Origin of the sequence: Enterobacter cloacae complex sp. 2022EL-00788, assembly GCF_026627565.1 — a bacterium.
GTDB lineage: Bacteria > Pseudomonadota > Gammaproteobacteria > Enterobacterales > Enterobacteriaceae > Enterobacter > Enterobacter pasteurii.
The window spans coordinates 1-57,671 of sequence record NZ_JAPNMC010000006.1; the positions used below are offsets into that span (position 1 = coordinate 1).

Below are 57,671 nucleotides of genomic sequence, written 5' to 3' on the forward strand. Positions count from 1 at the left end.
AACTTCGTAATGAATTACGTATGTTCACTCAGAGACTTGGTATTCATTTTTCGTCTTGCGACGTTAAGAATCCATGTCACTTTGAGTGCCCACACAGATTGTCTGATAAATTGTTAAAGAGCAGTGCAACGCGGCTTTCGCTCACCGTTGCGAGGTGGCGTATATTACGCTTTCCTCTTTCAGAGTCAACCCGTTATTTCAGGATTTTTTCTCTTCAACCGACCGGGTAGTTTGTGAAGTGATTCACATCCGCCGTGTCGATGGAGGCGCATTATAGGGAGTTCTCCGCAGGCCGCAACCGCTAAATGACAGAAAAATGACTGACTGCTGAATTCCCCAGCAAAACCCCGCCTTATACCCTTTTACGCACAGAGTTATCCACAGCGCTTCGAAAAAGTGAAAATATGCGAGCGTTGCGCAAACGTTTTCGTTAAAATGCTCGCGCCTAACAAGGATGCCCCGTCAGGTGTGTTAGATGAGTTTTTCGCGGGAAAATTCATCTAACGCTCTCTGTAATCGTGAAATCCAGGGGATTTACCATGCAACAACGTCGTCCAGTCCGCCGCGCTCTGCTCAGTGTTTCTGATAAAGCCGGTATCGTCGAATTCGCTCAGGCACTTTCCGCACGTGGTGTGGAGCTGCTTTCTACAGGTGGCACCGCGCGCCTGTTAGCAGATAAAGGTCTGCCGGTAACCGAAGTGTCCGACTACACCGGTTTCCCGGAAATGATGGATGGACGCGTCAAAACCCTGCACCCGAAAGTGCACGGCGGTATTCTTGGCCGTCGCGGTCAGGACGACGGCATTATGGAACAGCATGACATCGCGCCAATCGACATGGTTGTCGTTAACCTCTATCCGTTTGCCCAGACCGTAGCCCGCGAAGGCTGCTCCCTGGAAGATGCGGTTGAGAATATCGACATCGGCGGTCCGACCATGGTGCGCTCTGCCGCCAAGAACCATAAAGATGTGGCCATTGTGGTGAAGAGCAGCGACTACAACACCATTATTAATGAGATGGACGCCAACGAAGGGTCGCTGACCCTGGAAACGCGTTTCGACCTCGCCATCAAAGCCTTCGAACATACCGCCGCGTACGACAGCATGATTGCCAACTACTTCGGTAGCCTGGTGCCGGCTTACCATGGTGAAAGCAAAGATCCTTCCGGCCGCTTCCCGCGCACGCTGAACCTGAACTTCATTAAGAAACAGGATATGCGTTACGGCGAGAACAGCCACCAGCAGGCTGCCTTCTATATAGAAGAAGAGGTAAAAGAAGCTTCTGTCGCAACCGCTCAGCAGGTTCAGGGCAAAGCGCTCTCCTATAACAACATTGCCGACACCGACGCCGCGCTGGAATGCGTGAAGGAATTCAGCGAGCCGGCCTGCGTTATCGTCAAGCACGCCAACCCGTGCGGCGTTGCCGTGAGCACCTCTATCCTTGACGCTTACGATCGCGCCTACAAAACCGACCCGACCTCCGCGTTTGGCGGCATTATCGCCTTCAACCGCGAGCTGGATGCCGAAACCGCACAGGCCATTATCTCCCGCCAATTTGTTGAAGTGATCATCGCGCCGTCCGCATCAAAAGAAGCGCTGAAAATCACCGCTGCGAAACAGAACGTGCGCGTGCTGGTTTGCGGCCAGTGGGCAGCACGCGTGCCGGGCCTGGACTTCAAGCGCGTGAACGGTGGCCTGCTGGTTCAGGATCGCGATCTGGGTATGGTGACAGAAGCCGACCTGCGCGTGGTGACCAAACGCCAGCCGACCGAACAGGAGCTGCGTGACGCGCTGTTCTGCTGGAAGGTGGCGAAGTTCGTGAAATCCAACGCCATTGTCTACGCCAAAGAGAACATGACCATCGGGATAGGTGCAGGCCAGATGAGCCGCGTTTATTCTGCGAAAATTGCCGGTATCAAAGCAGGTGACGAAGGTCTGGAAGTGAAAGGCTCCGCCATGGCCTCTGACGCCTTCTTCCCGTTCCGCGACGGCATCGATGCGGCCGCTGCGGTGGGCATCACCTGCGTGATCCAGCCTGGCGGCTCAATCCGCGACGACGAAGTGATTGCCGCCGCCGACGAACACGGCATCGCGATGATCTTCACCGACATGCGTCACTTCCGCCATTAATTCCCGGAGCAGAAAATGAAAGTATTAGTGATTGGCAACGGCGGGCGCGAGCACGCGCTGGCGTGGAAAGCGGCGCAGTCCCCGCAGGTTGAAACCGTCTTTGTGGCGCCGGGTAACGCCGGTACCGCACTGGAACCCGCGCTGCAGAACGTCGCCATCGGCGTCACCGATATCCCCGCGCTGCTGAGTTTTGCTCAGCGCGAAAACATCGATCTGACTATTGTTGGTCCGGAAGCGCCGCTGGTGATCGGCGTGGTAGATGCCTTCCGCGCCGCTGGCCTGAAAATCTTTGGCCCAACGGAGGGTGCTGCCCAACTGGAGGGTTCGAAAGCCTTTACCAAAGATTTCCTGGCTCGCCATAACATCCCGACGGCGGAATACCAGAACTTCACAGAGGTGGAGCCCGCTCTGGCTTACCTGCGCGAAAAAGGCGCACCGATTGTCATTAAGGCCGACGGCCTGGCCGCCGGGAAAGGCGTGATCGTGGCGATGACGCTCGAAGAAGCCGAAGCCGCCGTTCACGATATGCTGGCCGGCAACGCCTTTGGCGATGCGGGTCACCGCATCGTGATTGAAGAGTTCCTCGACGGCGAAGAGGCGAGCTTTATCGTGATGGTCGACGGCGAGCACGTTCTGCCGATGGCCACCAGCCAGGATCACAAGCGCGTGGGTAATGGCGATACCGGCCCGAATACCGGCGGAATGGGTGCCTACTCCCCTGCTCCGGTGGTCACTGATGAAGTGCATCAGCGCACCATGGATCGCATCATCTGGCCAACCGTGAAAGGGATGGCGGCAGAAGGCAATACCTATACCGGTTTCCTCTATGCGGGCCTGATGATCGACAAGCAGGGCAATCCGAAGGTTATCGAATTCAACTGCCGCTTTGGCGATCCGGAAACGCAGCCGATCATGCTGCGCATGAAATCTGACCTGGTGGATCTGTGCCTGGCGGCCTGCGACGGCAAGCTGGACGAGAAAACCTCAGAGTGGGACGAGCGTGCATCGCTGGGCGTGGTGATTGCTGCGGGTGGATATCCTGGCAACTACAACACCGGGGATGAGATCCACGGCCTGCCGCTGGAAGAAATTGACGGTGCGAAGGTGTTCCACGCCGGTACGACGCTGGCTGACGACGATCGCGTCCTGACCAACGGTGGCCGCGTGCTGTGCGCCACCGCGCTGGGTCACACCGTAGCAGAAGCACAAAAACGCGCCTATGCGCTGATGGCGGATATTCGCTGGAACGGCAGCTTCAGCCGTCAGGATATCGGCTATCGGGCGATTGCGCGGGAGCAGGGCGAGTAATTTCCCCCTCACCCTAACCCTCTCCCCTCAGGGGAGAGGGAAATCAAATCAGAAACTCTTTTCTGTCGGCTGCCAGGTGCAAAAATCTTCGTTCGCCACCAGCAGCAGCTGTGAACCTTCCGGCGCCTCAAGCCACGCCACGCTCACTTCCATCGATGAATGCCGCTGACGGCGCTGAATATGTTCTGTTGCCCAGGATTCAAGGTCAGGCTTTACCGTCTGCCCTTCGCAGGTGGTCACCGTACCATCGGTATGCCAGCGCCCCTGGCGCAGCACCACGCGGCCCTGACGCAGCGCATCGCTGGTCTGGCGGATTTGTTCAGCGCGGTAACGGTAGAGGGCGATCTGATCGCTGGAAAGCTGCTGTTTCTGACCGCTGGCTTCATGCTGCATAAAGCTCAGCTCGCCGTGGTCATCGAAACGCACTTTCACGTGTTCGGGGGTCTTGCTGTAGATGTTCAGCTCAATCAGCGTTAGCGCCTCGCCCTGCCAGCGATATTCTGCGGTCGAGGTATTGCCGCTATGCCACGGGCTGAATGCGGAAAGCAGATGAACTTCATTGCTGGAGTCTTTACGCCAGATCCTTACCGCCCCCTGGTTGTCAGCGTAGCCGCTGGCAGTAAACGGAGGGAGTGAGGCATCGTGGCTACAGGCGGAAAGCAACAGCGCGCCTGCCAGCGCGAGCGCGCCACGCCAGAATGACAAAAGGGGCGTTGCCGCCCCTTCGTTAAAACTGTTCACTGCCACGCGTCTTACTTAACTGCGTCTTTCAGTGCTTTACCAGAAACAAATGCCGGCACGTTAGCTGCGGCGATTTTGATTTCTTTACCGGTCTGCGGGTTGCGGCCAGTACGCTCAGCGCGGTGGTTCACTTTGAAGGTACCGAAACCAACCAGTTGTACAGCATCACCTTCTTTCAGAGACTCAGTAATAGCAGCCAGGGTAGATTCCAGAGCAGCTTTAGCCTGCACTTTAGACAGATCAGCCTTGTCCGCAATTACATCAATCAGTTGAGTCTTGTTCATAAGTTATCCTTTCAATGTGTTTATCGCTTGCTAAGCATCGAGTGCGACGAAAATGCCAAAAAAGCACTCTCCTGCATACACGCACCGATAGCCACTTTTTTTCGCCCCCCAAATGTAGACCAGACGGGGGGCGAAAGGGAAGAGTCGAGGAGTGACAAAACAGGCGTTAAATCACGTTTTGTTGTCTCATTGGTTAAAAATTATACCAATATTGCTCTCGCCGGCCTCGCGCAGGTCCGCGCGCAGCCCTTTGATCAGCTCAATATCACGCTCTTCACACTCTGCCAGCAGGCGGAAAATCTCCCACTGAATGTCCCATTCTTGTTCCACCGCCGGGTTAGCACGCAGCTCTTCGTCGGTCATTTCGCGGCCTTCCTGGGTCATTTCCAGCATCGCGACGGTAGTGATCGATGCCTTACTGACTTCAATGGCGTGTTCCAGGGTTTCACCGCTCAGACGGGAGTGGATTAGCTCGCTCAATGCCACACAGGCATCGATGGCCGGGTAAACACCATACAGGTCGTAATCATCCGCTGCCGGGATCGCCTCCTCCAGCTTTTCGAGCTGAGAGTCAAAATTCACCTTCGCGTCTTTGACCGTCAGCGTCTCCCAGATCAAATCCAGGATACGACGATAAATCTGGCCTTCGCCAAACTCCGTTTGCTTACAGAACGCGGCGTAGTTGGGATACATGCGCTCGCACAGGCAAGCCATAAAAGTCACGTGCTGCCAGCTTTCCAGCTTCTCAAGGCGCAGATGAATCGGGTTTTGTAACATGATGATGTCTCGAATCGAAAATTAGCCGCAGTTTACCTGAATCACGGCTGAATTGCCTGCCATCGAACAAAAGCCGGACGCGAGGAAGCGACGGCATCAGCCCAGCGCGTCGGCTCCGGTAAGCGGTAGCCCTTCATGCAGCGTTGTACCCACGCCAGCGCGCTGTCCATGCTCACACGGTGCCCGGTCGCGATAAACAGCGGATTGCAGCGCGCCTTACTGCGCCAGACCCACGCCAGCTGCTCGCCTTTATGGATAAGCGGCGCCAGCGCGCCCGGTTCAGCAGAGAGCGGCTCAAACGCGCCGCACAGGCGTTTTTTCGCCACGCCAATGGTAGGCACATCCACCAGCAGACCAAAGTGGCTGGCGACGCCCAGGCGGCGCGGGTGCGAAATACCGTGTCCGTCCACAAACAGCAGGTCAGGTTTTTGCGAGAGTTGCTCCCACGCGGCCAGCAGCGCCGGATATTCGCGGAAGGAGAGAAAGCCGGGGATGTAGGGCATTGTGGTGGCGATACGCGCCACCTTGTATTCCACCAGCTCCAGCGAAGGGTATTTCAGCACCACCATCGCCGCCCGCGTGACTTCACCGCCCTGCTCAAACCCGACGTCCGCCCCGCCAATGTACTGCGGGGGATCCTTATCCAGACGATCCTCGCGGATCACTGATGAAGCCAGTTCGATTTGCTGAGCGCGTAGCGACGCGAGATCCATACCTACTCCTTACCTGTGATACTGGGCTGAAAGCCGATGCACCGCCTCCACAAATACGCCCGCGTGTTCTGGCGGCACATCCTGATGAATGCCGTGGCCGAGGTTGAAGACGTGGCCTTCACCCTGGCCGAAACCAGACAGTATAGTCGACACTTCCTCTTCAATGCGGGCTGGCTGAGCATAGAGCATGGAGGGATCCATGTTGCCCTGAAGCGCGACTTTGTCGCCCACGCGACGGCGCGCATCCGCGATATCGGTGGTCCAGTCGAGGCCCAGCGCGTCGCAGCCGGTTGCCGCCATGGCTTCCAGCCACTGGCCGCCGCCTTTCGTGAACAGCGTCACCGGCACCCGGCGGCCTTCGTTTTCACGCAGCAGGCCATCGACGATTTTGTGCATGTAATACAGCGAGAACTGCTGATAATCACGCCCGGTCAGCACGCCGCCCCAGGTGTCGAAAATCATCACTGACTGCGCGCCCGCTTTGATCTGCGCGTTGAGATAGAGCGTGACGCTCTTCGCCAGCTTGTCGAGCAGCGTATGCAGCGCCTGCGGCTCGGCGTACATCATCTTTTTAATAACGGTAAAGGCTTTGCTGCTGCCGCCTTCCACCATGTAGGTTGCCAGCGTCCACGGGCTACCGGAGAAGCCAATCAGCGGCACTTCACCTTTCAGCTCGCGGCGAATGGTGCGCACGGCGTTCATCACGTAGCCCAGCTCGCCTTCCGGATCGGGGATCGGCAGCTTATCGACGTCGGCTTTGCTTTTAATCGGAGAGGTGAAGCGCGGACCTTCGCCGGTTTCAAAATAGAGCCCAAGGCCCATCGCGTCCGGAATGGTAAGGATGTCCGAAAAGAGAATGGCGGCATCGAGCGGGAAGCGGCGCAGCGGCTGGAGCGTCACTTCGCAGGCCAGCTCGGCGTTTTTGCACAGCGACATAAAATCGCCCGCCTGCGCGCGCGTGGCTTTATATTCTGGCAGATAGCGTCCCGCCTGGCGCATCATCCACACCGGGGTGACATCAACGGGCTGGCGCAGCAGCGCACGCAGATAACGATCGTTCTTCAGTTCGGTCATTTTGCAGTTCCTTATTGCGTCAGTCCGTCAGTGTAACACTACTCATACTCGGCCCGACACATTGCCACGGTATCTTCTATCAGGCGGCGCGCCACGGTTCCCGGCGGGGGCAGCAGGGGTAAATCGTCGTAGCGATACCAGTTCGCCTCAAGCAGCTCTTTCTGGTCGATAACAATCTCGCCGCTGTCGTAGTCCGCCATAAACGCCGTCATCAGCGACATCGGGAACGGCCACGGCTGGGAGGTCACGTAGCGCAGATTTTTCACCTTAATGCCGCTCTCTTCCATCACCTCCCGCGCCACCGCCTGCTCCAGCGTTTCACCCACCTCGACGAAGCCGGCGAGGACGGTATGAATGCCGTTACGATGACGAGTGTGCTGCGCCAGCAGAATGGAATCGTCACGCCGGATGGCGACGATGATGCACGGTGCGATTTGCGGGTAGTAGCGTTCCCGGCAGTGGCCGCAGAGCATCGCCCACTCGGTTTTGCTCGGGTGCATGGTGTGGCCGCAGTAGCCGCAGAATTTGTGCGAGCGGTAGAACTCCGCCAGCTGCACGCCGCGCCCCGCCAGCTGGAACAGGCCAACATCCAGATCCAGAACCTGGCGAACGGATCCCATATCCTGACGGCGCGCCTGTTGGATCAACCACACGGATTCGCCCTGCCACTCGCCGATCTTCAGCGCGGGTTGCCCCACAAGATCAAACGTTTCCGCCGTACCGTAGGGTAATTCTCCACCGGGCAGCCATAATTTCTGTTCGTGGCTGACGATCCACCAACCCAGATCTGATTTTTCAATAATACGATCCATATCTATTGCACTACCTTCGCTTCACTGACATGTTGTTAGCATTGTGGTTACATTTTGGATAAGTAGATCCCATTCTAAACCTTGTGGAGTCGACCATGTTAAACCAGCTGGAAAGCCTGACTGAGCGCGTTGGAGGAAGTAACAACCTGGTGGATCGCTGGCTACATGTGCGCAAGCATCTACTCGTGGCGTATTACAATCTGGTCGGTCTTAAGCCTGGCAAAGAATCCTTTATGCGGCTGAATGAAAAGGCGCTGGATGACTTTTGTCAGCGCCTGGTCGACTACCTCTCCAACGGCCATTTCAACATTTATGAACGCATTATCCGCGAAATGGAAGGCACAAGCCCGTTTTTAGCCGCAACAAAACTCTATCCACAGCTGGAGGCCAATACCCAGCAGATAATGGAGTACTACGATTCGACGCTCGAAAACGCTATCGATCACGACAATTATCTTGAGTTTCAGCAGGCGCTGTCCGACCTCGGCGAAGCGCTGGAAGAGCGGTTCACGCTGGAAGACAAGCTCATTGCCCTCGTGCTGGATAACAACCTGTTTGTCAGCAGCGACGATAACGTCGTGCGTCCTGCTTGAGTTATTAATCGTTAACGAGTAATTTACAACCAGTCGCCCCTCTGTGGAGGGGGATTTTTCTTGTCGGAGTGCCCAGTGTGAAAGCACGGGCTGAGACCGTTAATTCGGGATCCGCGGAACCTGATCAGGTTAATACCTGCGAAGGGAACAAGAGTCATGCTGCTGTTGTATCGCCCCAGAGGCGATCTTCTCTTGCTTCATCCGTCGTCTGACAAGCCATGTCCTTCACTTTTGGAATGAGCTATGTCTACAACAAAACTGACCCGCCGCGAACAGCGCGAACACGCCCAACGCTTCATCGACACCCTGGAAGGCACCGCTTTCCCGAACTCTAAACGCATCTACATTTCCGGCTCGCAGGCCGATATCCGCGTGCCGATGCGCGAAATCCAGCTTAGCCCGACGCTTATCGGCGGCAGCAAAGAGAACCCGCAGTTTGAAGACAACGAAGCCGTGCCGGTGTACGACACCTCCGGCCCGTACGGCGATCCTTCTGTTGCTATCAACGTGCAGCAGGGTCTGGCAAAGCTGCGACAGCCGTGGATTGACGCGCGTAACGACTGCGAGGAACTGAGCGTGCGCAGCTCAGCGTACACTAACGAGCGCCTGGCCGACGACGGCCTGGACGAGCTGCGCTTCACCGGCCTGCTGACGCCAAAACGCGCCAAAGCGGGCAAATGCGTGACCCAGCTGCACTACGCGCGCCAGGGGATCGTCACGCCGGAGATGGAGTTCATCGCCATTCGCGAAAATATGGGGCGCGAGCGCATCCGCAGCGAAGTCCTGCGCCACCAGCACCCGGGCGAAGGCTTTGGCGCACGCCTGCCGGAGAACATCACGCCGGAGTTTGTGCGTGACGAAGTGGCCGCCGGGCGCGCCATTATCCCCGCCAACATTAACCACCCGGAATCCGAGCCGATGATTATCGGCCGCAACTTCCTGGTGAAGGTCAACGCCAACATCGGCAACTCGGCGGTAACGTCCTCCATCGAAGAAGAGGTGGAAAAGCTGGTCTGGTCAACGCGCTGGGGAGCGGACACGGTGATGGATCTTTCCACCGGCCGCTATATTCACGAAACCCGCGAGTGGATCCTGCGCAACAGCCCGGTGCCGATTGGCACCGTCCCGATTTATCAGGCGCTGGAAAAAGTGAACGGCATTGCGGAAAACCTTACCTGGGAAGCGTTCCGCGATACGCTGCTGGAGCAGGCGGAACAGGGCGTGGACTACTTCACCATCCACGCCGGCGTGCTGCTGCGCTACGTGCCGATGACGGCCAAACGTCTGACCGGCATCGTCTCGCGCGGCGGTTCGATTATGGCGAAGTGGTGCCTGTCCCATCATCAGGAAAACTTCCTCTACGAACATTTCCGCGAGATCTGCGAAATCTGCGCCGCCTATGACGTTTCGCTATCGCTGGGCGACGGCCTGCGTCCGGGCTCCATCCGCGATGCCAACGACGAAGCGCAGTTTGCCGAGCTGCATACGCTGGGCGAGCTGACCAAGATCGCCTGGGAATATGACGTGCAGGTGATGATTGAAGGCCCGGGACACGTGCCGATGCAGATGATCCGCCGCAACATGACCGAAGAGCTGGAGCACTGCCACGAAGCGCCGTTCTACACCCTGGGGCCGCTGACCACCGATATTGCGCCGGGCTATGACCACTTCACTTCAGGGATTGGTGCGGCGATGATCGGCTGGTTCGGCTGCGCCATGCTCTGCTACGTTACGCCGAAAGAGCACCTCGGCCTGCCCAACAAAGAGGACGTAAAGCAGGGGCTGATTACCTACAAAATCGCCGCCCACGCCGCCGACCTGGCGAAAGGCCACCCGGGCGCGCAAATCCGCGACAACGCCATGTCCAAAGCGCGCTTTGAATTCCGCTGGGAAGACCAGTTTAATCTGGCGCTCGATCCCTTCACCGCCCGCGCCTATCACGACGAAACCCTGCCGCAGGAATCCGGCAAAGTGGCCCACTTCTGCTCCATGTGCGGACCAAAATTCTGCTCAATGAAAATCAGCCAGGAGGTGCGCGACTACGCCGCCGCGCAGACCATTGAAGTGGGTATGGCGGACATGTCAGAAACCTTCCGCGCGAAAGGCGGCGAAATCTACCTCAAAAAAGAGGAGGCATAATGTACAAGCCCGATTTCCCCCCCGTCCCCTTCCGCTTAGGGCTTTACCCGGTGGTGGACAGCGTGGCGTGGATTGCCCGTCTGCTTGAGGCAGGCGTGCGCACCATCCAGCTGCGCATCAAGGATAAGCGCGATGAAGAGGTAGAGGCTGACGTGGCCGCCGCCGTTGCGCTGGGGCGTCGCTACGATGCTCGCCTGTTTATTAACGACTACTGGCGGCTTGCCGTTAAGCACGGGGCCTACGGCGTGCATCTGGGTCAGGAAGATCTGGAGACGACCGACCTGCATGCCATCCGCGAAGCCGGCTTGCGTCTTGGCGTTTCCACTCATGACGATATGGAGATTGACGTGGCGCTCGCGGCCCGCCCCTCCTACATCGCCCTCGGCCACGTTTTCCCGACGCAAACCAAACAGATGCCGTCGGCCCCGCAGGGCTTGACGCAGCTGGCGGCACACGTTAAACGCCTCGCCGATTATCCCACCGTCGCCATCGGCGGGATCGGCCTTGAGCGCGCGCCTGCCGTGCTGGAAACCGGCGTCGGCAGCATCGCCGTGGTCAGCGCGATCACCCACGCGGCCGACTGGCAGGCCGCCACCGCGCAGCTTTTACAACTGGCAGGAGCTGGCGATGAGAGATCGTGATTTTATGCGCTACAGCCGCCAGATCCTGCTGGAGGATATCGCCATCGACGGGCAGCAAAAGCTGCTCGCCAGCCGGGTACTGATTGTTGGCCTGGGCGGATTAGGCGCCCCCGCCGCGCTCTATCTGGCCGGCGCGGGCGTGGGCACGCTGGTGCTGGCGGACGACGACGAGGTGCACCTCAGCAACCTGCAGCGGCAAATCCTCTTCACAACGGAAGACGTCAGCCAGCCTAAAGCGCACGTCACGCGCCAGCGGCTGAACCAGCTAAACCCGGACATTGAGCTGGTTGCGCTCCGGACGCGGCTTAGCGGCGAAGATCTGCAGCGCGAAGTTGCCCTTGCCGACGTGGTGCTGGACTGCACCGACAACATGGCGACGCGCCAGGCGATCAACGCCGCCTGCGTGGCCCGGAATACGCCGCTGATCACCGCCAGCGCGGTCGGTTTTGGCGGGCAGATAATGGTGCTTACGCCGCCGTGGGCTCAGGGCTGTTACCGCTGCCTGTGGCCGGACGAGGCTGAACCGGAGCGCAACTGCCGCACGGCAGGTATTCTTGGCCCGGTTGTGGGCGTGATGGGCACGCTGCAGGCGCTGGAGGCCATCAAGCTGCTTAGCGGCATGGAGACGGAACGGAACACGCTGCGGCTGTTCGATGCCCGCTCCGGCGGCTGGCGCCATCTGGCGTTACATCGCGCCAGCCGCTGCCCGGTATGCGGAGGCCGCGATGCGCATTCTGCTTAACGATGAGCCGGTGACGTGTGACGACGGGCTCACCGTTGCCGCACTGCTCGACACGCTGCGCCAGCTAAAGCCGGGAACGGCGCTGGCGCTCAATCAACAGATCCTGCCGCGCGAGCGGTGGGAACACCAGCAGGTCAATGAAGGCGACCAGATCCTGCTGTTTCAGGTTATCGCAGGGGGCTGAGATGCTACGTATTGCCGATAAGGTCTTTGATTCACATCTGTTTACCGGAACCGGGAAGTTTGCCTCTCCGCAGCTGATGGTTGATGCCATCCGTGAAAGCGGCAGCCAGCTGGTGACGCTGGCCATGAAGCGCGTGGACCTGCGCCAGCACAACGATGCCATTCTTGCGCCCTTGCTGGAGGCTGGCGTGACGCTTTTACCGAACACCTCCGGGGCGAAAACGGCCGAGGAGGCGATTTTCGCCGCCCGGCTGGCTCGCGAGGCGCTCGGCACCCGCTGGCTGAAGCTGGAAATTCACCCGGATGCCCGCTGGCTGCTGCCCGACCCGATTGAAACCCTGAAAGCCGCCGAGAAGCTGGTGCAGCAGGGGTTTATCGTGCTGCCCTACTGCGGCGCCGACCCCGTTCTCTGCAAGCGCCTGGAGGAGGTCGGCTGCGCCGCCGTGATGCCGCTGGGCGCGCCCATCGGCTCTAACCAGGGGCTCGAAACCCGCGCGATGCTGGAGATCGTCATTGAGCAGGCTACCGTACCCGTGGTGGTGGACGCGGGAATAGGTGTACCCAGCCACGCCGCGCAGGCGCTGGAGTTAGGGGCCGATGCGGTACTGGTGAATACCGCGATTGCGGTCGCCGACGATCCGGTCATGATGGCGCGCGCGTTCCGTCTGGCCGTGGAGGCTGGCGTGCTGGGGAGAGAGTCCGGCCCCGGCGCGCGCAGCTTTCAGGCGCAGGCCACCAGCCCGCTCACCGGTTTTCTGGAGGCGCTCTGATGGCTACCTTTACCGATCGCTGGCGTGAGCTTGGCTGGGACGATATTGCCCTGCGCATCAACAGCAAAACCGCGGCTGACGTTGAGCGCGCGCTGCATGCCCGCCACCTTACCCGTGATGATCTGATGGCCCTTCTCTCCCCCGCGGCCAGCGCGTATCTCGAGCCAATGGCGCAGCGCGCGCAGCGCCTCACCCGCCAGCGCTTCGGCAACACGGTGAGCTTTTACGTGCCGCTCTATCTCTCTAACCTGTGCGCCAACGACTGTACCTACTGTGGATTCTCCATGAGCAACCGCATTAAGCGTAAAACGCTGGACGAGCATGAGATCGCCCGCGAGTGTGCGGCTATTCGTGAAATGGGGTTTGAGCACCTTCTGCTGGTGACGGGTGAACATCAGAGCAAAGTGGGAATGGACTACTTCCGCCAGCACCTTCCGGCCATTCGTCGGGAATTTTCCTCGTTGCAGATGGAAGTGCAGCCTTTGTCGCAGGAGGAATACGCAGAGCTAAAAACCCTCGGGCTGGACGGCGTTATGGTTTACCAGGAAACCTACCACGAGGCGACGTATGCCCGGCACCACCTGAAGGGGAAGAAACAGGATTTCTTCTTCCGGCTGGAGACGCCGGACAGGCTGGGACGGGCCGGGATCGACAAAATCGGTCTGGGGGCGCTGATTGGGCTTTCCGATAGCTGGCGGGTGGATTGCTACATGGTGGCGGAACATTTGCTGTGGTTGCAGCAACGCTACTGGCAGAGCCGCTATTCCATCTCGTTCCCGCGGCTGCGTCCCTGCGCGGGCGGCATTGAGCCGGCCTCGCTGATGGATGAACGCCAGCTGGTGCAAACCATCTGCGCATTTCGCCTGTTCGCGCCGGAGGTGGAACTGTCGCTCTCCACCCGCGAGTCCCCGGCGTTCCGCGATCGCGCCATCCCGCTGGCCATCAACAACGTCAGCGCTTTTTCCAAAACGCAGCCTGGCGGCTATGCCGACGAGCGTCCGGAGCTGGAGCAGTTTGCGCCTCACGACGGGCGGCGGCCAGAGGCGGTCGCGGAAGCGCTGGCCGCGCAGGGGCTACAGCCCGTGTGGAAAGACTGGGACAGCTGGCTGGGAAGAGCCTCGCATTTGCGCTGAAACAGACTGTAAAAACGCGGAAAGGTTACGAGGCGTCTCGTAGGATTGAAACCGGGCGATTGTTATCCTCAGCCCGGTTTCCTTATGCTTGGCACGTCAGCAACGGATGCTGACCAGGGCGAAAATGCTTCTTCCTCGTTTCGCCCTGCCCCCCGCCTCTTAATCAGAATCTTAACCGATAAAATAAATAGGACGCTTCTTATCTGTTCTTAAGATAAATCATCTCGTCGGTAATCACCTTCTGTATAATTTACTACCAGCAACCGGACAGCGACTATGCTGAGGATAACGACAGACGCAACGCGTCCACCTTCTGGACTGATGTACAACTCATGGCACTCCACAGTAAAAAGCTCTCTTTTACGCGGCCGATTATGGTCAGCTTCGCCGGGATCCTGTTCAGCTTCGTGCTGATCGCCGTGCTGGTAACCCTTTCACAGCGAAAAGATTTTCTCGAGGATTATCATAAAATTAATGGTAATTTCACCCATAACCTGGCGGTGAACTACACCGAGTCTATCCTGCGAGAAAATGACTATATTCTCGGGCGCGCCGCGATGTACTTCGCGCGTAACGACAGAGTGAATCAGACCATTAATATCGATCCGACACACGGCCTGCAGATGTTAATGCATTTACAGAACCTGATGCCGACCGTGTCGTCTATCTCTCTCGCGGACACCGGGGGGCATCATCTGCGCGCGCCGGAAGTGCTGCCTACGGAAAAGAGCCGGTCTTTCGACGCAAAAACCCGTCCATGGTTTATCGGGCAGGCAGAGGCCAGCAACTTCCCCCACTATACCCGCCCCTATCTGGACTATTTCACCGGGCATCCCACCGTCACCCTTTTTAAGCCGGTCATTTCACCCGAAGGCCGCCTCAAGGGCACGCTCGCTTTCCATCTTGATTTGACCTCCATGGGATATACCCTGCGCCAGATGGTAGCGCCGGTGCAGGGTGAGTTTTTTGTCGTTGAGCGCGACGGCGCCGTTGTGCTTCATCCGGACACGGGCGCGCTCTTTAAGCAGTACGTAAGCGAAGCACTGATGGACAAAATGACCAGCGGCGAAGGCCATATTTTCGATCCCAAAAGTAAGGCCTGGTACTACTACTACTCCTTCACCAACCCGGACTGGTTTGTAATTTATCGGGTTTCCGATACCACCCTCACCGTCATTACCCGGCATGAGACCACTATCGTCGGCTGGGGATTTGCGCTGGCGGCCATCATCATCATCCTGTTCGGGCTGTACCTGCGTCACGCCTCACGTTCCGTGCTGATGAACATTATCAACGCCATCAAAACCGGGGACGTCAACCAGGCTCCGCGCCTTGAGGCGATGCTCAGCCATACCATACAGTCGAACAAGGAACGCGAGATGGCGTATGTACGTCAGGCCACGCATGATGCGCTGACGGGCTGTAAAAACCGCCGGGCGTTCGACAGCGATGTGGATGAGCTGCTGAACGCCCATCAGCCGTTCGCCCTGGCGCTGGTCGACATTGATAACTTCAAATCCATCAATGACACCTGGGGCCACCTGAGCGGGGATATCGTGCTGCGCAACGTGGCGCGCGAAGGCATTCAGATCATGCAGCCGCATCACCTCTCCGTTTACCGCTACGGTGGTGAAGAGTTCGCGGTGATTTTCCCTGCCGAGCTGATTCACTCCGCTCACGCACTTCTGGAGGCCTGGCGCACCGCCGTCCAGCAGCGTGCCTGGCGGGAAGAGAACCTGCAGGTGACCTTCAGCGCCGGGCTGGGAGAATGGCATTTCGAACCGCTGGAGCAATTTGTCGGTAGCGTTGATGAAGCGCTTTACCGCGCCAAACAGCAGGGCAAAAACCGTGTTTTAAGCACGTCCAGCCGTTAATTTCCCGCCTGACATTTCGCCCGTTCCGACGGGCCGAACGCACGCCTGTGAAAAATTGTAACCGGTTTCAGGAAAATGCCGATTTCTTTGTGATGCCTGACACACAATCGCGGTAAAGCGGTTGTTGAAGCGGTCTGCACGGGATAATTATCAATAAACACATGTAGATCGAGGCTGACTATGAAGAACATCGTTTTATGCTGTGCAGCGGGAATGTCAACCAGCATGCTGGTTCAACGTATGAAAGATGCCGCGCAGAAAAAAGGAGTCGAAGTAACCATTAAAGCCGTTCCGGTCGCGGAGTTTAAAGACAACATCGCGACGGCTGACATCGTATTACTGGGGCCACAGGTTAAATACGAGCAGGCAAAACTGCAGGCGCAGGCCGATCCGCTGGGCAAGAAGGTCGCGGTGATCGACATGATGGATTACGGCATGATGAAAGGCGATGCCGTACTGGAAAAAGCGCTCAAGCTGCTGGAGTCATAATGGAAGACTTAGAAACCACCATCATGGAATTGCTGGTCAACGCGGGCGCGGCGCGCAGTGCGGCGCTGACGGCGCTGCAGATGGCGCGTAAGGGTGAGTTTGACGAAGCTGAAAAAGCGATGGAAGAATCGCGCGAGTATGTGAAGCATGCGCACACGATCCAGACGCAGCTTATCGGCCTTGACGAAGGGACCGGGAAACTTCCGGTTAACCTGATCACCGTTCACTCGCAGGACCATCTGATGAACGCGATGGTTATTCAGGATCTGGCAGGCGATATGATTGAGCTTTATCGGCGGATCCCGCTGGTAAACTGATAAAAAGCCCGGAGGCTCTTCGCGTTATGGGCCTGAAAAAACACAATAAAAAAACCCGCCGAAGCGGGTTTTTTATTTACGGCATCAACGATTATTCGTTGTCGGAACCGCCCAGACCTGCGTTCAGCAGTTCTGCAAGGCTCGCGGATGCATCTTCGGCAGTAACCTGCGGAGCAGCCGGCAGTTCGCCCGCTGCGCGACGACGCATACGATCCTGGTGGTACGCATAACCGGTACCGGCCGGGATCAGACGACCCACGATAACGTTCTCTTTCAGACCGCGCAGTTCATCACGTTTACCAGCAACAGCCGCTTCGGTCAGGACACGAGTAGTTTCCTGGAACGACGCTGCGGAGATGAAGGACTCGGTTGCCAGAGACGCTTTGGTGATACCCAGCAGATCGCGTGCGAAGGTTGCACCGATTTTGCCATTCGCTTCCAGATCGCGGTTAGCGATCTTAACGCGTGAGTATTCAACCTGCTCGCCTTCCAGGAAGTCGGAGCTGCCCGCGTTTTCGATGGTTGCTTTACGCAGCATCTGACGAACGATAACTTCGATGTGTTTATCGTTAATCTTAACGCCCTGCAGACGGTATACGTCCTGTACTTCGTTAACAATGTAACGAGTAACAGCATGCACACCACGCAGACGCAGGATGTCGTGCGGCGCTTCTGGACCGTCGGAAACCACGTCACCACGTTCCACGCGTTCACCTTCGAACACGTTGAGCTGACGCCACTTAGGAATCATCTCTTCGTACGGCTCGCTGCCATCTACTGGAGTGATAACCAGACGGCGTTTACCTTTGGTCTCTTTACCGAAGGAGATGATACCGCTGATTTCAGCCAGGATTGCAGGCTCTTTCGGACGACGTGCTTCGAACAGGTCCGCAACGCGTGGCAGACCACCGGTGATGTCCTTGGTACCGCCGGATTCCTGAGGAATACGCGCCAGGGTGTCACCAGAGCTGATCTGTACGCCATCTTCCAGCTGTACAATCGCTTTACCCGGCAGGAAGTACTGCGCAGGCATATCGGTACCAGGGATCAGAACGTCGTTACCCTGAGCATCAACGATTTTCAGTGCAGGACGCAGATCTTTACCGCCGGTAGTACGTTCAGCAGAATCCAGAACCACCAGAGAAGACAGACCGGTCAGCTCGTCGGTCTGACGAGTAATGGTCTGGCCGTCAATCATGTCAGTAAAGCGGATGAAACCACTTACTTCGGTGATAACCGGCATGGTGTGTGGATCCCAGTTTGCAACGGTTTCACCGCCGGCAACCTGCTCGCCATCACCTTTCGCCATAACCGCACCGTAAGGCACTTTATAGCTCTCTTTGGTACGACCGAATTCGTCGATCAGCTTCAGCTCGGTGTTACGAGAGGTCACAACCAGCTTGCCTGCAGAGTTAACAACAGACTTCGCGTTGCTGAGCTTGATGCTACCTTTGTTTTTCACCTGGATGCTGGATTCAGCAGCCGCACGAGATGCCGCACCACCGATGTGGAACGTACGCATCGTCAGCTGTGTACCCGGCTCACCGATGGACTGTGCCGCGATAACGCCGATGGCTTCACCTTTGTTGATGATGTGGCCACGCGCCAGGTCACGACCATAGCAGTGTGCACACACGCCAAAGTCGGTGTCACAAGATACAACGGAACGCACCTTCACGGAGTCAACAGAGTTCGCTTCCAGCAGGTCACACCACTGTTCGTGCAGCAGCGTGTTACGTGGAACCAGAATGTCTGCGGTGCCCGGCTTCAGAATGTCTTCCGCGGTCACACGACCCAGTACGCGATCGCGCAGTGGCTCTTTAACATCACCACCCTCGATAACCGGGGTCATGGTGATACCTTCAAGGGTGCCACAGTCGTCTTCGGTTACGACCAGATCCTGCGCAACGTCAACCAGACGACGCGTCAGATAACCGGAGTTCGCCGTTTTCAGTGCGGTATCCGCCAGACCTTTACGCGCACCGTGCGTGGAGATGAAGTACTGGAGTACGTTCAGACCTTCACGGAAGTTCGCGGTGATTGGCGTTTCGATGATGGAGCCATCCGGCTTCGCCATCAGACCACGCATACCTGCCAGCTGACGAATCTGTGCCGCAGAACCACGCGCACCGGAGTCGGCCATCATGTAGATGCTGTTGAAGGAAACCTGCTGCTCTTCTACGCCGTCACGGTTAATCACGGTTTCGGTTTGCAGGTTATCCATCATCGCTTTGGATACACGATCGTTCGCCGCAGCCCAGATATCGATAACTTTGTTATAGCGTTCGCCTGCGGTTACCAGACCAGACTGGAACTGCTCCTGGATCTCAGCAACTTCAGCTTCCGCTTCAGAGATGATCTCGTGTTTCTTCTCAGGGATGACCATGTCATCGATACCAACAGATGCACCTGAACGCGCTGCATAAGCAAAGCCGGTGTACATTGTCTGGTCAGCGAAGATAACGGTCGGTTTCAGACCCAGAATGCGGTAACAGGTGTTCAGCATTTTGGAGATCGCTTTCTTGCCCAGCGCCTGGTTGACGATGGAGAAAGGCAGACCTTTCGGTACGATCATCCACAGAATCGCACGGCCAATGGTCGTGTCTTTCAGGCTGGTTTTCGCAACGAATTCGCCGTTTTCATCTTTTTCGTACTCGGTGATACGCACTTTAACGCGCGCATGCAGAGAGGCCAGGCCAGCGCGATAAATACGCTCAGCTTCTTTAGGGCCAGTCAGCACCATGCCTTCGCCTTTGGCGTTAACACAGTCACGGGTCATGTAGTACAGACCCAATACAACGTCCTGAGAAGGAACGATGATTGGTTCACCGTTCGCTGGAGACAGGATGTTGTTGGTAGACATCATCAGCGCACGCGCTTCGAGCTGGGCTTCCAGCGTCAGCGGTACGTGAACAGCCATCTGGTCACCATCGAAGTCGGCGTTATATGCCGCACAAACCAGCGGGTGCAGCTGGATAGCTTTACCTTCGATCAGTACTGGCTCAAATGCCTGGATACCCAGACGGTGCAGGGTTGGTGCACGGTTCAGCAGTACCGGGTGTTCGCGGATAACTTCGTCCAGGATATCCCAAACGACAGCTTCTTCACGCTCAACCATTTTCTTAGCGGCTTTGATGGTGGTGGCCAGGCCACGCAGTTCCAGCTTGCCGTAGATGAACGGTTTGAACAGCTCCAGTGCCATTTTCTTCGGCAGACCGCACTGATGCAGACGCAGGTATGGACCTACGGTGATTACAGAACGACCGGAGTAGTCAACACGCTTACCGAGCAGGTTCTGACGGAAACGACCCTGTTTACCTTTGATCATGTCGGCCAAAGATTTCAGAGGACGTTTGTTAGAACCGGTGATCGCACGACCGCGACGACCGTTATCCAGCAGGGCATCTACCGCTTCCTGCAGCATACGTTTTTCGTTGCGTACGATGATGTCCGGCGCAGCCAGGTCCAGCAGACGTTTCAGACGGTTGTTACGGTTGATAACGCGACGGTACAGATCGTTCAGATCGGACGTTGCGAAACGACCACCATCCAGCGGAACCAGCGGACGCAGATCTGGCGGCAGAACCGGCAGAACGGTCAGGATCATCCACTCTGGTTTGTTACCAGACTGAACGAACGCTTCCAGCAGTTTGATACGCTTGGTCAGCTTTTTACGCTTGGTTTCGGAGTTGGTTTCGTTCAGCTCTTCGCGCAGAGTTTCACACTCTTGCTCCAGATCCATGCTCTTCAGCAGGGCCTGAATAGCTTCCGCACCCATCTTCGCGTCGAATTCGTCACCGAACTCTTCCAGCGCGTCCAGATACTGTTCTTCGGTCAGAATCTGGTTACGTTCCAGATTCGTCATACCGCCTTCGATAACTACATAAGATTCGAAGTACAGAACACGTTCGATATCACGCAGCGGCATATCCAGCAGCAGGCCGATACGGGACGGCAGGGATTTCAGGAACCAGATGTGAGCAGTTGGAGACGCCAGCTCGATGTGGCCCATACGCTCACGGCGTACTTTGGTCTGGGTCACTTCAACGCCGCACTTCTCACAGATCACACCGCGGTGTTTCAGGCGCTTGTACTTACCGCACAGGCACTCGTAGTCTTTTACTGGCCCGAAAATACGCGCACAGAAAAGGCCGTCACGCTCAGGTTTGAACGTACGGTAGTTGATGGTTTCCGGCTTTTTAACTTCACCAAAAGACCATGAACGGATCATGTCTGGCGAAGCCAGAGCAATTTTGATCGCATCAAACTCTTCGGTTTTAGTCTGCGCTTTCAGAAACTTTAATAAATCTTTCACGGATTTGCTCCCGTCGGAGTTAGCACAATCTGGTGTCGGGGGTTAACCCGACACCAGTGACCTGTTTGAGCGAGAATTACTCGTCTTCCAGTTCGATGTTGATACCCAGCGAACGAATCTCTTTCAACAGTACGTTGAAGGATTCCGGCATGCCTGGTTCCATCTGATGGTTGCCGTCTACGATGTTTTTATACATCTTAGTACGACCGTTCACGTCATCAGACTTAACGGTAAGCATTTCCTGCAGGGTGTATGCTGCGCCGTATGCTTCCAGCGCCCACACTTCCATCTCCCCGAAGCGCTGACCACCGAACTGAGCCTTACCACCCAGCGGCTGCTGAGTAACCAGGCTGTAAGAACCGGTAGAACGAGCGTGCATCTTGTCGTCGACCAGGTGGTTCAGTTTCAGCATGTACATGTAACCTACGGTTACCGGACGCTCGAACTGTTCCCCGGTACGGCCGTCAAACAGCGTAATCTGACCAGACGTTGGCAGACCACCCAGCTGCAGCAGCTCTTTGATTTCAGCTTCTTTTGCACCGTCGAATACCGGCGTTGCAATTGGCATACCTTTGCGCAGGTTCTCTGCCAGACGCAGCACTTCTTCATCGCTGAAGGTGTTCAGGTCGACTTTCTGACGCACGTCGGTACCCAGATCGTAGGCACGCTGGATGAATTCGCGCAGTTTCGCGACTTCCTGCTGCTGTTTCAGCATGGCGTTGATCTTGTCGCCGATACCTTTCGCAGCCATACCCAGGTGGGTTTCCAGAATCTGACCGATGTTCATACGAGACGGTACGCCCAGCGGGTTCAGTACGATATCTACCGGCGTACCGTTAGCATCGTGCGGCATATCTTCGATCGGGTTGATCTTAGAGATAACACCCTTGTTACCGTGACGACCTGCCATCTTATCACCAGGCTGAATCTGACGCTTAACGGCCAGATACACCTTAACAATCTTCAGCACGCCTGGTGCCAGATCGTCGCCCTGAGTGATTTTACGGCGTTTCGCTTCGAGTTTTTTCTCGAACTCGTGTTTCAGTTCGTCATACTGCTCAGCCAGCTGTTCCAGCTGATTTTGTTTCTCTTCGTCGGTCAGGCCCAGTTCCAGCCAGCGATCGCGTGGCAGTTTGTCGAGCTTCTCAGCTTCAACGCCACCGGCAACCAGCACCGCATAGATACGGCTGAACAGACCCGCTTCGAGGATCTGCAGTTCTTCAGACAGGTCTTTCTTAGCCTGCTTGAGCTGCATCTCTTCGATTTCCAGCGCACGCTTATCTTTCTCAACGCCATCACGAGTGAAGACCTGAACGTCGATAACCGTACCGGAAACACCGTTTGGTACGCGCAGAGAAGAGTCTTTAACGTCAGACGCTTTCTCACCGAAGATTGCACGCAGCAGTTTCTCTTCTGGCGTCAGCTGGGTTTCACCTTTCGGCGTTACCTTACCAACCAGAATGTCGCCGCCGGTCACTTCCGCACCGATGTAAACAATACCGGATTCATCCAGTTTGGAGAGCGCAGCTTCACCCACGTTAGGGATGTCAGCGGTGATCTCTTCTGGCCCCAGCTTGGTGTCACGGGACACACATGCCAGTTCCTGAATGTGGATGGTGGTGAAACGATCTTCCTGAACCACACGCTCGGAGACGAGGATGGAGTCTTCGAAGTTGTAACCGTTCCACGGCATGAACGCTACGCGCATGTTCTGACCGAGCGCCAGTTCACCGAGGTCGGTGGACGGACCGTCTGCCAGCACGTCGCCGCGCTCAACTGGCTCACCCAGAGATACGCAAGGCATCTGGTTGATACAGGTGTTCTGGTTAGAACGGGTGTATTTGGTCAGGTTGTAGATGTCAATACCTGCTTCACCCGGATACATCTCGTCTTCGTTAACTTTGATAACGATACGGGATGCGTCAACGTACTGAACGGTACCGCCACGCTTAGCAACTGCAGTAACACCGGAGTCAACGGCAACAGCACGTTCCATACCGGTACCAACCAGCGGCTTATCAGCGCGCAGAGTTGGAACGGCCTGACGTTGCATGTTCGCACCCATCAATGCACGGTTGGCGTCATCGTGTTCCAGGAACGGGATCAGGGACGCACCGACGGAAACCACCTGCTGGGTGGAAACGTCCATGTAGTCAACCTGATCGCGGCTGAACAAGCTGGATTCGCCTTTGCTACGGCAGGTAACCAGATCTTCTACAAAGTGGCCTTCGTCATCCAGGTTGGAGTTCGCCTGAGCGATAACGTAGTTGCCTTCTTCGATAGCAGACAGGTAATGAATTTCGTCGGTAACAACACCGTCAGTCACTTTACGGTACGGCGTCTCAAGGAAACCGTATTCGTTTGTCTGTGCGTACACGGACAGGGAGTTGATCAGACCGATGTTTGGACCTTCAGGCGTTTCGATAGGACATACGCGACCGTAGTGCGTCGGGTGTACGTCTCGAACTTCAAAGCCTGCACGTTCACGGGTCAGACCGCCTGGGCCGAGTGCAGAGATACGACGTTTGTGCGTAATCTCAGACAGCGGGTTGTTCTGGTCCATAAACTGAGACAGCTGGCTGGAACCGAAGAACTCTTTCACTGCTGCAGAGATCGGCTTGGCGTTGATCATATCCTGAGGCATCAGGGTATCCAGATCGCCCAGAGACAGACGCTCTTTCACCGCACGCTCTACACGTACCAGGCCAACGCGGAACTGGTTTTCCGCCATTTCGCCTACGGAACGGATACGACGGTTGCCGAGGTGGTCGATATCATCCACTTCGCCTTTACCGTTACGGATATCGATGAGCTTCTTCATCACTTCAATGATGTCGTCTTTGCTCAGGATACCGGAACCTTCGATTTCGTCGCGCAGCAGAGAACGGTTGAACTTCATACGACCAACCGCGGACAGATCGTAGCGGTCTTCGGAGAAGAACAGGTTCTCAAACAGGCTTTCAGCCGCTTCGCGAGTTGGTGGCTCACCAGGACGCATCATGCGGTAGATTTCTACCAGCGCGCTCAGACGATCGTTGGTTGGATCGACGCGTACAGTCTCAGAGATGTACGGACCGTGGTCCAGATCGTTAGTGAACAGCGTTTCGATACGTTTGTGGCCAGACTGGCTCAGCTTAGCCAGCAGATCCAGGCTCAGCTCCATGTTAGCCGGGCAGATCAGCTCGCCAGTTGATTCATCAACGTAATCTTTCGCGGCTACTTTTCCTGCAATGTACTCAACCGGAACTTCGATGTGTTTGATATCATCTTTTTCCAGCTGGCGGATGTGGCGCGCGGTGATACGGCGACCTTTTTCCACATACACTTTGCCGTCGGCTTCGATGTCGAACGACGCGGTCTCACCACGCAGACGTTCCGGCACCAGCTCCATCTGCAGCTTGTTGTCGCGGATTTCAAAGATCACTTTCTCAAAGAACAGGTCCAGGATCTGCTCAGTGGTATAGTTCAGTGCACGCAGAATGATGGTTGCAGGCAGTTTACGACGACGGTCGATACGGACAAACAGGTTGTCTTTCGGATCGAACTCGAAGTCCAGCCATGAACCACGGTAAGGAATGATGCGTGCGTTATACAGTACTTTACCGGAAGAGTGTGTTTTACCTTTATCGCTGTCGAAGAAGACGCCCGGGCTACGATGCAGCTGGGAAACGATAACACGCTCAGTACCGTTGATAACGAAAGTACCGTTGTCCGTCATGAGTGGAATTTCACCCATGTAGACTTCTTGTTCTTTAATGTCTTTTACGGTGCCTTCCGGCGCTTCGCGCTCGTAGATCACCAGACGCAGTTTTACGCGCAGCGGTGCGGAATAGGTCACGCCACGGATCTGACATTCCTGAACGTCAAACACCGGTTCGCCAAGGCGGTAGCTGACGTACTGCAGCTCGGAATTACCGCTGTAGCTCTGAATCGGGAACACGGAACGGAAGGCTGCTTCCAGGCCGTACTGCCCTTCAGGATCTTGCTCGATAAACTTCTGGAACGAGTCAAGCTGGATAGAAAGGAGATATGGAATGTCCAGAACTTGTGGACGTTTACCAAAATCCTTACGAATACGTTTTTTCTCGGTATAGGAGTAAACCATAGGGTTCCTCAGCTCGCTGACAAGTCGACCCATCTGTCCGACGAAGGGACAGTTTGTGCAACACCATTTTGTGGACCGGAAAATTGAATACTTTCCGCAATACCTGTTGCTATCACGCTTAAACCATTTCATTGCGATTTACACAGAGCGAGCACCCTGTCGCAGTATATTAAGTCGTCGATAGAAACAAGCATTGTCAGGACAACCAGCAGTCAAACAGTGTGAAATGCTGCTGATGCCTTACAGCGCAAAAAGGCTGGTGACTAAAAAGTCACCAGCCATCAGCCTAATGACTTAGGCTGCAACCAGAAAAGTTGGCTTATTTAACTTCAACTTCAGCGCCAGCTTCTTCCAGAGATTTTTTCAGTGCTTCTGCGTCGTCTTTGCTCACGCCTTCTTTCAGCGCAGCTGGAGCAGATTCTACCAGGTCTTTAGCTTCTTTCAGACCCAGGCCAGTTGCGCCACGTACTGCTTTGATTACAGCAACTTTGTTCGCGCCAGCAGCTTTCAGAATTACGTCGAATTCAGTTTTTTCTTCAGCAGCTTCAGCCGGGCCAGCAGCTACAGCTACAGCAGCAGCAGCAGAAACACCGAATTTTTCTTCCATTGCAGAAACCAGCTCTACAACGTCCATTACGGACATAGCTGCTACTGCTTCAATGATTTGATCTTTAGTGATAGACATTTAAATTGTTCCTGAAAATCAGAATAAGTTTATACGTAAGCAAATGCTTTATAAAGATAACTGCGATTAAGCAGCTTCTTTCGCATCGCGTACAGCAGCCAGAGTGCGAACCAGTTTGCCAGCCGCAGCTTCTTTCATGGTTGCCATCAGGCGTGCAATTGCTTCTTCGTAGGTCGGCAGGGTTGCCAGGCGATCGATTTGCGATGCCGGGATCAACTCACCTTCAAAGGCTGCAGCTTTGACCTCAAATTTTGCATTCGCTTTCGCGAACTCTTTGAACAGACGAGCAGCAGCGCCCGGGTGTTCCATAGAGTATGCAATCAGGGTCGGACCAACAAACGTGTCTTTCAGGCACTCGAACTGAGTACCTTCAACTACGCGACGCAGCAGGGTGTTACGAACAACACGCATGTATACGCCAGCTTCACGACCTGCTTTACGCAGTTCAGTCATTTTGTCTACAGTAACGCCACGGGAATCCGCAACTACTGCAGACAGCGCGCCTTTGGCTACTTCGCTGACTTCAGCAACAATCGCTTGTTTGTCTTGAAGATTTAAAGCCATTAGCTTTGCTCCTGGATGTTTGCCGGAACTCATGTTCCGGAACTCACTTCACTCAACCCAACGGGAAGAGCGTCTTAATACGGTGAGCAGAAACAAGCCAGAGTATTTAAAATAATCTTAGCGTTCTGTCACCGTCTACGCAGGGGATTAAGTTTCTTGCGAAACACCTGCGGTCTTCGACGGAGGCCTGGATAGGCCAGGCTCCAACGAACAATTCTTTTAGCCGCTAACTTTTGTTAGCAAACGTGGGGGTAATATTGTAGACAAAATCACCGCCCACGTAAAGGCATTAGTTTGCAGCAGCGCTCAGGCCAGCCTGGTCAACTGCAACACCTGCACCCATGGTGGTGGAGATGCTAACTTTCTTGATGTACACGCCTTTAGCCTGAGTTGGTTTTGCTTTTTTCAGCGCAACCAGCAGAGCTTCCAGGTTTTCTTTCAGTTTGTCAGCGTCAAAGTCCACTTTACCGATGGTGGTGTGGATGATGCCGTTTTTGTCGTTACGATAACGAACCTGACCTGCTTTAGCGTTCTTAACCGCTTCAGCAACGTTAGGCGTTACAGTACCAACTTTCGGGTTTGGCATCAGGCCGCGTGGACCCAGAACCTGGCCCAGCTGGCCAACAACGCGCATTGCATCTGGAGATGCAATAACAACGTCAAAGTTCATTTCGCCTTTCTTGATCTGATCAGCCAGATCTTCCATACCTACCAGTTCAGCGCCAGCAGCTTTAGCAGCTTCAGCGTTTGCACCCTGAGCAAATACAGCTACGCGTACGGAACGGCCAGTACCGTGTGGCAGTACAGTTGCGCCACGAACGTTCTGATCGGATTTACGAGCGTCGATGCCCAGGTTAACGGCAACGTCAACGCTTTCAACGAACTTAGCGGTAGCCAGTTCTTTCAGCAGAGCGATAGCTTCGTTGATGTCGTACTGTTTGGTCGCATCAACTTTGTCACGGATCACGGACATGCGCTTGGTCAGTTTAGCCATTTCTTAGTCCTCCACTACCAGGCCCATGGAACGTGCAGTACCTTCGATGGAGCGAGTCATCGCTTCAATGTCGGAACCAGTCATGTCGGCAGCTTTGGTCTGCGCGATTTCCTGCAGCTGAGCGCGGGAAATTTTACCCACTTTGTCTTTGTTCGGCTTACCGGAACCAGACTTGATACCAGCCGCTTTCTTCAGCAGAACTGCTGCTGGAGGGGTCTTGGTAACGAAAGTGAAAGAACGGTCAGCGTAAACAGTGATAACAACTGGAATTGGCAGACCTTTTTCCATGGATTCAGTTTTCGCGTTGAACGCTTTACAGAATTCCATGATGTTCACACCCTGCTGACCCAGAGCTGGACCAACTGGTGGACTTGGGTTCGCCATACCTGCTGCAACCTGCAGCTTGACGTAGGCTTGTACTTTCTTAGCCATTCTAAAATCCTCTGATTGGGTAATAACGCCTCAGAGAGGCTCCCCGTGAATAAAATTCGTTTTACGGGCCGGAACCCATAAAAACAAAAGGCGCGAAATTGTATTCCAATCTCGCGCCCTGTGCAACGATTAAATCGTCGCTTTTTTGATCGCTGCTTAGGCTTTTTCTACCTGGGCAAAGTCCAGCTCTACCGGGGTCGCACGACCGAAGATAGAAACAGAAACTTTCAGGCGGGACTTCTCGTAGTCCACTTCTTCCACAACGCCATTAAAGTCAGCAAACGGACCGTCATTAACACGAACCATTTCACCCGGTTCAAACAGCGTTTTCGGACGCGGCTTATCACCAACCTGCTGGAGGCGGTTCATAATCGCATCAACTTCTTTGTCGCTGATTGGCGCCGGACGGTCAGACGTGCCGCCGATAAAGCCCATCACGCGCGGTACGCTGCGCACCAGGTGCCAGCTCGCGTCGTTCATAACCATCTGAACCAGCACGTAACCCGGGAAGAATTTACGCTCGCTTTTGCGACGTTGGCCGCCACGGATCTCGACCACTTCTTCGGTCGGAACCATAACTTCGCCAAATAATTCTTCCATGTTGTGTAATTTGATATGCTCACGCAGCGACGTTGCTACGCGGCCTTCAAAACCGGAAAACGCCTGAACGACGTACCAGCGCTTTTTAGGGGCTTCAGACATCTCAGAACCTCAGGCCAGTGATAAAGGATACCAGGCGAACCAGAATACCATCCAGTCCCCACAGGATCAGTGACATTACAGCGGTAACCGCCGCTACAATCAGCGTGGTGTGCAATGTTTCCTGGCGAGTCGGCCAAATGACCTTGCGGACTTCGGTACGCGCTTCGCGGGCAAACGCAACGGTCGCTTTGCCTTTTGTCGTCAACAGCGCGACACCACCCGCTGCAGCAATCAGAATTACCACTGCAAGCGCACGTAGCGGCAGCATCATGTCACGATAAAGATAGTTGCCGACAATCGCCACAATCAGCAGCACGGCTACAACTATCCATTTCATCGCTTCCAGGCCGCGCCCGCTCCCTTGAGCTTCGGTATTCGCACTCATAAACCAACCTGTCAGAAGTATTCTACAAACATTTTCACCCCGCGAGCGCGAGGCAAACCAATCGAAATGCTATTCGCTTTTCGTATTATACGCTCTCTGCAGAGCCTGTCTCAGCAATGATTATGACAAAATTAATCACTGATGAGCCAGGTTCTGATGTGAAAGCGTGCAAAAAGGGCATCAAATGATGCCCTTTTATTGCGCATTGCGTCAAATGTTATCAGCGATTAGCCGAGAACTTTAGCAACAACGCCCGCGCCAACGGTACGGCCGCCTTCACGGATTGCGAAACGCAGACCGTCGTCCATCGCGATTGGGTGGATCAGAGTCACAACCATCTTGATGTTGTCGCCTGGCATTACCATCTCTACGCCTTCTGGCAGTTCGATGGTACCGGTCACGTCAGTTGTACGGAAGTAGAACTGTGGACGGTAGCCTTTGAAGAACGGAGTATGACGGCCGCCTTCGTCTTTGGACAGAATGTACACTTCAGATTCGAACTTGGTGTGTGGCTTGATTGAGCCTGGCTTCGCCAGTACCTGACCACGTTCGATTTCTTCACGTTTGATACCACGCAGCAGAACACCTACGTTCTCACCAGCACGGCCTTCGTCCAGCAGTTTGCGGAACATTTCAACGCCAGTACAGGTAGACTTCGCAGTCTCTTTGATACCAACGATTTCAACTTCTTCACCAACTTTGATGATACCGCGCTCTACGCGACCGGTAACAACGGTACCACGACCGGAGATGGAGAATACGTCTTCGATTGGCAGCAGGAATGGCTTGTCAATCGCACGCTCTGGTTCTGGGATGTAAGAATCCAGGTAGCCAGCCAGTTCGATGATTTTCTCTTCCCACTCTGCTTCGCCTTCCAGCGCTTTCAGCGCGGAACCACGAACGATTGGGGTATCGTCGCCTGGGAAATCGTACTGAGACAGCAGTTCACGAACTTCCATCTCTACCAGTTCCAGCAGCTCTTCGTCATCAACCATGTCGCATTTGTTCAGGAACACGATGATGTAAGGAACGCCTACCTGACGACCCAGCAGGATGTGCTCACGGGTCTGAGGCATTGGGCCGTCAGTCGCAGCAACAACCAGGATCGCGCCGTCCATCTGCGCAGCACCGGTGATCATGTTTTTAACATAGTCGGCGTGGCCTGGGCAGTCTACGTGTGCGTAGTGGCGAGTCGGGGTGTCATACTCAACGTGAGAGGTGTTGATGGTGATACCACGAGCTTTTTCTTCTGGTGCGTTATCGATCTGGTCGAAAGCACGAGCAGCACCGCCGTAGGTTTTAGCCAGTACGGTAGTGATTGCAGCGGTCAGCGTTGTTTTACCATGGTCAACGTGGCCGATAGTACCGACGTTAACGTGCGGTTTTGTACGTTCAAACTTTTCTTTAGACATCGATTGTCCCTCTAAGACACGGATAAATCGGTGATATCACCACATCAACCAGGCGAAAATGCCTGAACTGTTGAATACATTTATATTGAAACAGAGAGAAATGGGAGGGAGAAGTGAAGTGGTGCTGATACCCAGAGTCGAACTGGGGACCTCACCCTTACCAAGGGTGCGCTCTACCAACTGAGCCATATCAGCACGTATTGGAGCGGGCAGCGGGAATCGAACCCGCATCATCAGCTTGGAAGGCTGAGGTAATAGCCATTATACGATGCCCGCATCCTGAAACTCGGCTACCCAGTTCTTTCTGTAACAAAAAAAGAGATTTCTCTCTTTTCTGTTCGAGCTGGTCAATTTTTCCAACCAGCTCTGGCGGCTTTGACGCTGCCAGAAAGTGGTGGTGGGGGAAGGATTCGAACCTTCGAAGTCTGTGACGGCAGATTTACAGTCTGCTCCCTTTGGCCGCTCGGGAACCCCACCGGACTTGATGGTGCCGACTACCGGAATCGAACTGGTGACCTACTGATTACAAGTCAGTTGCTCTACCTACTGAGCTAAGTCGGCATCAAGTAGCGCGCATTCTATGGAGACATGCGCGGTCATGCAACTAAAAAATTGCATAAAACGTTCTTTCGCTCACATTTTATGCGAAACCAGTGCTAACCGCTGTAAATTCATCCACTCGCGGTTAAATATTCAACATGAACCTCTGATTTTGACATGCTATAGCCCTGCGTGATGCCTCCCCGGTTACGCATCGCTTTCCCATATTTTTTCTTATTATTCCTCTCATCTGGTGTTAACCTCCTGCCCATTGTCCAAAATTAACTATGTGATGAGCCCGCACCCGCCGTTCCGTGATGGTTCACAGAAGCATGCTTATGAGCAAAAAAGAGCAAACGTTAATGACGCCATATCTTCAGTTTAACCGTAGCCAGTGGGCAGCCCTGCGTGACTCCGTCCCTATGACACTGACGGAAGGTGAAATCGCACGGCTAAAAGGGATAAACGAAGATCTCTCCCTGGAAGAGGTGGCAGAAATCTATCTCCCCCTCTCTCGCTTGCTTAACTTCTATATCAGCTCCAATTTGCGTCGTCAGGCCGTGCTGGAACAGTTCCTTGGCACCAACGGTCAACGTATTCCTTATATCATCAGCATTGCGGGCAGCGTGGCAGTAGGCAAAAGTACCACCGCGCGCGTGCTACAGGCGCTGCTGAGCCGCTGGCCAGAACACCGCAGCGTTGAGCTGATCACCACCGACGGCTTCCTGCATCCCAACGAGGTGTTAAAAGAACGCGGCTTAATGAAGAAGAAGGGCTTCCCGCTCTCCTATGATATGCACCGCCTGGTGAAGTTTGTCTCTGACTTAAAATCGGGCGTGCCGAACGTTACCGCGCCGGTCTACTCGCATCTGATTTACGACCGCATCCCGGACGGCGACAAAACGGTTGTGCAGCCCGATATCCTGATTCTGGAAGGATTAAACGTCCTGCAAAGCGGGATGGACTATCCTCACGATCCGCATCATGTGTTTGTCTCTGACTTCGTCGATTTCTCTATTTATGTCGATGCGCCGGAGGAACTGCTGCAGCGCTGGTACATCAACCGCTTCCTGAAGTTCCGCGAAGGCGCGTTCACCGACCCGGATTCCTATTTCCACAACTACGCCCAGCTCTCTGAAGAAGAGGCTATCAACGTGGCGACCGGACTGTGGAATGAGATCAACTACGTGAACCTGAAAGAGAACATCCTGCCGACGCGCGAACGCGCCAGCCTGATCCTCACCAAGAGTGAGAAACACGCCGTCGATCAGATTCGTTTACGAAAGTAGACGTCAGGCGAAAAAAAACCGGCTCATCGCCGGTTTTTTTCTTTATGCTTGCGGCTTTTCGCCGTTTTCATCCTGATCGACCGCGAAGCAGGCCACCAGTTGACCGCCGTAATCCTTCAGCTGTGGCTGCAGCTGCGTGCACGGGCCAAAGCGGCGACGGCAGCGGGCGTTGAAGGCACATCCCGGCGGCGGATTCAGCGGGCTTGGCAGCTCGCCGGTCAGCTTGATGCGTTCACGACGGTCGTCCGGGTTCAGTCTCGGCGTCGCCGACAGTAGCGCCTGCGTATAGGGATGACGCGGGTTAGTAAAGATCTGGTCTTTAGTCCCCTTCTCCACGCAGCGTCCCAGATACATCACCATTACCTCGTCGGCAATGTGCTCGACGACGGAGAGGTCATGGGAAATGAAAACGTACGACAGCCCAAGATCCTGCTGTAAATCCATCATCAGGTTAAGCACCTGCGCGCGAACGGAGACGTCGAGCGCCGAAACCGGCTCATCGGCAATCACCACGTCCGGGTCAAGCATCAGACCACGGGCGATGGCAATACGCTGACGCTGACCGCCAGAGAACATATGCGGGTAGCGATCGTAATGCTCGGTTTTAAGCCCCACTTTCGCCATCATTGCCAGCGCTTTTTCGCGGCGCTGCGCTTTGCTCAGATTGCTGTTAATCAGCAGCGGTTCTTCCAGAATTTGCCCGACCTTCTTCCGCGGGTTCAGCGAACCGTACGGGTTCTGGAACACAATCTGGATTTTCTGACGACGCAGCTTCTGCGCCTGCGGATCGTGCTTGAGCAGATCCTGCCCCTGATAGTAAAGCTCGCCGCCGGTTGGCGTTTCAATCATCGTCAGCAGACGGCCCAGCGTGGATTTCCCACAGCCAGACTCCCCAACCACCGCCAGCGTTTTACCGCGTTCGAGGCTGAAGGAGACGCCGTCCAGCGCTTTCACCAGGCGCTCAGGGGCAAAAATGCCCTTCTTCACCGGGTAGTGTTTTTTCAGGTCGATAGCCTGCAACAGCGGCTGTTGCGTGGTGGCCTGTTGCGTACTCATAATGTTGGCCTCCCGGCATCATCGAGTGGGTAGTGGCATTTTGACTGTCGACCGTCGGCCAGCAGATTCAGCTCTGGCTCCTCAGCGCGGCATTTGTCCGTCGCGTACGGGCAGCGCGGGTTAAGCAGACAGCCCTGCGGACGGTCGTATTTACCCGGAACCACACCCGGCAGCGACGCCAGACGCGCTTTGTCCTGGGCAAACTCCGGCAGCGCACGCAGCAGCGCCTGCGTATACGGATGACGCGGCGCGCGGAAGATATCGTGCGAACTTCCGGTCTCCACCACCTGGCCCGCGTACATCACGATGATCTTGTGCGCCGCTTCCGCCACCAGCGCCAGATCGTGCGTAATCAGCACCAGCGCCATGTTCTCTTTCTGCTGCAGCTCCAGCAGCAGCTCGATGATTTGCGCCTGGATGGTAACGTCCAGCGCGGTTGTCGGTTCATCGGCTATCAACAGCTTTGGCCGACAGGCGATCGCCATGGCGATCATCACGCGCTGGCTCATCCCGCCTGAAAGCTGATGCGGGTAAACGTCCAGGCGTGACGCCGGATCGGGGATCCCCACCTGCGTCAGCAGATCGATAGCACGCTGGCGGCGGGTTTTCTTATTACCGCCCTGATGCACCTTAATCGCTTCCATAATCTGGAAGCCAACGGTGTAGCACGGGTTCAGGCTGGTCATGGGGTCCTGGAAGATCATTGCCACTTCTGCGCCCACCAGCTGGCGGCGCTGTTTCTCGGAAATGCGCTTCAGATCCTGGCCGTTAAACTCCAGGCTTTCCGCCATCACGCGGCCGGGGTAGTCAATCAGCCCCATGATTGCCAGCGAGCTGACGGATTTACCGGAACCTGACTCTCCAACGATACCGACCACTTCACCCTGATTTACGCTGTAGCTGATTCGGTCCACGGCGCGAAACGGTGTGCCTTCGTCGCCGAAGTGCACGGATAATTTATCTACATTTAATAACGCCATCTCGTGCCTCTTACTGCTTCAGTTTGGGATCAAGTGCATCACGCAGGCCATCACCCATCAGGTTAAATGCCAGCACCGTCAGCAGAATCGCCAGACCCGGGAAGGTGACGACCCACCAGGCGCTTTGCGCGAACTGCAACACGTCGGAGAGCATGGTGCCCCACTCCGGCGTTGGCGGCTGCGCACCCATGCCAAGGAAGCCAAGAGCGGCCATATCGAGAATGGCGTTAGAGAAACCGAGCGACGCCTGAACGATCAGCGGCGCAAGGCAGTTCGGGAAGATATTGATAAACATCTGGCGCATCGCACCGGCACCCGCCACCCGGGACGCGGTGACGTAATCGCGGTTCACTTCCACCAGCACCGCCGCACGGGTTAAACGCACGTAGTGCGGTAGCGCAACAAACGTAAGCGCAAGCGCGGCGTTACCAATCGACGGACCGAAGACCGCCACCAGCACCAGCGCCAGCAGCAGGCTTGGCAGTGCCAGCATAATATCGACGACGCGCATAATGATGTTATCAACGATGCCGCCGAAGTAGCCCGCCACCAGGCCGAGCACGACGCCCATGACCAGCGACAGCACCACGACAAGACAGCCAACCAGCAGCGACAGACGCGCGCCGTACATCAGGCGCGACAGGACATCGCGGCCCACGTCATCGGTGCCCAGCAGGTGGGCAAAGCTGCCCCCGTCCTGCCAGACCGGCGGCACAAGCAGCGCATCGCGGAACTGATCCGCCGGGTTATACGGTGCGAGGAAGTTCGCAAATACCGCAATCAGGATCATGATGGAAACATACGCCAGCCCGACAACCGCGCCTTTGTTGCGCTTGAAGTAGTGCCAGAACTCCTGCATCGGCGTCATAGGTACCGGTGCAGTGACCACGTTATTTTGAGTTACTTGTGACATGATGGCCCCTTACTTCTTATGACGAATACGCGGGTTCACCACGCCGTACAGCAAATCGACCAGCAGGTTGACGAGGATAATCATCGTCGCGACCAGCAGCACACCGCCCTGCACCACCGGATAGTCACGGCGTTGCAGCGCATCAATCAGCCAGCGTCCGAGGCCCGGCCAGGAGAAGATGGTTTCGGTCAGGATCGCCCCCGCCAGCAGCGTGCCCACCTGCAGGCCGATAACGGTGACAACCGGCAGCATGGCGTTACGCAGGGCATGAATGATGATAACGCGCATACGGGTCAGGCCCTTGGCGCGGGCGGTACGAATATAATCTTCGCCCAGCACTTCCAGCATGGAAGAACGGGTCATACGCACGATTACCGCCAGGGGTATGGTGCCCAGCACCATCGCAGGCAGGATCATGTGCGCAACCGCATCAATGAAGTTGCCCTCTTCGCCCCAGATCGCCGTATCAATCAGCATAAAGCCGGTCAGCGGGTTGGTGTCGTCAAGGAAGACCATATCGCTGACGCGACCGGAGACCGGCGTCAGGTTCCACTGCACCGATACCAGCATGATCAGCATCATGCCCCACCAGAAGATAGGCATGGAGTAGCCGGTCAGGGCCAGGCCAACGGCAGTGTGGTCGAAAATAGAGCCACGCTTAACGGCAGCCAGTACGCCAACGGGAATACCCACCGCGGTCGCAAAGATCATGGCGCAGATACCCAGCTCCAGCGTCGCTTTAAAACGCGGCACGAACTCGTCCCACACCGGGAGACGGCTTTTTAGTGAAATCCCTAAATCGCCGTGCAATACGCCCCAGATATAGTGGAGGTACTGCTGCCACATCGGCTTATCAAGGCCGAGTTCAGCCAGCAGTTGCGCATGACGTTCAGGGGAGATACCACGCTCGCCCGCCATAATCATCACCGGGTCACCCGGGATCATATGGACGAAGGCAAAAGTGAGAAGGGTGATACCGATAAACGTCGGGATAACAAGTCCCAGACGTCGGAGGATGAACTGCAACATAACCCGGATTCTCTCTGATGACGCACGCCCAGTGGCGCGACGTCTGTATTGCTCACAAATGTAAATTCCCTCTCCCATCGGGCGAGGGTCAGGGTGAGGGCAAACATGCGCGACCCTCACCCCTGCCCTCTCCTGAAGGGAGAGGGAGAACACCCTACTTATTATTCGATTGATACGTTTTCGAAGTGATGTTTGCCCAGCGGATCAACCACGTAGCCCTTCACTTCTTTACGCACCGGCTCGTACACGGTGGAGTGAGCAACAATCAGCGCCGGAGCCTGGTCGTGCATGACAACCTGCGCCTGCTTGTACAGTTCAATACGTTTGTTGTGATCGTCGGTCGCACGCGCCGGCTGGATCAGGTCTTCAAACGGCTTGTAGCACCAGCGAGAGTAGTTAGAGCCGTCTTTCGCTGCCGCACAGCTGAACAGGGTAGCGAAGAAGTTATCCGGATCCCCATTGTCGCCGGTCCAGCCCATCATTACCGCCTGGTGTTCACCCGCTTTGGCGCGCTTCAGGTACTCGCCCCACTCGTAGGTCACGATCTTGGCCTGAACGCCAATCTTCGCCCAGTCAGCCTGGACCATTTCCGCCATACGGCGTGCGTTCGGGTTGTAAGGACGCTGTACCGGCATTGCCCACAGCTCAACGGTGAAGCCTTTGTCCTGACCCGCTTCCTTCAGCAGCGCTTTCGCTTTCTCAGGATCGTAGGTGTAGTCCTTGATGTCGTCGTTATAGCCCCACATGGTTGGTGGGATCAGGTTCTTGGCCGCAACGCCCGCGCCCTGGTATACGGCTTTGATGATCGCTTCTTTGTTCACCGCGTAGGTCAGCGCCTGACGCACCTTCACGTCGTCGAACGGTTTCTTCTCGGTGTTAAAGGAGAGATAGCCCACGTTCAGGCCCGCCTGCTCCATCAGGTTGATATTTTTGTCCTGCTTCATGCGAGCAATGTCAGCCGGGTTTGGATACGGCATCACCTGGCATTCATTTTTTTGCAGTTTTGCGTAACGCACGGATGCGTCAGGCGTGATGGAGAAGACCAGACGGTCGATCTGCGGCTTGGTGCCCCAGTAGCCCGGGAAGGCTTTATACAGGATACGGGAATCTTTCTGGTACTGAAGCAGCTGGAACGGGCCGGTACCGATTGGGTTCAGGTCCACTTTTTCCGGCGTGCCGGCTTTCAGCATGTTGTCCGCGTACTCTTTAGAGAGAATAGAGGCGAAGTCCATAGCCAGGTCAGCCAGGAATGGCGCTTCCGGACGCGTCAGCACGAACTGAACGGTTTTATCGTCCACTTTTTTCACTTCAGCGATCAGGTCCGGCAGGCCCATCCCTTCGAAGTATTCATAGCTGCCGCCAGACACTTTATGGTACGGGTTCTGCGCGTTTTTCTGACGGTCGAAGGAGAACACAACGTCGTCGGCGTTAAGGTCGCGCGTTGGTTTGAATTCTTTGCTGTCCTGCCACTTCACGCCCTGACGCAGGTGGAAGGTATAGGTTTTACCGTCTTCGCTGATATCCCACTTTTCAGCCAGGCCAGGAATCACTTCCGTGGTGCCGGTTTTAAATTCAACCAGACGGTTATAGATCGGTACAGAGCTTGCGTCGTAAGTCGTACCAGAGGTAAAGAGCTGTGGGTTAAAACCTTCCGGAGAGCCCTCAGAACAGTAAACCAGGGTTTTGGCCTGTACGCTTGCTGCGACGGTCATGGCCACCAGGCTCAGACCAAGCTTCAGCATCCCTGACTTCTTCAAGGAAATACTCATTATTGTGCTCCAATGTGATGTTTTGCTTTGTTGTGTTACGCCGCCTGACCTTTATTTATTTTTTACCCGGTCCGGTCGGTGATGCCCGAAGGCGTTAAAAGGGATAGAGAATCCTTTCAGAAGAGCGTTTGAGTTGCAGCGCAGATCCTCCCTGATATGCCCCTCGTGCCCTACAATCTGTCAACAGAATGTGAAAACGTCAATACAGGTGGCGGGGATTTACGTGGAGTGTGAGAAACCGCAAACAAAGATTAAAAAAACTCTGAAAGCCAGTTTTCAGCAGAGAAATTTATGCTACTCACCATGATGCAGCACAACTATCTTCATATTTCGCAACACACAGTGATTAAGTTTTATTCAGAATGGGTAAATTTTCTTACAGAATGGTGATTATCTGAGCACTAAATACCGCGAACGTTAAAACGCACAGCGAAAAATGCTAAGGTTATCCATAAGCAACGCGAAAAAAGATCAAACTATATATAAAAAAATACAATGGATTATGTCACAAAACCATGAGCAGACAGGGAGAAGCAGGGCTAGGGGGTATTTTAATAAATGGCATGGGATAAGGCGTTAATGCAAAAAGGGCTAACCTTGCGGTTAGCCCTTTTTAGAATGTGGTCGGCGAGAGAGGATTCGAACCTCCGACCCACTGGTCCCAAACCAGTTGCGCTACCAAGCTGCGCTACTCGCCGAATGCGGAGCGCATCTTACTGCTGAGGTGCGCTCCCCGTCAATCCCTTATTTTCAAAAAGCCATTCAACTGGCGATATTCTCGCCAGAGCAGCTACTGCGCGGCTTTTGTGGTGTTATCAGGGAGTTTACACCAGTTATTATTTTCGTTAATCCCGCCGTCTGGCGAGGTATAGCCGAGACAGCCCATAATGGTGTCGTACAGCTCAACGTGACGGCGCGGCACCTTAATCTCTGCCTGCTGTTTCAGATGGGCAAACATTTTGGCTTTGTCAGGGTTTTCCAGATACTTATCCGACATCCACATAATCATCGGTACCCGGAACTGCTCCGGCGGCGCCAGCTTACGCGGCGTACCGTGTAAATGCTCTTTCTCGTTGATGGACTCGCCGTGGTCAGCCGCGTAGATAACGATCGCTTTCTTATCGCGCAGCTGATCTATTACCCTGCTGAGGAAAGTATCCACATACAGCACCGTGTTATCGAAAGCATTTACCAGCTCTTCCTTACTACAGCTGGCATTAATGCTGACACACTCCGGCTGCCACTTCGCATAATCTCGCGTGTAACGCTGGTAATAGCTGTAATGTGATCCTTTGGTATGCAGGATAATCAAATGCTTACCTTTAGGATGACTTTTCAAAGACTGTGACATCTCCTCGAGCAACAGCATATCATCGACGCTCTTTCCACGGTTACGCGGCTCGGCGCCAATCTGTTCGCGGTAGGCGATATTGTCCGCCATGGTGTTGGTGTAGAACCACATCTCGCTTTGCATGGCGAACAGGTCCGAGCTAAAGCCAAGCTGCTTCAGCACAGCAAACACGTTTTGCTCTTTGAGGGTACGCTGCGGGTTTTCGCTCGCACCGCCCTCACGCACAAACATACAGCGCAGCGAGAGCTTCGTGGCGGTATCGCAGGAGTAGCCGCGGTAAGCCACCAGATTCTTTTCCTGCGCCAGCTTCGGCGTGGTGTCGCGGTCATAACCGAGAATGCCCATATGATCCCAGCGCGTCGTTTCGCCGATTACAAAGACCACATACGTATCATCCAGCCCGTCTGCCGGGGCCTGGTAGGTGAATTTTTTGGTCGGGTTGATCAGCGATTTCACATCACTGGACTCGTCCGCCTGCGCCCATGCATACAGGCCTAGCGCCGACAGCCAGTTAGAGGGCAGATACGAGTTGGCGACCACGCCGCCGTAGCTTGGCATATCCACGCCCGTGGCTTTTTCGACATTTCTTTGCTGTTTTTCCATCAGGCGAATCGGTGCCCACACCAGCAGCCCCGCCAGCAGAACAACGACGACGTTGCGGATACGCTGTCCCCGGGTACGCAGCTGGCGTAACAGGGTATAGCGGCAGGTATTACTCCAGATAAAGAAAAGCGGCACCAGGCAGGTCAGAATTGTCCACATGATGAACCCTTGTCCCACCACCTCTTTCGAGAGGTCGATGTCCGTGGTCATCACCGAGGCGACAATACCGTAGCCAATAACTACGTTCATGAAGGTCATGTAATAGCTGGCGGCGGCGGAGATAATCACCACCAGCGAGGCCAGAATTTGCCAGGTACGGCGGCCAAAGAGCGAGAGCAGGCGTAACAGGAAGAATGTCGCGAGGACGGAACCGAACACTTCAATTACGGCAAAAATTCCATTTCTTACGGTGAGGTGCTCGAAGTAACCTTCCACTCTTCTGAACAGCACCGCGCCATTCAGAAATAATCCGATATAGACAGCCAGCATCAAACACAATCTTTGCTGGGTAAGAGACCTAATATATTTCATGCAAACAACCCTGGGGGAAGGGGTATATAGACCCGCCGAATCTCATTGAGAAAGCTGACAGAGTAAGTAGATGCGAGAGAAACCGTTATCAGAAACGTCTACAAGCGCGATAAGTAGACCACAGCGGGAAAGAAAAGTGGCAGCAGAGAATGTGATCGTTGAAGATTTTTACAAAATAACAAGTCCGGAAGCGATGCTGAGATAAAAAAAGAGGCCCTGCGGCCTCTTTTTATCGAATCATGCATGCGCTTCTTTATACGCTTCACGCTGCGGCTGACGAATCGTCGTGGAGAGCGCGAGGGAAATAATCAGCAAGGCAAATATCACGCAGAAGGTCACGTAGAAGCCACCAAACAGCGAGGCAATCAGCGAACCGCAAATACTGCCGATACCAAAGCCGAGATAAATCACGCCGTAGTTTTTTGCCAGGTTATTCAGGCCAAAGAACTCGCTCACCAGCGACGGGAAGACGGTAATGGTGCCGCCAAAGTTAAAGGCCACGCACGCGATTGCCGCAAAGAATGTCGCCTCGTTCAGCGGCGCGAACAGCAGCGCCGCCATGCCCACCAGCGAGATAACCTGCCCCAGCGTAATCACGCGGATACGGGCGATTTTGTCAGACAGAATACCCAGCACCAGGCGACCAGAGAGGTTAGCGATGGAGATCACCGTCACCGCATTCGCCGCCGTCGCTGCATCCAGCTTCACCATTCCCTGCGCGATATCTTTCGCCACGCCAATAACATACAGACCGCTCATGCAGGCCGTCAGGAACATCACCGCCAGCATCCAGTACTGCGGTTTACGCATGGACTGCGCGAGGGTGAAATCATTCTCCACCACGCCGTTAACGCTTTTTACCTCCTGCTGAGGAGCATCTTTCATCAGCGTGGCGCCGAAGAGGATCATGACCAGAACAATCACGCCCCAGATCATAAAGGTTTTCTCAAGCCCTACCGAGGCCAGCAGTTGGGAGTCGATGAATTTAAACCCGAGGCTGCCCAGGCCATATGAACCAATGGCAAAGGCGGAGATGAGCCCTTTACGCTCCGGGAACCACTTCACGCAGTTGGACAGCGTCAGCAGGTAGCCAGCGCCGTCCGCCAGCCCCACCAGCACCCCGGCGCTCAGCCACAGCATCATCAGGTTACTGGAGTGCGCCGTCAGGAAGAAGCCCACGCCCAGCAGGATGCCGGAGGCCATGGTCACGCGCTTCACGCCGAAGCGCTCCTGCAGTTTACCCGCCACGGAGGAGGAAATTGCTAACCCAAGGCTCAGCAGGCCAAAGGAGAACGCCACCTGGCTTATCGGTGCGCCGAGCTTATCGGACAGCGCGCTGTTAAACAGGCTCCAGGTATAGACCGAGCCCAGTGCAAACTGGGTAACGATGGTGCCGAATAGCGTCAGCCAGCGCGTGCGGTTATAGGTTGATGTGTTCATGGCAGTTGTCCTGCAAGAGAAATTAAGGGAATTCGCTGAGGACAACGATACAGAAAACCCTGCAACAGCTGGGGTAAAACGGCATGAGATGCAGGAGAAACGGAATGAAATGCCTGGAATCGGGAATGAATGACCTTGCCGGGAAAGAAAACGCCCAGATGTGAGTGGACACTATCGCCACAAGCCGCGCCATTATTGTATTAAATATGTTACCGCAGCGTTTAAAAAAATAACAACCCTAAAATCTGGCACTCAATCCCAGGGTATATAAATACTCTTCATCGGCCTGCTGGTTATAGCTTATCTTCGCCCAGGGGTGTAAATCACCGTACTGCGTATCGACACGCCACCCCAGCGAGTTAACGCTGGCATGCCAGAGGGGGTCGGTAAGCGACTGCGTGGTGGTTGTATCACCATACGCATTCACCACTACAGGGGCAGAGCCATCATTGCGCCACGCCATGACGGGTCCGGTCGTGAAACGTCCCGCCACGGGAAAATTCCAGCCAACGCTTAAAACGGTTTCCGCATCCGAACCGGATGGGTCGTTCAGGGCAAACCCCGCAGCATTCTGCGAGCGATTAATACGTTCCGCGAGAATATCTTCATAGCGAGGTTGGTGATCGGCGTCCCATGTATAGCGTTCTGTCGTATTACTTTGTGCATCTGAAACGATATATTCCTGTTGCCACGCAAAAGCGGTGTTACAAAAAAACAGGCAGGCTGAGACGCCCACCAGGCCAGAAGCAGCATGGCGACCACTGATTTTTTTTATCATCATCAAAGCGACTCCAGAAAGAGCCGAGTTCGGCGATATATGTCATTGTTCGAAGAGGTATTAGGGCATATAGCCCTGTATTAACTATTGTCTCTTTAGCAGGCACGTCAAGCCGGGCAGATTGAAATTTTTGCGTTTACCGTATCAGGAAGGGAGAGAGCCTATGCAACGTTGCGGCTGGGTAAGCCAGGATCAGCTTTATATCGATTATCACGACAGGGAATGGGGCGTACCGGAGACCGACGGTAAAAAACTGTTTGAGATGATCTGCCTTGAAGGCCAGCAGGCTGGGCTGTCGTGGATAACCGTGTTGAAAAAGCGGGAGAACTACCGCAACGCCTTTCACCGGTTCGATCCGGTTGCCGTTGCGGCAATGGGCGACGAAGACGTGGAAAGGCTGGTTCTGGATGCCGGCATCATCCGCCATCGCGGTAAAATTCAGGCGATTATCGGTAACGCGCGGGCTTACCTGGCGATGGAGCAAAACGGCGAACCTTTTTCGGCCTTCGTCTGGTCGTTTGTGGATAACGAGCCGAAGGTAACCCAGGCCGCCACGCTTGCAGAGATCCCAACCTCGACACCCGCCTCAGATGCCCTGTCAAAAGCGCTAAAAAAACGCGGCTTTAAATTTGTGGGCACCACCATCTGCTACTCCTTTATGCAGGCCTGCGGGTTAGTCAATGACCACATCACGGGCTGCTTCTGCCACCCGGAGGGAGAACATGATCCGCAAATGGGAAAGTGAGAATACCGCCCGGCTTTTAAGCCTGTGGCTTGAGAGCACAACCGAGGCACACCCGTTTATCGATGCAGGCTACTGGAAAGCGAATGAAGCGATGGTGCGCGATGAATACCTTCCCGTTGCCGAAACCTGGGTATGGGAGGAGAACGGCGCCCTGCGTGGCTTTATCAGCGTGATGCAGTCCCAGTTCGTTGGCGCCCTGTTTGTCGCCCCGGCATTTATCGGAAAGGGTATCGGGCATGCGCTGCTGAACCACGTTCAGCAGCACTACCCGTATTTAACCCTGGAGGTGTATCAGAAAAACGTGCGGGCGGTGAATTTCTATCATGCTCAGGGTTTTCGCATTGAAGACAGCGCCTGGCAGGATGATACTCAGCACCCGACGTGGATCATGAGCTGGCAGGCGGATCGAACGCCGTCAGCGTAAGCTCTGGCCCCTGATATTTCTCGACCCATGCCAGCGCCGTATTGCCCGCGCAGCCGTTCCCCAGCTTCGAGCTGGGGAGATCTTTGGTCAGCACGTTTACGGCCCCGTTCTTACAAATGCCGCCCTCGTCCAGCGCCAGATCGGGCCATGCGCCCTGATGAATGCAGAACACGCCAGGGCGGATCCCGTCGCTCACCACGGCACCCGCCAGCACCTGCCCGCGCGCGTTCCAGACGCGAACGAGATCGCCGCTGTGAATCCCCCGCGCTTTTGCGTCATCGCTATTCAGCACGATAGGCTCACGCCCGGCCACCGCATACTGCTCGCGCAGCGACGAGTAGTTGAGCTGGCTGTGCAGACGATGCGCCGGATGGGCTGAGAGCAGCTGGAGCTGCTCCGGCTGCGCATTGCCATGCCATTCGTCCGGCTCCAGCCACGCTGGGTGCGGCGGGCAGTCCGCATAGCCAAAGCTGGCGATGCGCTCGCTGTGGATCACAATCTTCCCGCTTTCCGTTTTTAACGGGTGATTCTCCGGGTCGCGACGGAAATCCGCAAAACGTATAAACCGCGCGTTCTGCTCGCTTTCCGGCATTTCGATAAGCTGATTCGCCTCCCAGAATTCAGCAAACGGCGGCAGCGTCACGCCCTGCGCGGCACCGCGCTGGCCGGCAATCTGATAAAACGTTTCCAGCCATTGCAGATCCGTTTTACCTTCGGTGAAACGCTCGCGGCCGCCCGCTTCCCACATTTCACTCAGGTCGGCAAAGACGTCAAAATCATCACGCGCTTCATCCCGTGGAGCGACGACGCGCTTCATCGGCACCATGTGCTGGTTGCTGTAATCCCCGGTCATGGTGAGATCGTTACGCTCGAATGAGGTCGTGGCCGGCAGCACGATGTCGGCATGCTTCGCTGATGCGGTCCAGAAGCACTCCGAAATCACCACCAGCTCCGGCTTCTGCCAGGCGCGGATCAGGCGGTTAGTATCCTGATGATGGGTGAAGTTGGCCCCGCCCGCCCACCAGACAAATTTGATGTCCGGGAAATGGCGGTCCTGACCGTTATGCTGATAAAACCCGCCCGGGTTCTCCAGGGCCTCAACGATGCGCGCCACGGGGATTTTATCTACGGCGTCCACGCCGCCCTGCACCGAGCCCTGCATAGAAGCCAGCACCGCCGCTTTACGCGTCGGGTTGCCGCCGTTCGCAAAGTGATAGGAAAGACCAAAACCGCCGCCCGGCGTGCCAATCTGTCCGAGCATGGCGGCAAGCGTCACCAGCATCCAGTGCTTCTGCTCGCCAAACTGCTGGCGCTGCATTCCCCAGCCGGACATCAACATCGTTGCATTATTATGGAATAAGGCCGCCAGTTCGCGGATTTTAACCGCCTTTACGCCGCAAATCCCCGCGGCCCACTCTGCCGTTTTGGCGACACCGTCGGATTTGCCCGTCAGATAGTCGGCAAATTTATCGAAACCCGTGGTGCAGCGCGCGAGAAATGCCGTATCGTGCCAGCCGTTCTCAACCAGCGTATGGGCGATACCCAGCATCATTGCCACGTCGGTACCCATATGCGGCGCGATCCACTCGGCGCTGTCCCCGAAGAAATCCATGGTTTCAGAGCGCATCGGGTCGATACAGATGATGCGCTTGCCGCTTTTACGCAGCGCATCGAAATACCCGATGCCCTGTTCGTCGGACGCATTCCAGGCAATTTTCAGGGTGTTGAGCGGGTTTGCGCTCCACAGCACCACCACCCCGGTATGCTCCAGCACCAGCGGCCAGCTGGTCTGCTGCTGGTATACCTCATTGCCTCCTACGACATACGGCATGATCGCCTGCGCCGCCCCGGTGGAGTAATCACCCAGATGGCCGGTATAGCCCCCGGCCAGGCTCATGTAGCGCTGCAGCAGGGTGGCGGCCTTATGCAGCACGCCGTTAGAGCGCCAGCCATACGATCCGGCAAAAATGGACGACGGGCCGTAGCTGTCGCGGATGCGTTTATGCTGCGAGTGGATCAGCGCCAGCGCGTCGTCCCAGCTTACGCGAACGAATTCATCCTGCCCGCGAATGCCCTGCGGTTTATCCGGCGAGGCCAGAAAGCCCTTACGCACCATCGGCCAGCGCACGCGGGTTTTGCTGTGAACCTGGTCGCGAACAACGGTCTGTAACGAGTTGAGGTGGCGTGAAGGCAAAGCCCCGCGGGACGACAGCACAGTATCGCCATCAGTTTCGACCAGCATTGGCCCCCAGTGGGCGGCGGTCAGAATGGTTTTGATTGAGGTGCTCAAAGCGTGCGCTCCTGGTTGCGTGCAGGTGTTCCGGCCTTTCGATGAGGCAGTTTAAGGTTTGTGACAAATTTCAGAGTTATGCACTGAATTTTCTCCGTATCCGGACGTCATAATCCACTGCCACGTTCGTCGTGGCAAAGAATAAAAAGGATTAAGGAAATAAGATGAAAAAACGCGTACTCGTTATTGCCGCTCTGGTGAGCGGTGCACTGGCTGTTTCTGGCTGCACAACCAACCCTTACTCCGGCGAACGCGAAGCGGGTAAATCCGGCATCGGCGCAGGTATTGGCTCGCTGGTCGGCGCAGGCGTGGGTGCCCTCTCCTCCTCCAAGAAAGATCGCGGCAAAGGCGCGCTGATTGGCGCAGCAGCAGGCGCAGCGCTGGGCGGCGGCGTGGGTTATTACATGGATGTGCAGGAAGCGAAGCTGCGTGACAAAATGAAAGGTACGGGCGTGAGCGTCACGCGCAGCGGCGACAACATCATCCTGAACATGCCAAATAACGTGACCTTCGACAGCAGCAGCGCAACGCTGAAGCCCGCAGGGGCGAATACCCTGACCGGCGTGGCCATGGTGCTGAAAGAGTACAACAAGACGGCGGTAAACGTAATTGGCTATACCGACAGCACCGGCGGCCAGGAGCTGAACATGCGTCTGTCGCAGCAGCGTGCCGATTCCGTGGCCAGCTCGCTGATTACCCAGGGGGTTGAAGCGAACCGCATCCGCACCAGCGGTATGGGTCCGGCTAACCCGATTGCCAGCAACAGCACGGCGGAAGGCAAAGCGCAGAACCGTCGCGTTGAGATCACCCTAAGCCCGATTCAGTAGGTGGAAGCAAAACGGCAACGTTCGTTGCCGTTTTTAGCGTTTGCGCCCTCTCCCACGGGAGAGGATTGGGGTAAGGGCATCAGGCAACACCTTTCATAATGAACCACTTGCCATCGATAATTTTCCCGCTAAGGTATTCTCACTCATTTCAGGGAAATCAGCGATGCGCAAACCAGCCCGGGCCACCATCAGCGACGTGGCGAAAGCCGCCAGAACCGGTAAAACCAGCATCTCGCGCTACCTCAACGGCGAGAAACACCTGCTTTCCGATGCCTTGCTGGCGCGTATTGAACAGGCCATTGCCGAACTCGACTACCGTCCCAGCCTTATGGCGCGCGGCCTCAAGCGCGGTCGAACCCGTCTGATAGGCCTTATTATCGCCGACATCACCAACCCCTACTCCGTTAACGTCCTCAGCGGCATCGAAGCGGCGTGCCGTGAAAAAGGCTTTACCCCGCTGGTCTGTAATACCAATAACGAGGTTGATCAGGAGCTGCACTACCTCGATCTGCTCCGCAGCTATCAGGTAGAAGGGATCGTGGTGAATGCCGTCGGGATGCGTGAAGAAGGGTTAAATCGCCTGCAACAGTCGTCCCTGCCAATGGTGCTTATCGACCGTAAAATCCCGGAGTTTGCCTGCGATGTGGTCGGGCTGGATAACACCCAGGCCGCCACCACCGCCACCGAGCACCTTATCGAGCAGGGTTTCGAAGCGATTCTGTTCCTGAGCGAACCGCTGGGTATGGTAAACACCCGCCGCGACCGTCTGGCGGCGTTTCGCGCCACGCTGGCGCGTTATCCCGGCGTAATCGCCGAAAATGCCGAAATCCCCCTGCACGAATCTGGCCAGATGGATAATGCCCTGCGCCAGTTCCACACCCGCCATCGGGGCATGCGTAAAGCGGTGATCTCCGCTAACGGCGCGCTCACGCTTCAGGTGGCGCGCTCGCTCAAGCGTATTGGCCTGCACTGGGGCAGCGACATCGGCTTACTCGGCTTCGATGAGCTGGAGTGGGCAGAAATAGCAGGCGTGGGGATTACCACACTCAAGCAACCTACCTGGCAGATCGGCTATGCCGCTGTTGAACAAGTGGTTCGTCGAATTGAAGGCACCAGCGACGCCGTCCGCGAGCAGGTTTTTTCCGGCGAGCTGATCGTTCGCGGCTCTACCGCCCGTTAAACTCCCCTTCGTGACAGCGATCATAAATCCGGCATCCTGAACTTTTCTTTGGAACCGGTTCCATCTAGCGTAATACTATCGATTACGCGATGGAGTCAGGAAATGAGCAGGAAAATAATGGTGGTCACCGCCGCGTATGGCGCCGACCGTGTGCGTCAGGCGGGCGGACAGCGGGCGATGCTGCCCGTAATTGCTGCCGCAGGGGCGGATGGCGTCGAGATCCGCCGCGAGCTGTTTTGCAGCGACGAACTGCTGGCGCTGCCTGCGCTTGGCGAGTCCATTGAACTGCTGGGTTTGCTGGCGTGCTACTCGGCACCGGCGCCCCTGTTTATGCCAGACGGAACCCTCACCCCGGATCTCCCGCGCTATCTTGCCGAAGCCAGCACGCTGAACGCGCTGTGGCTTAAGGTCTCACTGGGTCATTTCAGCAACAAACAGCCGCTTCACTCCCTGCGCGCGCTGCTGGATGAAAGCGGCATGACGCTGGTGGTAGAGAACGATCAGACGGACTGCGGCCAGCTCGCCCCGATGCAGCGCTTCAAGGCCGCCTGTCGGGTGATGTCGCTGCCGGTTACGCTGACGTTCGATATGGGCAACTGGCTGTGGGTCGGCGACTCTCCGGAAGAGGCCGCGCGCCAGCTGGCTCCGGCCGTCAGCTATATTCACGTCAAAGCCGCCGTCCCCCACAAGGAGCAGTTCCGCGCCGTTGCCCCGGACCAGAGCGACTCAGGCTGGCGGGATCTGCTTAATCAACTGCCTGCCGACGCCCCGCGCGGTATCGAGTTTCCGCTCGAAGGGACGGACTTGACCGCCGTTACCCGTCATTACGTCAACCTGCTGCGCGAGGAGTAAACCATGCACAAGACGCTGGATGTGATCACTATCGGCGAGGCCATGGCAATGTTCGTTGCCACCGAAACGGGCGAGCTGAGCGCGGTTGAACGCTTTATTAAACGCGTGGCAGGCGCAGAGCTGAACGTTGCAACCGGGCTGGCGCGCCTTGGGCTGAACGTCGGATGGGTGAGCCGCGTGGGGGATGACAGCTTTGGCCATTTCGTTCTCGACTCGCTGAAAAAAGAGGGGATTGATGCCGAAGGCGTCACGCTCGACGGGCGCTTCCCGACCGGCTTTCAGCTTAAGTCTAAAGTCGAAAATGGAACCGATCCCATCGTGGAATACTTCCGCAAAGGGTCGGCGGCAAGCCATCTCTCGGTGGAAGATTATCACGCCGACTATTTTGCATGTGCACGCCATCTGCACCTGAGCGGTGTGGCAGCCGCATTGTCGGCCAGCTCGTATGAGCTGCTCGATCGTGCCGCGACCACCATGAAGGCTCTGGGTAAGACGATCTCGTTCGATCCTAACCTGCGTCCGGTGCTGTGGAAAAGCGAGGCGGATATGGTCGAGAAGCTGAATCGTCTGGCATTCCAGGCGGACTGGGTTCTGCCGGGTATAAAAGAGGGAATGATCCTCACGGGCGAAGGTACGCCGGAAGGCATTGCTGATTTTTATCTCAACAGAGGGGTGAAGGCCGTGGTGCTGAAAACCGGTGCCGACGGCGCATGGTTTAAAACCGCCGACGGTGAGCAAGGCGCGGTCGCCGCGGTAAAAGTCGACAACGTGGTCGATACCGTGGGCGCTGGCGATGGATTTGCCGTCGGGGTCATCAGTGCCCTGCTGGAAGGCAAACCGCTGCCGCAGGCCGTGGCGCGTGGCAACAAAATTGGTTCGCTGGCGATTCAGGTGCAGGGCGACAGTGAAGGCCTGCCAACCCGCGCGCAGCTTAACGACTAAATCCCCTCACCCCGGCCCTCTCCCCAAAGGGGAGAGGGTGCAAGTCATCACCTTTACCCTTTGGGGAGAGGGTTAGGGTGAGGGGTTAACAACCTCAACAACAGAGGCAAGCCTATGAACAGTTCGACCAATGCAGTAAAACGCTGGTGGTACATCATGCCAATCGTGTTTATCACGTACAGCCTGGCGTACCTGGATCGTGCCAACTTCAGTTTTGCATCCGCCGCCGGGATCAACGAAGACCTCGGGATCACCAAAGGGGTATCCTCCCTGCTGGGGGCTCTCTTCTTCCTGGGCTATTTCTTCTTCCAGATCCCCGGCGCGATTTACGCCGAGCGCCGCAGCGTGCGAAAGCTTATCTTCATCTGCCTGATCCTGTGGGGCGCCTGTGCATCCCTCACTGGGGTGGTGAATAATATTCCTGCTCTGGCCGCCATTCGCTTCATTCTCGGCGTGGTTGAGGCGGCAGTTATGCCGGCGATGCTGATTTACATCAGCAACTGGTTCACGAAATCCGAGCGTTCACGCGCCAATACGTTCCTGATACTCGGCAATCCGGTCACCGTACTGTGGATGTCGGTGGTTTCCGGCTACCTCATCCAGTCCTACGGCTGGCGTGAGATGTTTATCATCGAAGGGGTTCCCGCGATCCTCTGGGCCTTCTGCTGGTGGGTGCTGGTAAAAGATAAGCCTGCCCAGGCAAAGTGGCTTTCGGAGGATGAGAAAGCCGCACTGCAGGCGCAGCTGGATAAAGAGCAGCAGGGGCTGAAAGCGGTGCGTAACTATGGCGAAGCCTTCCGCTCCCGTAACGTCATCCTGCTGTGCGCGCAGTATTTTACCTGGAGCATTGGCGTGTACGGCTTTGTGCTGTGGCTGCCGTCGATTATCCGCAGCGGCGGTGAGAACCTGGGCATGGTGGAAGTTGGCTGGCTGTCATCGGTGCCTTACCTGGCCGCAACCATCGCGATGATCGTCGTTTCCTGGGCGTCGGACAGGCTGCAAAACCGTAAGCTGTTCGTCTGGCCACTGCTGCTGATCGCTGCCTTTGCCTTTATTTGCTCCTGGGCCGTGGGTGCGAACCACTTCTGGGCCTCCTATACGCTGCTGGTGATCGCGGGTGCTGCCATGTACGCCCCGTATGGCCCGTTCTTTGCCATCATCCCGGAAATGCTGCCGCGTAACGTCGCGGGCGGCGCGATGGCGCTGATCAACAGCATGGGTGCGTTGGGCTCGTTCTTTGGCTCGTGGTTTGTCGGCTATCTCAACGGCGCAACCGGCAGCCCTTCAGCCTCTTACATCTTTATGGGGGTGGCGCTTTTTGCCTCGGTATGGCTTACTCTGATCGTTAAGCCTGCTAATAATCAACAGCTACCCGTCGGCGCACGCCACGCCTGAATCCTTTTAAAATCAACGGAGATTAGCATGAAGCCGTCCGTCATTTTGTACAAAGCACTGCCCGAAGATCTGCAAAAACGCCTGGAAGAACATTTTACCGTTACCCGGGTGAAGAACCTCAGCCCGGAAACCGTGGCGCAGCACGCCGACGCGTTTGCCAGCGCCGAGGGCCTGCTGGGTTCAAGCGAAAAGGTGGATGCAGCGCTGCTGGAGAAAATGCCGAAGCTTCGTGCAACCTCAACCGTTTCCGTGGGTTACGACAACTTCGACGTGGATGCGCTTAACGCGCGTAACATCCTGCTGATGCATACGCCACATGCCCTGACGGAAACCGTCGCCGACACGCTGATGGCGCTGGTGCTCAGCACCGCCCGTCGCGTGGTGGAAGTGGCTGAGCGCGTAAAGGCAGGCGAATGGACGAAAAGCATCGGCTCCGACTGGTTCGGCGTGGACGTTCATGGCAAAACCCTGGGGATTGTCGGGATGGGGCGTATCGGTATGGCGCTGGCCCGGCGCGCCCATTTCGGCTTCAACATGCCGATTCTCTATAATGCACGCCGTCATCACGGCGAAGCTGAGGAGCGCTTCAACGCCCGCTACTGCGAGCTTGATGCGCTGCTACAGGAAGCCGACTTTGTCTGCCTGATCCTGCCGCTGACGGATGAAACGCGTCATCTCTTTGGCAAAGCGGCGTTTGAAAAGATGAAGAGATCGGCCATTTTCATCAACGCGGGTCGCGGCCCGGTGGTGGATGAGAAGGCGCTGATTGAGGCACTGCAAAACGGTGAGATCCACGCCGCCGGCCTGGACGTGTTTGAACAGGAGCCGCTGCCGGTGGATTCTCCGCTGCTGACCATGCCAAACGTCGTCGCCCTGCCCCACATTGGCTCTGCGACTCACGAAACGCGCTACAGCATGGCGGCGACCGCAGTAGACAACCTGATTGCTGCGCTTAGCGGAAAAGTGGATAAAAACTGCGTTAATCCGCAGGTACGGCAGTAGAAACGAAAAAACCCGCCAGAAGGCGGGTTTTTGAATTTTGTGCTACTGGGTTGGAAGCTTACAGGCTTACAACGTTACCAGCTGCTGGGCCTTTAGCACCGCTTTCGATGGTGAAGGAAACTTTCTGACCTTCATCCAGAGATTTGTAGCCATCGTTCTGGATAGCAGAGAAGTGTACGAACACGTCTTTAGAGCCATCGTCAGGAGTGATGAAGCCGAAACCTTTATCAGCGTTGAACCATTTTACCAGACCAGTCATTTTAGCAGACATAGAAATTACCTTATTAACGAATATATTGTGCCTTCCGGCTTTGATGGATTGCGTTACAGATTTTTAAGCGATGAAGGAAGGGTCACTACGAAGGGTATCTATGGATAACAATCTGGACTGCTTTACTAAACTGCTTTAGGTCTGTGTAACAAACCGACGAACATAGTTATACCGATGTGGTAGACGAATGACAAGCGTTATTTTCATTGCGCATAAAAAAACCCCGCCAGAAGCGGGGATTTTTATTATTCCGTAGCAGCGACCGCTGCGCTCCATGCCTGGCTAAAGGCCTGGTGCTGGGACGCCAGCGGCCCGATCAGCGTATTGTACTGGCTCGCCTGCTGGGAGGTCGGGAACTGGATACCATTAGAGACGAAGCTCACCTGCGTACCCTGTTCACTGATAAAGTCACCCACTTGCACCAGCTGCTGAGTAAAGACCTGAGCGGCCGGGATCAGCGGCTGCAAGGCGTTTGACGGTTTGGTCACCACTTTCTCATACACCTGGTCGTAGACCGGTTTCAGATCTTCGCCCTGCTTCAGCGCGGAACGCGATGCATCAGCCTGCATTTTGGCATTTTGCAGCTGCTGGCTCAGCACCCCAAGCGCGCCGTTGGACTGGCGCAGCGGTTCACGCTGGGTCATATAATCCTGCGGAACGCGGATGGCATTTACGCTGTCCACGACCGGGCGGATCCCGGAATCCATCGCCTGGCTTACCTGCTGCGAATAGCCATACAGAATGGCGTAATCAGAGACGAATGGACCAAACTGTTTTTTCTGATCCGCAGTCAGCGTTGGTAAACGCTCGCCGCTACGCATCACTGTATTCTGGAGAAAATCGATAAACGCTTTGCGCTGATCGCCTTCCTTATCAAAACACCCGCTCAGGCTAACCACCATTAATAACGCCGCTACAGGCGCAAACCAGCGAGAGCAGGACTTTCCTGTCGCCATTTTATTACTCCTTTCACCCAAAAAAGCGCACACCGGCACACGCGTGCCTAACGCTGACAAGAATAGTCCAGGACAGCCTTGCAAGATAGACTTTTCATACAAAACGGGTATTCCCGTTTTATGGCTTACTATTTACAAAAAAATACCTGACCCGCCCGATATATGACTAATCAGGTAATTAGCATAAATATCCATATAGCTGAAACGCGTAAAGCGATGGTGATCGCACAATTAATTACAGCCGTGACGATCCTGTGTCTGGTTTAGGGACTATTCTTAACAGGCTCTCTGATGTTCATGATCCCGATGTGTGATTTATGAGGAGTTCTCAATGGAATTAAAAGATCCTGAGTTTGAGCTGCTGAGCAGCCTGGAACAGATTATTTTTAAAGATGTACCGCCGACGTATGCCCTGCAAACAAAGCCCAATCCTTTCAGTGAATTTGAGCGTTTACGCAAAGGATCGGGCCTGAAAACAGATGAATTCGCAAGAGCGATGGGTGTCAGCGTAGCGATGGTAATGGAGTGGGAGTCAAAACGCGAAAAACCTACTCCGGCCGAGTTAAAGCTGATGCGCCTGATTCAGGCGAACCCTGACCTTCGCAAGCAGTTAGCCTGATAACGTTTTTTTGCCCCCGCCCTTGCGGGGGCTTGTGTTTACAGACTTTCGCATCGCCATCCTAACTCTTCCCACACCAGCTCATGCGTCAGCTTCAGCCCTTTCAGAAAGGCTTCATCGTGCGATACCACCAGCAGCGCGCCGGGAAAATCGGCCAGGGCCGCTTCAATGGCCTGAACGGAGGCCAGATCGAGATGATTGGTCGGCTCATCCAGAAGCAACAGCTGCGCTGAAGCTTCACGCCACAACGCGCAGGCCAGCGCGGCCTTCAGGCGCTCGCCGCCGCTCAGTTCACCCAGAGGAAGCGTTACTTTTTCCGCGCCCAGCTGAAGCTGCGCCAGCCGGGTACGCAGCGTGCCCTCCTCGAGCGGCGTATTGCCCAGGTTGAGGTGTGTCATCACCGACTGCGACAGATCCAGCCGGGAAAGTTGCTGATCGAGACAGGCGCGCGTGACGGAGACGTTACAGGTACCGGAAACGGGGGCAGTTTCGCCCAGCATCACTTTTAACAGCGTAGATTTCCCACAGCCGTTAGGCCCGCGAAGCGCCACGCGCATGGGGCCGTCCATTCGCCAGTTTATCGGCGGGAGAGACACATGCGGAAGCACCAGATCCTGCAGCACCAGCACCTGCTTCCCTTGCGCAATTTGACTGCCCGGCAGGGTAAACATCACCGCGTTATCCGCTTCTACCCGCTCGCGTGCCTGGTTAACCGCAGCGTTAAGCGCATCATTTTGATCGCTATGCTGTTTTTTCCAGGAACCGATGCGCTCTTTCGCCGCCGCTTTGTACTTGACCCGTTCAAACGAGGCAATGTTGAGGCTATCGACCTTGCGAAGCGTTTTTGCTGAACGCCGCTGGCTGTCATCATGCTCTTTATGCATACGGGCGCGGGTACGTTTACGCTCGGTGGCGGCATGTTCCAGCGCAGCGCGGGCGGCCTGCTGCTCAGCGTCGCGCTGGCTTTTATAGTCAGCATAATTTCCGCCGTAGCTACGCAAGCCAAAAGCGCTCAGTTCAAGGATGCGCGTTACCTGCGCCAGTAACTCACGGTCGTGAGAGGCCACCAGCACGCCGCCCTGATACCGGGAAAGCTGCTCGTAGAACCATTCCCGGCCCTGCCCGTCGAGGTGGTTGGTCGGTTCATCCAGCAGCAGGTAATCCGCATCTTCGGTGAATGCGCCACACAGCAAGGCACGAATACGCTCGCCGCCGCTCAGCGCTGCTGCGGGTTTATTTGGATCGAACGGGGGAAGGTTTGCAGCGATGAAAGCATGGCTCAGACGTTCAGCCAGATCCCAGCATCCCTCGAGCGTGTCGAGATCCTCGGGTTCATAAGCACCGCTGTCGACGCGTTTACGGGCGGCGAAGATCGCCTCATGGCCAAGCAGCCCGGCAAGCGTGGCGTGAGGGGAAATATCCTGCTGCTGGGCCACGTAGGCGTGCGAGCCAAAGCGCTCAACGTGCCCGCTGGCGGGTTCGTCTATGCCAGCCAGCAGGCGCAGCAGGCGCGTTTTTCCACTGCCGTTGCGGCCAACCAGCGCGCAAACCGACGAATCCAGAGAAAGATTCAGTGGACCGAAAAGGATATCGCCCGTCGCAAACTGACAGGTGACCTGATGCAAAATAAAAGAGGGGGACTGCGCAAAATGAGCCATAAGCACTCCTGAATGAAATCAAAACATCCCCTGCCGACGCGGTGCGTTTAGCAAGGATCGAAATTCATCAGTCGTGTTTGTTCATTTTTGGGGGGCGCTCCTGAGGACGAAATTTATCCGGAACAAGGATAGCGGTAATGCGCCGCCCATTTCAAGGTTAAATTTTCGCCAGCGCTTTTGTCAGAGCAGAAAAAACCCGCCGAAGCGGGTTTCTGATTCAGATAAACGCAAACGCATCGCCGAACAGGCGATCTTCCCGCGCGTCACGTTCGTTACAGAACAGGTCGCGGGCAATTTTCGCCATTTCAAAGCGACCGGCAATGTAGATATCGTGCCCGGCCAGCGTTCCGTGATCCTGCAATACCGCTGTCAGCACGGTACCGCTGCGCCCGCGCCAGCCCTCTTCCGGCTGCTCGACAACCGGCTCGATGCGCAGGTGTGGATGATTCACGCTCAGCGCTTCCAGCTCCGACAGATCGTAAAGGTGCTTCTCTTCTCGGCCGCCCCAGTAGATGGTGATATCACGATTCGGATTGCGCGCCAGAGCGGTCAGCAGAATAGAGCGAACATAAGAGAAGCCCGTGCCACCGGCAATCAGGATCAGAGGGCGATCTTCGTCTTCACGCAGCCAGGCCTCGCCGTGAGGGATATCGACCACGATTTCACGCTCTTTCAGGATGCGGTCCATCACGGCCATCGCGTACAGGTTAAGCTCAGACGCACCAATATGCAGCTCAATAAATTCCTTCTCTGCAGGCGTAGAGGCCATAGAGAAAGGACGCTTATCACGCTCGTCCATCACGACCATCAGGTACTGGCCGGCACGGAATGAGAATGCCGCTTCAGGAACCAAACGGACGCGATATACGGTGTCGGTAATAGCATCTACCGACGTCACTTTACAGCTTAAGGTTGTCATTCGCTCTCTCTGTCGGGAAGTCTATAGGGCTAAACGGTCTTATTCTGCCTTACCGTTATTCATTATGGCCAGCTCGTCCCAGATCGCGTCAATGCGCGCGGTCACGGCAGGATCTTTCTCGATCGGGCGACCCCATTCACGGTCGGTTTCGCCAGGCCATTTATTCGTGGCATCCAGTCCCATTTTTGAGCCAAGGCCGGAAACCGGCGAGGCAAAGTCCAGATAATCAATCGGCGTGTTTTCCACTAACACCGTATCACGCGCGGGATCCATACGCGTGGTGATGGCCCAGATGACGTCATTCCAGTCGCGGGCGTTGACGTCATCATCGCAGACAATCACAAACTTGGTATACATAAACTGGCGCAGGAAAGACCATACGCCCATCATCACGCGTTTAGCGTGACCGGCATACTGCTTCTTCATCGTTACCACCGCCAGGCGATACGAACACCCTTCCGGCGGCAGATAAAAATCAACAATTTCCGGGAACTGTTTTTGCAGGATCGGCACGAACACTTCATTCAGCGCCACGCCCAGTACCGCCGGTTCGTCGGGTGGACGGCCGGTATAGGTGGAGTGATAAATGGCATCTTCACGCTGGGTAATGTGCGTGACGGTGAATACCGGGAAGTTATCCACTTCGTTGTAGTAGCCGGTGTGGTCGCCGTACGGCCCTTCGGGTGCCAGCTCGCCCTGTTCAATGTAGCCTTCCAGCACGATCTCCGCACTGGCCGGTACTTCCAGATCATTGGAGATACACTTCACCACTTCAGTTTTGGTGCCGCGCAGCAGCCCCGCAAAGGCATATTCCGACAGCGTGTCAGGAACGGGCGTAACCGCGCCCAGAATGGTTGCCGGATCGGCGCCCAGCGCGACGGAAACCGGGAAGCGTTCGCCCGGACGGGCCGCGCACCACTCCTGGAAATCCAGCGCGCCTCCGCGATGGGACAGCCAGCGCATGATGAGCTTGTTCTTGCCAATCAGCTGCTGACGATA

The 57,671-nt window shown here is 55.7% G+C and carries 51 protein-coding genes, 5 tRNA genes and 1 riboswitch (1 of these 57 running past the window's edge); of the genes, 22 read left to right on the plus strand and 34 right to left on the minus strand.

Translation table 11 applies throughout. The features are described from left to right. The first annotated feature begins 539 nt into the window (after positions 1 to 539). Positions 540 to 2,129 carry a bifunctional phosphoribosylaminoimidazolecarboxamide formyltransferase/IMP cyclohydrolase gene (gene purH / locus OWK27_RS10660; RefSeq protein WP_267590373.1) on the plus strand — a complete coding sequence of 530 codons (1,590 nt, stop codon included), beginning with the start codon at positions 540 to 542 and terminating at the stop codon, positions 2,127 to 2,129. A gap of 15 nt (positions 2,130 to 2,144) precedes the next feature. Continuing rightward, positions 2,145 to 3,437 carry a phosphoribosylamine--glycine ligase gene (gene purD, locus OWK27_RS10665; RefSeq protein ID WP_242169865.1) on the plus strand — a complete coding sequence of 431 codons (1,293 nt, stop codon included), beginning with the start codon at positions 2,145 to 2,147 and terminating at the stop codon, positions 3,435 to 3,437. A 48-nt stretch (positions 3,438 to 3,485) separates the two neighbouring features. Here purD and OWK27_RS10670 read toward each other — a convergent pair whose 3' ends face one another. From OWK27_RS10670 to nudC, 6 genes are all read right to left on the minus strand, one after another. After that, a complete protein-coding gene (locus tag OWK27_RS10670) occupies positions 3,486 to 4,178 on the minus strand; it encodes a DUF1481 domain-containing protein (RefSeq protein ID WP_176611147.1) in 693 nt (230 codons plus the stop codon). Between the two features lie 11 nt (positions 4,179 to 4,189). Continuing rightward, entirely contained in the window at positions 4,190 to 4,462 is a 273-nt protein-coding gene (gene hupA, locus OWK27_RS10675) for a nucleoid-associated protein HU-alpha (protein WP_002445246.1), read from the minus strand. 186 nt (positions 4,463 to 4,648) lie between these two features. Then, entirely contained in the window at positions 4,649 to 5,239 is a 591-nt protein-coding gene (locus OWK27_RS10680) for a YjaG family protein (protein ID WP_022646712.1), read from the minus strand. A 41-nt stretch (positions 5,240 to 5,280) separates the two neighbouring features. Continuing rightward, positions 5,281 to 5,952, minus strand: coding sequence for a deoxyribonuclease V (nfi, locus tag OWK27_RS10685; protein ID WP_148422704.1), 672 nt, complete (start codon positions 5,950 to 5,952; stop codon positions 5,281 to 5,283). Between the two features lie 9 nt (positions 5,953 to 5,961). Then, on the minus strand, positions 5,962 to 7,026 hold the full coding sequence (hemE, locus tag OWK27_RS10690; protein ID WP_148422705.1) for a uroporphyrinogen decarboxylase: 1,065 nt from the start codon (positions 7,024 to 7,026) through the stop codon (positions 5,962 to 5,964). Positions 7,027 to 7,064: 38 nt separating this feature from the next. Further along, positions 7,065 to 7,838, minus strand: a complete 774-nt coding sequence (gene nudC / locus OWK27_RS10695; RefSeq protein WP_148422706.1) for an NAD(+) diphosphatase — start codon at positions 7,836 to 7,838, stop codon at positions 7,065 to 7,067. Positions 7,839 to 7,933: 95 nt separating this feature from the next. On the opposite strand from nudC, the gene rsd reads away from it, so the two are divergent. The 10 genes from rsd to OWK27_RS10745 all read left to right on the plus strand — a co-directional run bounded on the left by rsd (position 7,934) and on the right by OWK27_RS10745 (position 16,719). Next, positions 7,934 to 8,431, plus strand: coding sequence for a sigma D regulator (gene rsd / locus OWK27_RS10700; RefSeq protein ID WP_148422707.1), 498 nt, complete (start codon positions 7,934 to 7,936; stop codon positions 8,429 to 8,431). A 54-nt stretch (positions 8,432 to 8,485) separates the two neighbouring features. After that, positions 8,486 to 8,595, plus strand: a riboswitch (TPP riboswitch). A 79-nt stretch (positions 8,596 to 8,674) separates the two neighbouring features. Then, positions 8,675 to 10,570, plus strand: coding sequence for a phosphomethylpyrimidine synthase ThiC (thiC, locus tag OWK27_RS10705; protein WP_193356731.1), 1,896 nt, complete (start codon positions 8,675 to 8,677; stop codon positions 10,568 to 10,570). Further along, on the plus strand, positions 10,570 to 11,211 hold the full coding sequence (thiE, locus tag OWK27_RS10710) for a thiamine phosphate synthase (RefSeq protein ID WP_148422709.1): 642 nt from the start codon (positions 10,570 to 10,572) through the stop codon (positions 11,209 to 11,211). Before thiC ends, thiE begins: the two co-directional genes overlap by 1 nt. Then, positions 11,198 to 11,953 carry a thiazole biosynthesis adenylyltransferase ThiF gene (gene thiF, locus OWK27_RS10715; protein WP_148422710.1) on the plus strand — a complete coding sequence of 252 codons (756 nt, stop codon included), beginning with the start codon at positions 11,198 to 11,200 and terminating at the stop codon, positions 11,951 to 11,953. The genes thiE and thiF overlap by 14 nt, the downstream gene beginning before the upstream one ends. After that, entirely contained in the window at positions 11,937 to 12,137 is a 201-nt protein-coding gene (gene thiS, locus OWK27_RS10720) for a sulfur carrier protein ThiS (protein ID WP_176608984.1), read from the plus strand. Before thiF ends, thiS begins: the two co-directional genes overlap by 17 nt. 1 nt (position 12,138) lies before the next feature. Next, on the plus strand, positions 12,139 to 12,906 hold the full coding sequence (thiG, locus tag OWK27_RS10725) for a thiazole synthase (RefSeq protein WP_267590374.1): 768 nt from the start codon (positions 12,139 to 12,141) through the stop codon (positions 12,904 to 12,906). Beyond that, positions 12,906 to 14,039, plus strand: coding sequence for a 2-iminoacetate synthase ThiH (gene thiH, locus OWK27_RS10730; RefSeq protein WP_267590375.1), 1,134 nt, complete (start codon positions 12,906 to 12,908; stop codon positions 14,037 to 14,039). Before thiG ends, thiH begins: the two co-directional genes overlap by 1 nt. Positions 14,040 to 14,371: 332 nt before the next feature. Next, a complete protein-coding gene (locus OWK27_RS10735; RefSeq protein ID WP_267590376.1) occupies positions 14,372 to 15,913 on the plus strand; it encodes a sensor domain-containing diguanylate cyclase in 1,542 nt (513 codons plus the stop codon). A 180-nt stretch (positions 15,914 to 16,093) separates the two neighbouring features. Then, positions 16,094 to 16,402 carry a PTS sugar transporter subunit IIB gene (locus OWK27_RS10740; RefSeq protein ID WP_010425948.1) on the plus strand — a complete coding sequence of 103 codons (309 nt, stop codon included), beginning with the start codon at positions 16,094 to 16,096 and terminating at the stop codon, positions 16,400 to 16,402. Next, positions 16,402 to 16,719 (plus strand): PTS lactose/cellobiose transporter subunit IIA, encoded by a 318-nt coding sequence (locus OWK27_RS10745; RefSeq protein WP_008503455.1) that lies wholly within the window; start codon positions 16,402 to 16,404, stop codon positions 16,717 to 16,719. Before OWK27_RS10740 ends, OWK27_RS10745 begins: the two co-directional genes overlap by 1 nt. A 91-nt stretch (positions 16,720 to 16,810) precedes the next feature. Here OWK27_RS10745 and rpoC read toward each other — a convergent pair whose 3' ends face one another. The 13 genes from rpoC to OWK27_RS10810 form a co-directional block, all read right to left on the minus strand. After that, complete coding sequence (gene rpoC / locus OWK27_RS10750) at positions 16,811 to 21,034, minus strand: DNA-directed RNA polymerase subunit beta' (RefSeq protein WP_148422715.1); 4,224 nt, start codon at positions 21,032 to 21,034, stop codon at positions 16,811 to 16,813. A gap of 76 nt (positions 21,035 to 21,110) precedes the next feature. Continuing rightward, positions 21,111 to 25,139 (minus strand): DNA-directed RNA polymerase subunit beta, encoded by a 4,029-nt coding sequence (gene rpoB / locus OWK27_RS10755; protein WP_015569976.1) that lies wholly within the window; start codon positions 25,137 to 25,139, stop codon positions 21,111 to 21,113. A 319-nt stretch (positions 25,140 to 25,458) separates the two neighbouring features. Then, the gene (gene rplL, locus OWK27_RS10760) at positions 25,459 to 25,824 is read right to left on the minus strand and encodes a 50S ribosomal protein L7/L12 (protein ID WP_002445276.1); all 366 of its coding nucleotides are present in this window, start codon (positions 25,822 to 25,824) and stop codon (positions 25,459 to 25,461) included. A gap of 66 nt (positions 25,825 to 25,890) precedes the next feature. Continuing rightward, a complete protein-coding gene (gene rplJ / locus OWK27_RS10765) occupies positions 25,891 to 26,388 on the minus strand; it encodes a 50S ribosomal protein L10 (RefSeq protein ID WP_003862338.1) in 498 nt (165 codons plus the stop codon). Positions 26,389 to 26,677: 289 nt separating this feature from the next. Further along, positions 26,678 to 27,382: a 50S ribosomal protein L1 gene (gene rplA, locus OWK27_RS10770; RefSeq protein WP_006810530.1), complete on the minus strand. Its 705-nt coding sequence runs from the start codon at positions 27,380 to 27,382 to the stop codon at positions 26,678 to 26,680. A gap of 3 nt (positions 27,383 to 27,385) precedes the next feature. Next, positions 27,386 to 27,814: a 50S ribosomal protein L11 gene (rplK, locus tag OWK27_RS10775; RefSeq protein WP_003862340.1), complete on the minus strand. Its 429-nt coding sequence runs from the start codon at positions 27,812 to 27,814 to the stop codon at positions 27,386 to 27,388. Between the two features lie 156 nt (positions 27,815 to 27,970). After that, positions 27,971 to 28,516, minus strand: coding sequence for a transcription termination/antitermination protein NusG (nusG, locus tag OWK27_RS10780; RefSeq protein ID WP_003862341.1), 546 nt, complete (start codon positions 28,514 to 28,516; stop codon positions 27,971 to 27,973). A 1-nt stretch (position 28,517) separates the two neighbouring features. Then, positions 28,518 to 28,901, minus strand: coding sequence for a preprotein translocase subunit SecE (gene secE / locus OWK27_RS10785; RefSeq protein WP_001275693.1), 384 nt, complete (start codon positions 28,899 to 28,901; stop codon positions 28,518 to 28,520). Positions 28,902 to 29,128: 227 nt separating this feature from the next. After that, positions 29,129 to 30,313 (minus strand): elongation factor Tu, encoded by a 1,185-nt coding sequence (tuf, locus tag OWK27_RS10790; protein WP_022651945.1) that lies wholly within the window; start codon positions 30,311 to 30,313, stop codon positions 29,129 to 29,131. Between the two features lie 119 nt (positions 30,314 to 30,432). After that, positions 30,433 to 30,508: transfer RNA gene (locus OWK27_RS10795), tRNA-Thr, on the minus strand. A gap of 6 nt (positions 30,509 to 30,514) precedes the next feature. Next, positions 30,515 to 30,589: transfer RNA gene (locus OWK27_RS10800), tRNA-Gly, on the minus strand. 116 nt (positions 30,590 to 30,705) lie between these two features. Beyond that, a tRNA-Tyr gene (locus OWK27_RS10805) sits at positions 30,706 to 30,790 on the minus strand. 8 nt (positions 30,791 to 30,798) lie between these two features. Beyond that, a tRNA-Thr gene (locus tag OWK27_RS10810) sits at positions 30,799 to 30,874 on the minus strand. Between the two features lie 317 nt (positions 30,875 to 31,191). On the opposite strand from OWK27_RS10810, the gene coaA reads away from it, so the two are divergent. Next, entirely contained in the window at positions 31,192 to 32,142 is a 951-nt protein-coding gene (gene coaA / locus OWK27_RS10815) for a type I pantothenate kinase (RefSeq protein WP_063868899.1), read from the plus strand. A 42-nt stretch (positions 32,143 to 32,184) separates the two neighbouring features. On the opposite strand, the gene dppF is transcribed toward coaA, so the two are convergent. The 9 genes from dppF to OWK27_RS10860 form a co-directional block, all read right to left on the minus strand. Continuing rightward, positions 32,185 to 33,198 carry a dipeptide ABC transporter ATP-binding subunit DppF gene (dppF, locus tag OWK27_RS10820; protein ID WP_176608988.1) on the minus strand — a complete coding sequence of 338 codons (1,014 nt, stop codon included), beginning with the start codon at positions 33,196 to 33,198 and terminating at the stop codon, positions 32,185 to 32,187. Continuing rightward, the gene (gene dppD, locus OWK27_RS10825) at positions 33,195 to 34,178 is read right to left on the minus strand and encodes a dipeptide ABC transporter ATP-binding protein (protein ID WP_148421546.1); all 984 of its coding nucleotides are present in this window, start codon (positions 34,176 to 34,178) and stop codon (positions 33,195 to 33,197) included. The genes dppF and dppD overlap by 4 nt, the downstream gene beginning before the upstream one ends. A 10-nt stretch (positions 34,179 to 34,188) precedes the next feature. Next, a complete protein-coding gene (dppC, locus tag OWK27_RS10830; RefSeq protein ID WP_148421548.1) occupies positions 34,189 to 35,091 on the minus strand; it encodes a dipeptide ABC transporter permease DppC in 903 nt (300 codons plus the stop codon). Positions 35,092 to 35,100: 9 nt separating this feature from the next. Further along, entirely contained in the window at positions 35,101 to 36,120 is a 1,020-nt protein-coding gene (gene dppB / locus OWK27_RS10835) for a dipeptide ABC transporter permease DppB (RefSeq protein WP_006810536.1), read from the minus strand. 161 nt (positions 36,121 to 36,281) lie between these two features. Beyond that, entirely contained in the window at positions 36,282 to 37,889 is a 1,608-nt protein-coding gene (gene dppA / locus OWK27_RS10840; protein WP_193355334.1) for a dipeptide ABC transporter periplasmic-binding protein DppA, read from the minus strand. Positions 37,890 to 38,510: 621 nt separating this feature from the next. After that, positions 38,511 to 38,587, minus strand: a tRNA-Pro gene (locus tag OWK27_RS10845). Between the two features lie 92 nt (positions 38,588 to 38,679). After that, positions 38,680 to 40,374 carry a kdo(2)-lipid A phosphoethanolamine 7''-transferase gene (gene eptB, locus OWK27_RS10850; protein WP_148421552.1) on the minus strand — a complete coding sequence of 565 codons (1,695 nt, stop codon included), beginning with the start codon at positions 40,372 to 40,374 and terminating at the stop codon, positions 38,680 to 38,682. 237 nt (positions 40,375 to 40,611) lie between these two features. Beyond that, entirely contained in the window at positions 40,612 to 41,814 is a 1,203-nt protein-coding gene (locus tag OWK27_RS10855) for an MFS transporter (protein WP_148421554.1), read from the minus strand. Between the two features lie 238 nt (positions 41,815 to 42,052). Further along, complete coding sequence (locus OWK27_RS10860; protein WP_148421556.1) at positions 42,053 to 42,595, minus strand: lipase; 543 nt, start codon at positions 42,593 to 42,595, stop codon at positions 42,053 to 42,055. A 160-nt stretch (positions 42,596 to 42,755) separates the two neighbouring features. On the opposite strand from OWK27_RS10860, the gene tag reads away from it, so the two are divergent. Then, a complete protein-coding gene (gene tag, locus OWK27_RS10865; protein WP_193355336.1) occupies positions 42,756 to 43,337 on the plus strand; it encodes a DNA-3-methyladenine glycosylase I in 582 nt (193 codons plus the stop codon). Continuing rightward, positions 43,315 to 43,761, plus strand: a complete 447-nt coding sequence (locus tag OWK27_RS10870) for an N-acetyltransferase (RefSeq protein ID WP_176608992.1) — start codon at positions 43,315 to 43,317, stop codon at positions 43,759 to 43,761. Before tag ends, OWK27_RS10870 begins: the two co-directional genes overlap by 23 nt. Here the strand turns inward: OWK27_RS10870 and OWK27_RS10875 are convergent. Next, complete coding sequence (locus OWK27_RS10875; protein WP_267590377.1) at positions 43,724 to 46,051, minus strand: molybdopterin guanine dinucleotide-containing S/N-oxide reductase; 2,328 nt, start codon at positions 46,049 to 46,051, stop codon at positions 43,724 to 43,726. The genes OWK27_RS10870 and OWK27_RS10875 overlap by 38 nt on opposite strands. 164 nt (positions 46,052 to 46,215) lie before the next feature. Between OWK27_RS10875 and OWK27_RS10880 the strand changes: the two genes are divergently transcribed. The 6 genes from OWK27_RS10880 (at position 46,216) to ghrB (ending at position 52,249) form a co-directional block, all read left to right on the plus strand. Further along, complete coding sequence (locus tag OWK27_RS10880; RefSeq protein WP_148421564.1) at positions 46,216 to 46,878, plus strand: OmpA family lipoprotein; 663 nt, start codon at positions 46,216 to 46,218, stop codon at positions 46,876 to 46,878. 163 nt (positions 46,879 to 47,041) lie between these two features. Continuing rightward, positions 47,042 to 48,058 (plus strand): LacI family DNA-binding transcriptional regulator, encoded by a 1,017-nt coding sequence (locus OWK27_RS10885; protein WP_267590378.1) that lies wholly within the window; start codon positions 47,042 to 47,044, stop codon positions 48,056 to 48,058. Positions 48,059 to 48,160: 102 nt separating this feature from the next. Then, positions 48,161 to 48,910 carry a sugar phosphate isomerase/epimerase family protein gene (locus tag OWK27_RS10890; protein ID WP_176608995.1) on the plus strand — a complete coding sequence of 250 codons (750 nt, stop codon included), beginning with the start codon at positions 48,161 to 48,163 and terminating at the stop codon, positions 48,908 to 48,910. A gap of 3 nt (positions 48,911 to 48,913) precedes the next feature. Further along, positions 48,914 to 49,852, plus strand: coding sequence for a sugar kinase (locus OWK27_RS10895; RefSeq protein ID WP_176608996.1), 939 nt, complete (start codon positions 48,914 to 48,916; stop codon positions 49,850 to 49,852). Positions 49,853 to 49,966: 114 nt separating this feature from the next. After that, positions 49,967 to 51,247, plus strand: a complete 1,281-nt coding sequence (locus OWK27_RS10900; protein ID WP_267590379.1) for an MFS transporter — start codon at positions 49,967 to 49,969, stop codon at positions 51,245 to 51,247. 27 nt (positions 51,248 to 51,274) lie between these two features. Then, on the plus strand, positions 51,275 to 52,249 hold the full coding sequence (gene ghrB / locus OWK27_RS10905) for a glyoxylate/hydroxypyruvate reductase GhrB (RefSeq protein WP_267590380.1): 975 nt from the start codon (positions 51,275 to 51,277) through the stop codon (positions 52,247 to 52,249). Between the two features lie 58 nt (positions 52,250 to 52,307). Here ghrB and cspE read toward each other — a convergent pair whose 3' ends face one another. Both cspE and OWK27_RS10915 read right to left on the minus strand, forming a co-directional pair. Further along, positions 52,308 to 52,520, minus strand: coding sequence for a transcription antiterminator/RNA stability regulator CspE (gene cspE / locus OWK27_RS10910; RefSeq protein ID WP_003860775.1), 213 nt, complete (start codon positions 52,518 to 52,520; stop codon positions 52,308 to 52,310). Positions 52,521 to 52,765: 245 nt separating this feature from the next. Beyond that, positions 52,766 to 53,476 carry a DUF3053 domain-containing protein gene (locus OWK27_RS10915; RefSeq protein ID WP_148421576.1) on the minus strand — a complete coding sequence of 237 codons (711 nt, stop codon included), beginning with the start codon at positions 53,474 to 53,476 and terminating at the stop codon, positions 52,766 to 52,768. A 331-nt stretch (positions 53,477 to 53,807) separates the two neighbouring features. Here OWK27_RS10915 and OWK27_RS10920 point away from each other — a divergent pair, with 331 nt between their 5' ends. Next, positions 53,808 to 54,095 carry an HTH-type transcriptional regulator gene (locus tag OWK27_RS10920; RefSeq protein ID WP_148421578.1) on the plus strand — a complete coding sequence of 96 codons (288 nt, stop codon included), beginning with the start codon at positions 53,808 to 53,810 and terminating at the stop codon, positions 54,093 to 54,095. A gap of 38 nt (positions 54,096 to 54,133) precedes the next feature. Here OWK27_RS10920 and OWK27_RS10925 read toward each other — a convergent pair whose 3' ends face one another. The 3 genes from OWK27_RS10925 to ubiD all read right to left on the minus strand — a co-directional run. Beyond that, the gene (locus tag OWK27_RS10925; RefSeq protein WP_267590381.1) at positions 54,134 to 55,753 is read right to left on the minus strand and encodes an ABC-F family ATP-binding cassette domain-containing protein; all 1,620 of its coding nucleotides are present in this window, start codon (positions 55,751 to 55,753) and stop codon (positions 54,134 to 54,136) included. Positions 55,754 to 55,970: 217 nt separating this feature from the next. Beyond that, positions 55,971 to 56,672: an NAD(P)H-flavin reductase gene (gene fre, locus OWK27_RS10930; RefSeq protein WP_148421582.1), complete on the minus strand. Its 702-nt coding sequence runs from the start codon at positions 56,670 to 56,672 to the stop codon at positions 55,971 to 55,973. 39 nt (positions 56,673 to 56,711) lie between these two features. After that, a protein-coding gene (gene ubiD / locus OWK27_RS10935) for a 4-hydroxy-3-polyprenylbenzoate decarboxylase (protein ID WP_148421584.1) crosses the window boundary here: on the minus strand, positions 56,712 to 57,671 show its 3' portion. 537 nt of this gene lie beyond the right edge of the window; only the last 960 of its 1,497 coding nucleotides appear in the window; its start codon lies beyond the right edge, outside the window — the gene reads right to left on this strand; it ends in the stop codon at positions 56,712 to 56,714.

Coding starts and splice junctions, on each gene's coding strand:
- OWK27_RS10915 (WP_148421576.1), bottom strand. CDS start 53,476: ATGGCGACAGGAAAGTCCTGCTCTCGCTGGTTTGCGCCTGTAGCGGCG.
- OWK27_RS10740 (WP_010425948.1), top strand. CDS start 16,094: ATGAAGAACATCGTTTTATGCTGTGCAGCGGGAATGTCAACCAGCATG.
- rpoB (WP_015569976.1), bottom strand. CDS start 25,139: ATGGTTTACTCCTATACCGAGAAAAAACGTATTCGTAAGGATTTTGGT.
- cspE (WP_003860775.1), bottom strand. CDS start 52,520: ATGTCTGCTAAAATGACTGGTCTGGTAAAATGGTTCAACGCTGATAAA.
- purD (WP_242169865.1), top strand. CDS start 2,145: ATGAAAGTATTAGTGATTGGCAACGGCGGGCGCGAGCACGCGCTGGCG.
- dppB (WP_006810536.1), bottom strand. CDS start 36,120: ATGTTGCAGTTCATCCTCCGACGTCTGGGACTTGTTATCCCGACGTTT.
- OWK27_RS10885 (WP_267590378.1), top strand. CDS start 47,042: ATGCGCAAACCAGCCCGGGCCACCATCAGCGACGTGGCGAAAGCCGCC.
- fre (WP_148421582.1), bottom strand. CDS start 56,672: ATGACAACCTTAAGCTGTAAAGTGACGTCGGTAGATGCTATTACCGAC.
- hemE (WP_148422705.1), bottom strand. CDS start 7,026: ATGACCGAACTGAAGAACGATCGTTATCTGCGTGCGCTGCTGCGCCAG.
- eptB (WP_148421552.1), bottom strand. CDS start 40,374: ATGAAATATATTAGGTCTCTTACCCAGCAAAGATTGTGTTTGATGCTG.
- dppA (WP_193355334.1), bottom strand. CDS start 37,889: ATGAGTATTTCCTTGAAGAAGTCAGGGATGCTGAAGCTTGGTCTGAGC.
- coaA (WP_063868899.1), top strand. CDS start 31,192: ATGAGCAAAAAAGAGCAAACGTTAATGACGCCATATCTTCAGTTTAAC.
- tuf (WP_022651945.1), bottom strand. CDS start 30,313: ATGTCTAAAGAAAAGTTTGAACGTACAAAACCGCACGTTAACGTCGGT.
- OWK27_RS10880 (WP_148421564.1), top strand. CDS start 46,216: ATGAAAAAACGCGTACTCGTTATTGCCGCTCTGGTGAGCGGTGCACTG.
- OWK27_RS10735 (WP_267590376.1), top strand. CDS start 14,372: ATGGCACTCCACAGTAAAAAGCTCTCTTTTACGCGGCCGATTATGGTC.
- rsd (WP_148422707.1), top strand. CDS start 7,934: ATGTTAAACCAGCTGGAAAGCCTGACTGAGCGCGTTGGAGGAAGTAAC.
- OWK27_RS10900 (WP_267590379.1), top strand. CDS start 49,967: ATGAACAGTTCGACCAATGCAGTAAAACGCTGGTGGTACATCATGCCA.
- ghrB (WP_267590380.1), top strand. CDS start 51,275: ATGAAGCCGTCCGTCATTTTGTACAAAGCACTGCCCGAAGATCTGCAA.
- rplK (WP_003862340.1), bottom strand. CDS start 27,814: ATGGCTAAGAAAGTACAAGCCTACGTCAAGCTGCAGGTTGCAGCAGGT.
- OWK27_RS10855 (WP_148421554.1), bottom strand. CDS start 41,814: ATGAACACATCAACCTATAACCGCACGCGCTGGCTGACGCTATTCGGC.
- thiC (WP_193356731.1), top strand. CDS start 8,675: ATGTCTACAACAAAACTGACCCGCCGCGAACAGCGCGAACACGCCCAA.
- OWK27_RS10920 (WP_148421578.1), top strand. CDS start 53,808: ATGGAATTAAAAGATCCTGAGTTTGAGCTGCTGAGCAGCCTGGAACAG.
- tag (WP_193355336.1), top strand. CDS start 42,756: ATGCAACGTTGCGGCTGGGTAAGCCAGGATCAGCTTTATATCGATTAT.
- purH (WP_267590373.1), top strand. CDS start 540: ATGCAACAACGTCGTCCAGTCCGCCGCGCTCTGCTCAGTGTTTCTGAT.
- rplJ (WP_003862338.1), bottom strand. CDS start 26,388: ATGGCTTTAAATCTTCAAGACAAACAAGCGATTGTTGCTGAAGTCAGC.
- thiF (WP_148422710.1), top strand. CDS start 11,198: ATGAGAGATCGTGATTTTATGCGCTACAGCCGCCAGATCCTGCTGGAG.
- rplA (WP_006810530.1), bottom strand. CDS start 27,382: ATGGCTAAACTGACCAAGCGCATGTCCGTGATCCGTGACAAAGTTGAT.
- secE (WP_001275693.1), bottom strand. CDS start 28,901: ATGAGTGCGAATACCGAAGCTCAAGGGAGCGGGCGCGGCCTGGAAGCG.
- OWK27_RS10745 (WP_008503455.1), top strand. CDS start 16,402: ATGGAAGACTTAGAAACCACCATCATGGAATTGCTGGTCAACGCGGGC.
- OWK27_RS10925 (WP_267590381.1), bottom strand. CDS start 55,753: ATGGCTCATTTTGCGCAGTCCCCCTCTTTTATTTTGCATCAGGTCACC.
- dppD (WP_148421546.1), bottom strand. CDS start 34,178: ATGGCGTTATTAAATGTAGATAAATTATCCGTGCACTTCGGCGACGAA.
- nfi (WP_148422704.1), bottom strand. CDS start 5,952: ATGGATCTCGCGTCGCTACGCGCTCAGCAAATCGAACTGGCTTCATCA.
- thiH (WP_267590375.1), top strand. CDS start 12,906: ATGGCTACCTTTACCGATCGCTGGCGTGAGCTTGGCTGGGACGATATT.
- thiS (WP_176608984.1), top strand. CDS start 11,937: ATGCGCATTCTGCTTAACGATGAGCCGGTGACGTGTGACGACGGGCTC.
- thiG (WP_267590374.1), top strand. CDS start 12,139: ATGCTACGTATTGCCGATAAGGTCTTTGATTCACATCTGTTTACCGGA.
- OWK27_RS10895 (WP_176608996.1), top strand. CDS start 48,914: ATGCACAAGACGCTGGATGTGATCACTATCGGCGAGGCCATGGCAATG.
- dppF (WP_176608988.1), bottom strand. CDS start 33,198: ATGAGTACGCAACAGGCCACCACGCAACAGCCGCTGTTGCAGGCTATC.
- hupA (WP_002445246.1), bottom strand. CDS start 4,462: ATGAACAAGACTCAACTGATTGATGTAATTGCGGACAAGGCTGATCTG.
- nudC (WP_148422706.1), bottom strand. CDS start 7,838: ATGGATCGTATTATTGAAAAATCAGATCTGGGTTGGTGGATCGTCAGC.
- thiE (WP_148422709.1), top strand. CDS start 10,570: ATGTACAAGCCCGATTTCCCCCCCGTCCCCTTCCGCTTAGGGCTTTAC.
- OWK27_RS10680 (WP_022646712.1), bottom strand. CDS start 5,239: ATGTTACAAAACCCGATTCATCTGCGCCTTGAGAAGCTGGAAAGCTGG.
- nusG (WP_003862341.1), bottom strand. CDS start 28,516: ATGTCTGAAGCCCCTAAAAAGCGCTGGTACGTCGTTCAGGCGTTTTCC.
- OWK27_RS10870 (WP_176608992.1), top strand. CDS start 43,315: ATGATCCGCAAATGGGAAAGTGAGAATACCGCCCGGCTTTTAAGCCTG.
- OWK27_RS10890 (WP_176608995.1), top strand. CDS start 48,161: ATGAGCAGGAAAATAATGGTGGTCACCGCCGCGTATGGCGCCGACCGT.
- dppC (WP_148421548.1), bottom strand. CDS start 35,091: ATGTCACAAGTAACTCAAAATAACGTGGTCACTGCACCGGTACCTATG.
- rplL (WP_002445276.1), bottom strand. CDS start 25,824: ATGTCTATCACTAAAGATCAAATCATTGAAGCAGTAGCAGCTATGTCC.
- OWK27_RS10860 (WP_148421556.1), bottom strand. CDS start 42,595: ATGATGATAAAAAAAATCAGTGGTCGCCATGCTGCTTCTGGCCTGGTG.